This window comes from Prosthecobacter sp. (assembly GCF_044232965.1).
GTDB lineage: Bacteria > Verrucomicrobiota > Verrucomicrobiia > Verrucomicrobiales > Verrucomicrobiaceae > Prosthecobacter.
In genome coordinates, this window is sequence record NZ_JBIIKX010000001.1 from 115,344 (window position 1) to 171,623 (window position 56,280).

Consider the following 56,280-nt stretch of genomic DNA (forward strand, 5'->3'; position numbering starts at 1 on the left):
TGGCGAAGGGCGACCTGCGGTAGTTCTGCGCGTCGGATTTCTTCCCCTGGCAAGGGCCGGTGGCGAGGCACATCCGGGAGTTCGGGCCGACGAATCTCCTCACGAGGCTGTGTTTTGGCGACAAGAACGGGAGCCGCATAATTTTTCACCGCCGCCATGATCACGTCCTTTTTGGATGGCAGCAGGTCCATCGCTGTTTTGGAAATCTTGCGCACGAGTGAAGGGTCGGCCTTTACCGCGTCGATGGCCGTCGTCACGATTTCCCCCGTGCAGGATTCATCAATCACCAGCGCGTCCTCCAGCCGCATGGTCAGTTGTGCTGGATTCGCGCGCACGGCGGCAAACAGCTCCGCGCAGAGCACCTCGCACGCCGGTTTCGTGCGCGAGGACTTCTCCGGCTCCGCGTGTGTGGTCAGCGGCAGCAGAAGGCAGAGACAGCAAAGAAATCGCATGCGATGCGGCAGATGGTTTTAAACGTCAGTCTTTTTGCGGCGCGGGGTTCAATACTGCGGCGTAGGCTCCGTGTCTGGCACGAATAAATGTTTCTGGTGAGACGCGGTTCAAAACCGTGTCAGCATATCCCTGGCCAGGATTCACATAGGGGCCGGCGCGCACTTCAAAGTGCAGATGCGCCAGATACGCCCCGTCTCCCGTGCCCAAGGTGCCGATAGGATCGCCACGCTGCACGACCTGCCCCGTGCGGACCTTCATGGACTCCAGATGCGCGTACATCGTCTGCACCACCGGTCCGAGTTCGTCGCCTTCCGGCAGGCGGTGAGCGATGAGGATCATCTTGCCCCAGCCTGGCCCCGGATTGCCCGCATAAACCACCCGGCCTGCCCCGGCCGCGTAAACGGGATCGCCCAGGTCGGAGTTCTCGCCGCCGATGCCGTTCAAATCATCGCCCAGATGCCGCTCGATGCGAAACGCCCGTGCATTGTAGGTGAACGTGCCGCGCTCCGAGCCCAGCGGCATGTCAAAGCGCGTCGCCAGCGGCAACGTGGCCGTTTCACGCGGTGTCAGCCGTACAAACGCCGGGTCGAGCGGCTTCGGCTTCACCGCCGAGTCCGGCAAATCCTCCAGCCGTGGCCCCAGCCGCTGCCAGATCACGCCGACGATCGCCGCTGCGAGAGCGAGGGTCAGAATCAGGCGCATGATCCGCAGGGTTTTCCTCATGCGCCGATGTTCCGACAGAAGCAGCTGCGTTGCAAAGAGAACGTGCCGCTCTTAAATAGCCCGGCATCCTCGTGAACACTCTTTCTCCTTCCTCGTTCGGCTCTCCCAAAGTCTCCGTCTTCAGCGGCAACGCCAGCTACGACGATGCTCCAGCGCTTCAGCGGCAAATCGAGGCCGCCCTCGCCGCGCTGGAGCTTTCCGGTGATTTCATTAAGCCGGGCGATCGCGTCGTTCTCAAGCCGAACTGGGTCAAAGAACACAACGCCAGCAAACCCGAGGATGAAAACGGCTGGCTCACCATCATCACACATCCCGCCGTCGTGCGCGCCGTCGCCCGCTGGGCCGCAGGCAAGCTCCAAGGTCGTGGCTCCGTCACGCTGTGCGACGCGCCGCAGAGTGATTCATCTTTTGCCACGATCCGCCGTCTTCATCGCCTCGACGATCTCATCACCAATCTCACGCAAGAGTTCCCCGGCATCGCGTTCCTGCTCTTCGACATGCGTTGCGAGGAGTGGACCATCGACGACGGCGTCACCATCGCCAAACGCGAGCTTCCCAGTGACCCCTCCGGCGCGGTGGACATCCATCTCGATGAAGACAGCGAATTCCTCGGCCATCCCGGCCTCGGCAAGCTTTACGGAGCCAGCTACGACTTCGCTACGACGAACCGCCAGCACACCGATCCGCATCACGAATACCGCATCTGCCGCACGCCGATGAATGCCGATGTGCTCATCAACATTCCCAAGCTCAAGACGCACAAAAAAGTCGGCATCACCGTCGCACTGAAAAATCTCGTCGGTACCACGCCGCGCACCAACTGGCTGCCACGTCACACCGAAGGCACACCTGCCGAGGGCGGCGACCAGTTTGCCGAATCCTCCGCCAAACGCGCCCTCGAAGGCACGCTCATGCGCACCGCCAAGAAAATCCTCTTTGGCCGTTTCTTTCTCTCCAAACTCTTCGTCCCGCTCAAAAAACTCGGCCGCGTCATTTTTGGCGACACCAAGGAAGTCGTCCGCTCCGGCAACTGGCACGGCAACAACACCGCCTGGCGCATGATCCTCGATCTGCACAAATGCTTCTTCTACTTCGACGGCACTGGCAGACGCCGTGAGAAGCCGCTGCGCTACCTCACCATCGTCGATGGCATCATCGGCGGCGATGGCGACGGCCCCATGTCCTGCGATCCCGTCGAAAGCGGCGTCATCCTCGCCGGCACGCATCCCGTTGCCGTCGATTGCGTCAGCGCCCAACTCATGGGCCTCAATTGGAAAAAAACCCGCCTCCTCAACGACGCCTTCGCCATCCAGCGCCTCCCCATCACCGGCTTCGCTCCCGCCGACATCACCGTCGCCTCCAACAAGCCCGAATGGACGGGCCCCTTCGAACAAATGCGCAACTGCTACGAATTCCGCTGCCACTTCGGCTGGGCCGGGCATCTGGAAAGTGACGAGCGGCTGGCGAAGATGTCTGCTGCAAGCCGCTGAGGTAGCTCACAGCCCCTTCACCTGACTGCCCTCGACGACGATCTGCTTCGTCTCGGGGCCTTGTTTGACGAGATCGCGCCGCTTGCCACCACGGGTCTCGGTGAAGGTGTTGTCGCGGATGGTGATGGATTCGGTGCCGCCCTGGATGTCGATGACGGCACCGCCTTCGGGGGCGTTGTCGATGAAGGTGTTGTGCTCGATGCGGTTGCGGTGGCCGGCGAAGTCGGGGCCGCGTTCGGGGCGGAAGAGGACGCCGTTGAGCTTGCTGTCGCGGATGGTGTTGCCGGTGATGAGGTTGTCGGTGTCGCGATGGCCGATGGAGATGCCGACGCGGTTCCCTTCGATCGTGTTTTGCTCGGCGAGGCCGTATTTGACGCCCCAGCAGAAGAAGATGCCGATGTCGTTGCCACGCAGGGTGTTATTGCGGATGACGGGCCGCTGTGAGCCGCTGCCGGGATGCAGGCCGAGGTTCTTGTTGTTCTCGCTGACGCAGTTTTCGACGATGACGTCGTGGCAGATCTGCCAGGAGATGCCGTCGCCGTGGTTGTTGCGGGCGGTGACGCCGCGCATGTGGATGCGGTTGCAGTCCTGGAGGAAGATGCAGCCGGCGTAGTTGCCATCGAGCTCAGCGTTGTGCTCGCGGTTGCCGTCGAGCACGAGGTTTTCGATGCGCAGGTCGTTCACGAACTCGCCGCTGAGCAGCGGGAAGAGCGTGGCGCAGGTGGCGTCGTTCATCTGCCACAAATTCTCGCGCAGGGGCTTGTCGAGCTTGAAGCGGCTGCCGCTGCGGGCGGTGAGCGTGCGCTTGAGCACGGTCTGGCGGCCGGTTTTGGCATCCTTCGCCCGCAGGCACACGCCATCGCCCACGCGGAAGCCGGTGGCGTTGAGCAGAGTGATCTCCTGGTCATACCAGTCGCTGTCGAGCTTCAGTGGCGTGGTGGTGGAGGGCTCTTTGATGAGCAGCGTCTTGTCGCCCTCGCCGATGAGGTGGACGCCGCTTTGCAGATACACGGCGTTTCGCAGCCGGTAGGTGCCCGCCTTGATGCGCACCGTGCCGCCGCCCAGCCTCGCCACATGATCCACCGCCGCCTGGATGGCCCGCTGGTCGCTCCCGACGATGTCCGCGTCCTTCGTGCCGACGGTGATGGTCAACGTCTCCTCCCACGTCGGCTGCACCGCCGTGTCTCCGCTGGTTTGTCGCGGCACCGTGACCGCAGGCCGCTCCGCGGCGAAAAGCGAGGACGTGAGCGCGAGGAGGAGCAGCGTGGGTTTCATGCAGGGACTACGGCGCTCGCTACTTCGTTCTGCCAATTCCACATGGAACGTGATCAATGCTAGAATGCTAGGGACCGACAATTTGGCCTTTGAGAAGGGATCCGGACTCGAAATCGAGAACAAATGATGAGTCCAAGGGGGCATTCGACCCAAGCCATACGCGCCCCTTGAGTTTGCCATCCTTCAATTCATCGAACACGACTTCATCGAATGAAATCCTCGGGCTGCGCCAGATGATCGTTGCATGGTTAAAACGGGCTACTCGAAGACTGTCTGTAAGCGCGAAATCACCGCTCACGTCAACGATCCAGGCGACGTTTGCCCCCATGCTTTGAGGCAATTCTGATTCCACCACTCGATGAAGCTCGGATTGATTGATTCGTAAGTCGGGTCGCTGGGAGAGGATGATCTCCAGCAATCGGCGGGCATTATCCCCATCGATAACAGTTTGCGATACTGCCAAATCATATCCTTCAGCCCATCGCCCTTCGTTCAACTCTTGATCGACAAGCCGTTGAATCTTCTGTGGAAACTTGATCCCAAAGATTTGTTCCAATTGGATGTCGATGATCTCTTTGTCTGTCACGACGTTCGTGCAAGCAGGTTAAACTCACCTCCCCAGCCGCTCCAACACATTCTTCGTGATGCGCACCACATGCGCGTCGTTCCCTTGCAGCCCATGCGACCAATCGGTGGTGGCGGCGGTGAAGACGGTGCCGTTGATGGTGTAGAGGCCGAGGCAGGCAGCGCCGGTGCGGCCGATCTCCCATTTCTCATACCACTCGACGTCATCCGGGTGCCAGCGCACGGGGCAGGTGCCGAGGACTTCGAAGGTCTTCGGCGTGCCGTCTTTGTGCGTGGCGAAGGGCAGGCCGTCGCGCCACTCGAGCTCGCAGCCGTCGCACTCGTAGCCGACGATGGTGTCCTTGCCGCCAAAGCGGTCGCCGCGCTTCAGGCCGGTGCCTTCGTAGATCCAGTGGTCGGGGCGGTGCACGATGTAGCTGGCCTCCGCGTCCATGAACTGGCCGTGGCTGCGCATGTAGCCGCCCCAGAGGAAGCCGACGCCGGTGAGCTGGTTTTCCGGCCGCTGCAGCAGGTGATGACTCCACGCGGTGCTGAGCGTCTTGAACTGACGCGTCTGGAAAACGGGATCGAGGTGGTAGTTCTGCTTGAAGCAGGTGAAGGCGCGGCCTTCCGCCTCGCTGCGCACCTGCCAGCAGCAGGTGTTGCCGCTGAAGAAGGCCACGTTGCCGCCTTTGGCGATCCAGGTCTCCAGGTTGTCGCGCATCGGCGTGCTCCAATACTCGTCGTGACCGACACTGAGCACGAGTTTGTAGCTGGCGAGCATCTCGGGGCGGAATTCGAGGTCGTCATTCGCGGCGAACTCAAGCGGGTAGCCGTTTTGCTCCGCCCACACGACGAACGGCAGCTCCCAGCGGCCGAATTGCGACGGGCCGGGCCGCTCAAAGCTCACGCGGCTGCCCTGGTTCTTCGAGAGGCTGTTGTAGGCATACACGGAGAAGCCGCCCCAGTTGTTGTAGGCGTTGTAGGTGTTCGAGCAGAGCTGCAAAAGGATCTTCGAGGTGCTGCCGGGCTTGGCTTGTCGCACAATGAACCACGCGCTGCTGCTGGCCGTGCGTGCGCCGCGATGCGTCCACTTCCCGCCAGCATCCGCCGCGCGAAACGTGACCTCGTAGTAGCCGCTCTTCCAATCTGCACCGACGGGCACGCGCACGCTCTCCGGCCAGCGACAACCATTCGCACTGGCATCCTCCGGCACCGGATGCGCCGCGCCGGGCACGTCGGCCTTCTTCCACATGACTTCGCGTTTCGCGCCGAGTCGCGTGACCTCGATCTCAAACTTCGCCGCCGTGGTGCTGACGTGGATCGGGATCTCCTCGCCCTGCGCCACGCTACGCTGCCCGGCGTAGCCTTCGATGAAAAGCGGGACGGGATCGGCGGCGTGAAGCGATGAGACAGCGAGGAGGAGGGCGAGAGTGCGGCGCATTGGAGGGCTACGCGATGGAGATGCGGACGCTTTCAGCGGTCAAGAGGTCAAGTCGTCGTCAAGGCGGTCAAGAAAGCACCTGCTTGACCCCACTTGACTCTTTGACGGCGAAGCCTTGACTCGCCTGCTCGATCACTGCTCCGTCTCCGCCAGCTTCGCCGCCTCACGCTTCAAGATACGGCCCACGCGATGCTTGGCGAGATAGACCTGCGCGGCGTTGACGCCGAGTTCCTTTTTCACGCGTTCAGGGCTCCAGCCTTTGATGACATAGCAGGAGAAAATCTGGAACTGGCGCGGCGAGACGAGCGCGCGCACGCGGCGCAACGCTATGTCCATCACCTTGTCCTGCCATTCCTTCTCCCAGAGTTTTTCGAGAGCAACACCGTTCGGATCAGCGCAGCGGTCGATGGGCGCGGTGCGACGTTCGTCGGTCTCGTCGGCGTAGAGGTTGGCTTCGCGGCTCTGCTGCTTCTTGCGGCGGCGGAACTGGTCGAGGATGCGCCAACGGGCCTGGTTGAGGAGGAAGGATTTGAAGGAGCCGAGGCTGGTGTCGAATTTCTTCTTTTGCAGGTTCTTGGCGACCCCAATGAAGGTTTCCTGCACCACATCACTGGCCTCATCGTCACTCAGGCCGGTCTTGCGGGCGACGTGGAAGACGAAACCGGAGTAGGTGCGGTAGAACTCATCCCAACTCGCCCAGTCATCCCAATTGTCGAGTTTCTCGATGAGAGTCTTCCGGGTCGGCGGGGATCCAGAGGTCTCCTTGAGGAGTTCTTCAGTTTCAGCGACTTTGGGCAGGTCGGACATGGGGTGGGGATAGTAATGGTGAGTCTGCGGCAGGCAACGATGTTTTGTCGATTCCAAAGATAGACAAGTGTGTGGGGTCTCGTATTGCACAGCCCCCCAAAACCAACCTCCGGCCAACCACCCCAATGCCGGTGTCCACACGCATGCCAAAATTTTGCCGTTCCCTTAAATTAGCCCCCGTCGCCCTGGCGTTGGTGGCTTTGGGAATGAGCGCCTGTTCGAGCGCCACCTATAAAAAATGGGCGGACAACGAGGTCTTCGGTCTCCTGCGGAAGAAGGCCAGCAAGGTGCCGAACTCCGGTCAGTCGCTTCTGGACATTACCCCGCCGCAGCCGGTGAAAATGGAGGAGTTGCGCAAAAGCACGGGCAAGGCCGACTTTCTGGGGGACCGGGCATTTGTTGAAGAAAATGCCCGTGTCGTGGACCTGGCGGAGGCTTTGAATTTCGCGGTGCATCGGAACCGCAATTACCTCCTGCAAAAGGAGCTTGTTTACCAGGCCGCGCTGGATCTGACGCTCACCCGGCAGCAGTACACGCCGATTTTCACAGGCGGCGGCTCCTCCACGCTGAACAGCAGCAAGGTTCAGAGTGGCGTGAACAACCTGGTGCGCTCCTCCACACTCGCCACGAGCGCGGACGTGGGCTTTTCCACGCTCACGCGCACGGGGGCGCGGTTGGCGACGAATCTGACCACGGACTTTCTGCGTTTCATCACTGGCGGGCGTGATGCGGGGACCAGCCAGCTAGGCTTCGCGCTCACCCAGCCCTTGCTCAGCGGTGCAGGCTATCTGGCGGCTTCCGAAACGCTCACCCAGGGCGAGCGCACAGTCCTCTACGCCATTCGCAACTTCACCCAGTACCGCAAGACCTTTGCCGTCGAGGTGGCCACGCAGTATTTCCGGGCGATCCAGGCCCGCGAGACCGCGCGCAACGCCCATCTGGCCTACATCGCCTTCAACAAGACGGTGGAGCGTGAGACGGCGATGGCGGAGGCCAATTTGCGCAGCAAGTCCTCGCTGGGTCGTTTGCTCCAGTCACAGATCACTTTCCAACGCAGTTGGCTCAATGCGTTGCGCAGCTATGAGCAGGCGCTCGATGATTTGAAAATCCAGCTCGGGCTGCCGGTGAAGGAAAGGATCGTGCTCGACTACAAGGACATGGACGAATTGGAGATCCTCAATCCCAAGGGAACGCTGGAGGAGGCCGTCGATACGGGGCTCACGGGCCGCATGGACCTGTGGAACACACGAGATCGTGTCGAGGATGCCAGCCGCCGTGTGCTCATCTCCAAACAGGCCACGCTGCCTTCGGTCAACTCGCTCATAAACTACAACATCCTCGACAATCCAGACCGGACGGACTTTTCCCTCATCTCGCGCAACCGCAGCACGAGCCTCGGTCTTGATCTGGATCTCAATCTCAACCAGAAGCCTGAGCGCAATTCGCTGCGCGTCGCGCAGATTGCCGAGCAGCGCGCCCGGCGTGAGCTCGAACTGGCGGAGGAGAATGTGCGTCGTGATGTGCGTGCCGGCTGGCGTGATCTCGAAGTGGCCCGCAAGCAGTATGAGCTGGCCCTTCGCGGCCTGGAGATCAGCACCTCGCGTCTGGAGATCGAGGAGGCCTTTAATGCTGAGGGGCAGGGGACCGCGATCGATCTCGTCGATGCTCAGCGTGACATGAACACCACGCGCGACCTTGTCATTTCAACCCGTATCAACCACACGCTCGTTAGACTGCAGCTCTGGCGTGACATGGGCGTCCTGTTTATCGAGAAAGACGGACGCTGGGTGGACGTATTAAAGGAGGAAAAGCCGAAGGGACAATGAAGAAGGGAAAGACCATCAAGGGGCTTGTCGCCGCAGCAACCATCGCCGCACTGAGTGCCGCAGGCTGGTGGCTCATGTCACGCGGCGGAAGCGAGGTTGAGCAGGTGCCCACTTTTGTCGTGCAGCGCGGCCCGCTGGAAATCAACGTGCTTCAGGGCGGGGAAATCCGCGCCCTGCAAAACACCGAGGTGAAGAGTGAGATCGAAGTGCCGACCAAAATCCTCAGCCTCATTCCAGAAGGTTATCTGATCACGGAAGAAGACGTGAAAGAGGGCAAGGTGCTCATCGAGTTGGACAGCACCGACCTCAAGACCCGCATTCAGAATCACGAGATCGAGTTTCAGACCACCGTCTCCGCCTACATTGATGCGGACGAGAACCGCGAGATTCAGAAGAGTGAAAACCAGAGCTTTGTGCGCGACACGAAACAGGCTGGCATCTTTGCCCTGATGGACTTTGAAAAGTATCTTGGCCGTGATGTCACGGCCGCGATTCTGAGCACCGCCGGTTTGCCGAAGGATGTGGCGGCGTTTGAAAAATACGCCGACGTGCTCGAAACGCAGGCCAACACCCCTGTGGCCGCAGACACGGCCAAAACAAAGCCTGCCGACGCTTCCAAGCCCAAGGCAACGTCAAAGGGCGTCGCCACCACGCCTTCGGAACGGATCGACTTCACTCCTTTTCTTGAGCAGAAGGCCGACAGCGATGGTGAGGCGCAGCAGAAGCTGCGTCAGCTTGAGGATGAACTGCTCCTGCGCCGTTCCGAGCTCGCCGTGGCCACGCAGAAGGCGGAGGCGTCCAAGCGTCTTGCGGATCGCAAATTCATCGCTGCTGCTCAGCTCGAAAATGACCAGGTGACTTTGGAAAAGGTGGAGCTTGCCGTGAAGACGGCCGAGACGCAGTTGGCCCTCTTCAAGAAATATGAGTTCAGCAAGCAGTGTTCGACGCTTGTGGCCGGCTACCGGGAGGCGTTGAACAAGCTGCAGCGGACCATTCGCTCCAATCGTTCTCGCATGGCACAGGCCGAGACACGTTTCGTCACAGCCAAACGTCGTCATGAGATGGAGCTGACCCAGCGTGAAGATTTGGAGCGCCAGCTCAAGGCCTGTGTCATCAAGGCCACCGTGCTTGGACTCGTGGCCTACGGGGATCTGAACGCAGGCTCCAATTACAATTACAACTACCCCATTGAGGAGGGAGCCACGGTGCGTCTGCGCCAGACGATGCTTACCATCCCGGACATGAGCCAGATGGGCGTGAAGGTGAATGTCCATGAGTCCCAGATCAAAAAGGTACGCATCGGCCAGCCGGTGAAAGTGCGTGTCGATGCCGAGCCTGGTAAGGAGCTCGATGGTCGCGTCGCCGAACTTGCCATCCTGCCGGACTCCAACAGTAGTCGCTACACGCCGAACTTGAAGGTCTATCCCTGCACCATTCACATCAATGGCTACCACCCGTGGATGAAGCCTGGCATGAACGCCAAGGTCGAGATCATCGTCGATCAGCTCGCCGATGTGCTCTATGTACCGGTGCAATCAGTCGAGGTGGACCAGGATCATCACTTCTGCTACATCAACAACGGCGGGGCGCTGGAGCGCCGTGAGATCAACACCGGTCTTTTCAACGATGAGTTCATTGAGGTGCGTGATGGATTGAAGGGCGGCGAGGCCGTGGCGCTGGCGCTGCCGAAGAAATCCGAGATTGAAATGAACGGCCCGGACCGTCCGAAGCAGGAAGCCGCGCCCGTTGCTAAGCCGAAACCGACAAAGCCCAAAGACAAGGACATCGCCGCTGCTCAGCCATGATCTCGGCGGACGATCCCATCATCAAGCTGGTGGACATTCGCAAGAGCTACCAGATGGGCGACATGACCCAGCATGTGCTCCAGGGGGTGTCGCTCTCTATCTATCCCGGTGAGTACGTTTGCATCATGGGGCCCTCCGGCTGCGGCAAATCCACCCTGCTGAACGTCCTCGGCTGCCTCGACCAGCCCACCACGGGTGATTATTTCATCGGCGGACAGAATGTGGCGCATCTGGAGGACGATGATTTGTCTGCGGCACGCAACCGCAACCTCGGCTTCATCTTCCAGAGCTACAACCTCATCCAGCAGCTCAGCGTCATCGAAAACATCGCCGTGCCGATGTACTATGGGGGTGCCAAAGACTCCGACATGATTGAAAACGGCATCCGGCTCGCTACCCAGGTTGGACTGGAGCATCGCCTGTACCACAAGCCCAACGAGCTTTCCGGCGGCCAGCAGCAGCGTGTGGCCATTGCCCGGGCCTTGTCCAACAATCCGCTCGTCATCCTCGCGGATGAGGCCACCGGCAACCTCGACTCCAAGTCGGGCAAGGAAATCCTCGATCTCTTTGATGATCTCAATCAGCAGGGCAAGACCTTGATCTTCGTCACCCACGACGAGCGCATGGTCGAGCGCTGCACCCGCATCATCCGCCTGCGGGACGGCGTCATCGAGGAAGACCAGGCAGGCGCGAAGGCAGACCGCCTGCGTGGCAAGGTCATCGGCGAGCATTACGGCCTAGCGGCCTAGCTTTACGCGCCGCGCAGTTTGGACACGTCGTAGAGGCTGAGCATGGACGCGAGCACCTCGTCGCGTTTGCCTTCCTTGAGCATGTCAAAGGTGACGTGCTTGCCTGGCAGCAGCTTGAAGTGGCCGGAGCGTGTGCGGCGGAGGGCGCTCAAATGTGCGCCGCAGCCGAGCTTCTGGCCGATGTCATGCGCGTAGGTGCGCACATAGAAGCCTTTGCTGCACACGATGCGGAAGTCGATCTGTGGCGGCTCAAAACGCGTGATCTCGTAGTCATACACGCGCACGAAGCGCGGCTCACGCACCACCTCCTGGCCTTTGCGGGCCAGTTTGTAGAGCGGCACGCCGCCGATCTTGATGGCGGAGACCATCGGCGGGATTTGATAGAAATCCCCCTTGAAGGCATCGAAGGCGGCGGTGACCTGCTCCATCGTCAGCTCAGGAACGGGCTTTTGCTCCAGGATTTCTCCCTCGGCATCCTGAGTGCTCGTGGTGGCACCGAGAGTCATCGTGCCGACGTATTCCTTGTCCTCGGACATGAGCAGATCTGAGAGGCGCGTGCCGTTGCCGAGCACGAGAATGAGCATGCCGGTGGCCATGGGGTCCAGCGTGCCGCAGTGGCCGATCTTTTTCATGTTCAGGCAGCGACGTGCCACCGCCACCACATCGTGGGAGGTCATGTCCGGTCCTTTGTCCACCAGCAGGACGCCGCTAATCAATTCTTCTGACTTCATGTTCGAGTACTTGCAAAAATTTCTCCGCTGCTTCGCCGATCGGACCGCGCATCCGCGCGCCTGAGGCCATGCGATGACCACCACCACCAAACTGCGCACAGACCGCCGAAACATCGAGCCGCGCGTCCTTGGACCGTGCGCTGATGCGCACCTTGCCGTCGGCCACGTCTTCAAAAATGACACAACTGACCACGGAGTCGATCATGCGCAGGGTGTCGATAAGTCCTTCCGTGTCGCCCGGCTGCATGCCGATGTCGTCCATGAGCTTCTGCGTAAGCTGCCAGCTTGCGATGCGGCCATCTGCACGGAATTGCATCTCGTTCAGCATGGCTCGCATGAGATCCAGACGGCGCAGCGGGCAGGACTGATAAACGAGCGTCGCGAGACGCGCGGTGTCGAGCCCTGCCTCGATCATTTCAGCGGCAATCCGATGCGTGCGGGCATTCGTGCTGGAGAACTGGAAGGAGCCGGTGTCCGTCGAGATAGCGATGAACAGATTCTGCCTCACGGCGTCGTTGATGGGCAGCCCATGCTCGCTGAGCAGATTGTAAATGATCTGGCCTGTGGCGGGTGACGCGGCGTCGATGAGATTGAGCGCACCGTAGCCTGGATTCGTGGGGTGATGGTCGATGTTCACCAGCATCGGCGCAGGATCGAGCAACGCCTTGCAGCGCTCGCCAATGCGCTCGTGCGTGGCGGTGTCGAGCGCGATGGCGAGATCGACATTCAGGGGCTCAGACCCAGGTTGAACGACGGTGTTTGTGCCGGGAAGAAAGGCCAGATTCTCCGGCACGCCGTCCTCTAGCAAAGCGATGACTTCCTTGCCCATGGCCCGCAGGCTCAGCGCCAGCCCCAGGACCGAGCCGACCGCGTCTCCATCCGGGCGCACATGAGCCACCACGGCGATCCGCCGGGCGGATCGCATGGCGGCGACGATTTCAGAGGTGGAGCTGCTGGCTGGCATGGCGGGGGTGTTCACAAAGCACGACGATCCTCACACGCAAGAAGAAGATGCATGCCAATGTGCTTGCACCACCAAGATTCACACCCACTTTGGCGGCCCTTTAAACTCGAACACCCACGATCATGGCCGACATCCAAACCAGCGCAGCAGACAAGAAGGAAAAGGAATTCTTCACCCACATCCCCCAGGAAGCCCCAGGCTTCTTCCTCAAGGGCTGCCACCAATACGACTGGGGCCTCAAAAACCGCCTCAGCAAGGTCTTCAACCCCAAGGACGGCCGAACCGTCATGCTCGCCTTTGACCATGGCTACTTCCAAGGCCCGACCACCGGCTTGGAGCGCGTGGATCAGACGATCCTGCCTCTCGCCCCGTATGCCGACTGCCTCATGCTCACCCGTGGCATTCAGCGCTCCGTCATTCCTGCTTCCACGACCAAAGCCATCGCGCTGCGCGCCTCCGGCGGCACCTCGATGATCAGCCCCATGGAAGAATGGGAAGGCGAGATCGACGGCAAGAAGGCCAAGTTCGGCCGCCCCGGTTTTGAACCGCTCTCCAACGAAAGCACCGCGCTCAACATTGAGGAAGCCATCCGCCTCAATGCCTCCGTGCTGGCCGTGCAGGTCTTCATCGGCAGCGCTTACGAGCGCCAGTCTTTGAAAAACCTCACTGACCTCGTCGATGCGGCCAGCCGCTACGGCATCGCCGTCATGGGCGTGACCGCCGTGGGCCGTGCGATGGCCCGCACGCCGCAGTATTTCCGTTTGGCGACCCGCATCATGGCGGAACTCGGCGCGAACGTGGTGAAGTGCTACTACACCGACACGGAGTTCGACACCGTGACCTCATGCTGCCCGGTGCCGATCGTCATCGCCGGCGGCAAGAAGCTGCCAGAACTCGACGCGCTCCAGATGTGCGCCAACGCCATCGCGCAAGGTGCGAGCGGCGTCGATATGGGCCGCAACATCTTCCAGAGCGACGCACCGGTCGCGATGATGCAAGCTGTGCAAGGCGTCGTCCACGGCGGCCTCACCGCCGAGCAAGGCTTCGCGAAATACAACGACCTGAAGGCTTCCGGCGTGAAGTAATTCGGGTTCGTCCTCAACTCATTCGAAACTCCGACTGTCGCAAGGCGGTCGGAGTTTTTTGTTCAACGCGAATGGAACCGGAATGCCCGCAAATTCAGGCATTCGTGTTCATTCGCAGCCATTCATAAACATTCGCGTTTGTCATTCAACAGGTGCCGTCTAAAAGCACCGCACTCGATGAAAAATCCCGTCACCTTCCTGCGCTCCGTCGCTCTGCTTGAAGCCATCTCCTATTTGGTGCTTCTATTCATCGCCATGCCACTCAAATATGCGCTGGGCATGCCGCTGGCGGTCAAAATCGTCGGTTCGGTGCATGGCGGCCTGTTTGTCGTGTTCTGCTTCGCGCTATGGCGCGTGCTAATGCAGACGAACTGGCCCTTCAGCCGTGCGATGCTCGTGTTCATCGCCTCCATCGTGCCCTTCGTGCCGTTCTTCATCGACCGCCGCATGCGTGCGTGGGCGGCGGAATCCCATCAGACTCCGGCGTGAAGAAAGTCGTCATCCATTCCGACGGTGGCTGCCACGGCAACCCCGGTCCCGGTGGCTGGGCCGTCGTGCTGGCCTACGGCAAGCATGTGCGCGAACTCAAGGGTGGCGTTCCTGCCACCACCAACAACCGCATGGAGTTGCAGGCCGCCATCGAGGCTCTACGCATCCTCAAAGAGCCCTGCGAGATCGACTTCCACACCGACTCGCAATACGTCCGCCAGGGCATCAGCCAATGGATCGCCGGTTGGAAACGCAACGGCTGGCGCACCAGCGCGAAACAGCCCGTCAAAAACGCCGACCTCTGGCGCGAACTCGACGCCGTCACCGCCCACCACAAAATCCACTGGCACTGGGTCAAAGGCCACGCCGGTCACACCGACAACGAACGCTGCGACGAACTCGCCAACGAAGCCATCGCCGCCGTCAAAGCCAGCCACACGCCGCAGCAACTCGCCGCGCTGCTGGAGGAGTTCAAAGCCGAAGCCGCAACACAATCGTAGTTGCCTTTGTCCGTGGAATGTCGCTGCTTTGGAGAAATATGAATTGGCTGAACATCCTCTCGCCATCGAAGCTTCCCTGCGACCATGCTGCTCTTGAGCGTTTGGAGAAGCGAATCTCACGCAGGCTTCCATCAGAGTATCGCGAGTTTCTGATTTCTTTGAATGGAGGAACGGTCTTTGTGGATCATGAGCTGAAAACTCAGCTCTATGGAGAGACGTACGAGCTTGCCGTCGCGTGCATTTTTCCGCTGACAGATTGGGGCGTGGTTGACACCCAGGAACGATGGCTGCTGAACGGCTGTGGATCAGTTTGCGCGCTTCCTATTGCCGATGACGGAGGGACAGGTTTTTACTTTTTGCTAGTGGACGATGAGCACCGGGGTCAAATCTACTTCGCATACAAGGACGAGTTTTTCTCAACCCCACCTTCAGATTGGCCCCCTGTTGCAGACAAATTGCCCTCGTGCCTGGGATTTGTAGCCAAGGATTTCGCCAAATTTGGCGAGCTAATGGGACAGAAATGACCTGTTTATGCAGCTCATGCTCACAGCATTGTCCGAAACTCCGCTTCGGTAACGATCTTCACGCCAAGCTTCGTGGCTTTGTCGAGTTTGCTGCCGGCGTCTTCGCCTGCGAGCAGGTACGTCGTTTTGCCGCTGACGCTGCCGCTGACTTTGCCGCCGTTGGCGCGGATGGTGTCGGCGATGGTTTCGCGGTCTTCGCTCAGGGTGCCGGTGATGACCCAGGTGGTGCCGTTGAGCTTGTCAGAGGCGGCGGTGACGGTTCGTTGCGCGAAGTTGAGTCCTGCTGAGCGCAGGCGATCTAGCAGGGTGATGTTGTTCTCGTCGCGGAACCAGGCGTGAATGCTCGGGGCGACGATGGCGCCGATGTCGGGGCATTGCGTGAGGTCTTCGATGCTGGCGGCGGCAATGGCGTCAATGCTGCCGAAGTGTTCCAGCAGCTTGCGCGCACCGCCCGCGCCGACGTGGAGGATGCCAAGGCCGAAGACGAGCCGCCATGGGTCCTGCTGCTTGCTGGATTCGATGGCCTTGAGATAGTTGTCGATGCTCTTGGTGCCGACGCGTTCCAATCGAGCCAGCAATAGTTCGTTGAGCGCGTAAAGATCGGCCACATCGCGAACGAGCTTCAACTCGACGAGTTGGGCGATGACGGATTCGCCGAGACCGCTGATGTCCATCGCGGCGCGGCTGACGAAGTGCTCGATGCGGCGCTTCACAACTTCCGGGCAGTGCGGATTCGGGCAGCGGATGACGACCTGCTCCTCATCGCGATGCACGCCGGTGCCGCAGACGGGGCAGTGCGTGGGCGCATGCACATGCTTCTCATGGCCATTGCGATGCTCTTTCTTCACCGTGACGACGGCGGGAATGATCTCGCCGGCTTTTTCGATTACCACGATGTCGCCGACGCGGATGTCTTTGCGCTCGATCTCCTCATAGTTGTGCAGCGTGGCGTTGCTGACGGTGCTGCCGCTGATCAAAACGGGTTCCAAACGAGCGACAGGCGTCAACGCACCCGTGCGACCGACTTGGTTGTCGATGGCGAGGAGTTTCGTCTCCGCCTGCTCCGGCTGGTATTTGTAGGCGATGGCCCAGCGCGGCGCTTTGCTCGTCACGCCGAGTTCACGTTGATCAGCAAAGCTGTTTACTTTGATCACCGCTCCATCCGTTTCGTAAGGCAGTGATTTGCGTTTCTCATCGAGTTCGCGAATGGCTTTGAGCAAACCCTCGGCGCTGTCGGCATGCCAGATGAGATCGGCTTTGCGCAATCCGGCGGCATCGAGCAACGCGTACACCTCGGTCTGCGATTGCACGTTGCTGGCTTCAGCGAGTCCGTAGAAGACGATGTCGAGCGGACGTTTGGCGACGGTCTTGGGATCGAGCAGCTTCAAGGTGCCTGCGGTGGAGTTGCGCGGATTGGCGAAACGCGGCTCACCGGCTTCATCGCGTTCTTCATTCAGCTTCGCAAAGCCTGCCTTCGACATGAACACCTCGCCACGCACTTCAAAGGTCTGCGGACCGTCCTTGGGCAGCCGCAACGGCAGCCGCTTGATGGTTTTGAGGTTGTTGGTGACGTCGTCGCCAGTTTGACCGTCGCCACGCGTCGCGCCGTGCTTCAAGACACCGTTTTCGTAACGGATCGTGATGGCGACGCCATCGACCTTGGGTTCGATGACGCAGTCGATCTTCTCGCGGCCCAAGCCTTTCTGCACCCGGGCGAAGAAGGCGGTGAGTTCTTCCTCGGAGTAAGTGTTGTCGAGGCTCATCATGCGCACGCTGTGCGTGATCTGCGTAAAGCCTTCGAGTGGAGCGCCGCCAACACGCTGCGTGGGTGAATCAGGCGTGAGGAGATCTGGAAACTTCGCCTCGATGTCCTGCAACTCGCGCAGCAGCACGTCGAACTGCTGATCGCTGATTTCAGGACGCGCTTCGACGTAGTAGAGGCGGTTGTGGCGGTGCAGTTCGTCGCTGAGAAAGGCGGCGCGGGCGGCGGCTTCGGCGTGGGTCATGGTTTGGAGGTGAATAGCCGCAAAGAGGCGCAAGGAAACGCAAAAAAGAGGCTTTGGCGGAGACCTGTATTGTAGTTCCGCCTTCAGGCGGCTCTGGGGAACCGGCTAAAGCCGGGACTACAGTGCGGGATCATTCCTTCATCGCCACCCAGGGTGTGTCGCGCATGAGGTATTTCATGAGGAAAGAGGCGGCGAGCATGAGGACGGCCTCGATGGCGAGGTAGAGGCCGAAATGGCCGAGGTGCCACATCCAACTGGCGAGTCCGCCAACAATGCCGGCGGCGACCATGGCCCCGGCCATCATGAGGCAGCCTGCGGCGGTGTTTTTGACATCTTCGGACGGTTTGGAGAGCGGCAGCCACTGACCGAGCAGGCCGGTGACGAGTGAGAAGGTGGGCAAAAACAGCAGCGCGGGCAGGCTGAGCGCCAGCGGGGTGAATGAACGCTGAATGCCGCACAGGAGGGCGGTTTGCACGATCAAGACGGGGAAGCTGAGGCAGGCGAGCACGGCCTTGCGCGAGCCGTGAAACAGCGGCGTCCAATGCGGCAGTGGCGCGACGTGGAAGAACGCGGAGGCGCGCCAGTGCTCGGAGCAGCCAAGAAAGAGCAGGGCCTGCATGGAAACCATGCCGAGGAAGCAGGTGGCGAAGCCTTGCATCATGATGGCGGCCTCGGTGCCGCCTTTGCCCGTGCCACCTGAAAATAGCATGACCAGCGGCATGATGAGCAGCGGAGCGACGCCTGGGTAAAGTCGCATTTTGATTTCACGATCACGCACGAGGTAGGCGGTGGTGAGCTTGAAGGACTCGCGCTCCACCGGATCTCGCAGCCACCAGCTCAGCGGCGGTAGTTTGACCAGCGCGGCAAGCCAGCGGCCGCGCGGCTTGCTGCTGCCCTTGGCGGTGCCTTCGGACTCGTTGAGATTCATGAGGCCCTGGCCGTAGGCGTGGCCGAGTTTTTCGAGGGCGAGCCAGCTTGTGACGGCGGTGACGATCACAGCGAGCGCGGCTGGCAGCCAGAGCGAGGTGGGATTCAAGGTGGTGCCGGCGATCAGGGCGTCGAGCGCGCCGAACCACATCGGCGGTAGTGCCAGCAGCCAGCCGCTGACGTTTTCGAGATGCTGAAAAGTGTCGAGCTTCAGCATGCGCGGCATGATCTGGCCGCTGAGGATCATGACGATGGTGAGGAGCGACTGGACGGAGGCGAGGAGGTTGTCGAAGCGTTCGCGACCGAACCATTTGAGGCAGGCATTGTAAACGAGCACGATGCTGGCGGCGGAGAACAGCATGAGCAGCGCCGTGGAAAACAGATGAGCGGGGATGAAGCGCCACGTTGCACCCTTGCAGCCCAGTCCGGCGGCGAATCCGGCGAGATTGAGCGCCAAGGCGAGCATTAGCGCGAATCCAGCGAGCACGGCGCACTTCGCGCGAAGCATCTGCTGCGGGGTGACGGGGCGGTGCAGCAGGATTTCCGCCTCCTCCTTCATGAAGAGCATCGTGCCCGCGCTGGAGGCGAGGGTGAGCGAGGCAAACATGAAGGTGAAGCCGTGCAGGGCGCTGGCGAAGACAAAGGTGTCCGCGTTTCGCGCAAACATGGCTGGAAGGATGCCCACTCCCGCATAAATGAGCATGGTGAAGCCCAGGCCGATCTGGCGCTTGGTTTTGTTCGATCCGGCCTGCTGGGCGGCGCGACCGCGAAACAGCAGCTTCCAGAACAGGCTGCGCAGAACCTTCGCTGGTGATGGAGCAGCAGTGCTCATGACAGCATGTTTTTGGCGAAGGACTCGGCACGGGCTTCGAGACCGCTGAGGCCGGTCAGGCGGGTGAAAAGCTGCTCCAGCGTGTCGGCCCCGTGCTGGCGCTGAAGTTCCTGCGGCGTGCCTTCCGCGATCAGTTGGCCCTGCGCCATGATGGCGACGCGGTTGCACACGCGTTCGACGACATCGAGCACATGGGAACTGTACACGATCGTCTTGCCCTCGCGGGCGAGGGTTTCGAGCAGCGCCTTGAAGCCGACGGCGGCGTTGGCGTCGAGACCGTCGAGCGGTTCATCCAGCAGCACGACCTTGGGATTGTGCAGCAAAGCGGCGGTGATGACGACCTTGCGCCGCATGCCTTTGGAATAAGCGCCAAGGAGCTTCGAGGTGAGCGTTTGCTCATCCAGCTCGAAGAAATCGAGGAACTGGCGGATGCGGGGCCGCGCCTCGTCCTCGTGGATGCCGTAGAGAGCACCGATCATAAGGAGAAATTCGAGTCCGGTGAGGGATTCATAGACCGCGCCTGAATCCGGCACGAAACCGAGCAGTCGTTTCGCCTCCGTGGGGTGGGTGACGACGTTCACACCGCAGATCAGGGCCGCACCTTCATCCGGCTGGAGCATGCCGGTGACCATTTTGAGCGTGGTGGTCTTCCCAGCGCCGTTGGGCCCCAAAAGACCGACGATCATCCCCGGCGGGACTTCCAGCGTGAGGTGATCGACGGCGGTTTGAGCGCCGAAGCGCTTCGTAAGGCCCTGGATGGAGATCATGGGGCCGGATCATCCGCCGGAGCCGGAGCGGCGCAAGAAGTGGCTGTGGAGCATGAATTTTAATAGATATTAACTAAAACCTTGCTGGTGATGGTAAATTAGTTATACTGAATATAATTTCAGTAACAATATGTCCCGTTTTCCCTCTCAACCGCTCGGCCGTCTGCGCCTTGCCGTGCTGCTGGTGCTTCTGCTTCTGGGGGCCAAACATGCTTCGAAGGCGCAGCAGCCAAGTGTGGCACCCACACTTCCGCCTCCGCCTCCGTCTCCGTCCGGGCAGGCCAATGCAGGCGTCTATGTGCCTGTCGGGGAAGGGGCCACGATCAAGGTCAATTTCCCCAGTTCTCCGATCCAGGCGATCATCCCGTTTTACACCCAGCTCACCGGCAAAAAGCTCATTTTGGATTCCGCGTTGCAGGGGGAGCAGCTCCGCATCATCTCCCCGCAGAATCTCACGAAGAGAGACGCCATCGCCTTCATCGAGGCCACGCTGTTGCTCAACGGCTATGCCATCATTCATGTGGATGCCACCACGGCGAAGCTGATCAACCACGCAGGCGGCAAAAGCCCCACCGCCGACGGTTTGAAGGTGTACAATTCCCTGCACGACCTGCCGGAGAGCGAGGAAATCTGCCACTATGTACTGCCCTTGCAGCACATCTCCGCCGATGATGCCTCAAAGGCATTCCAGCAGGTGATCAAACTGCACCCGTATGGCGCGATGACGCCGATCTCGAATGACTCGGCCCTCATCATCACCGAAAACAGCGCCACCATCCGCAGCATCTGCGAGATCGCCCAGATCGTCGATGTGCCGCCCGCCGAGATCGCCAATGAGATGATCAAACTGGAGCGCTCCGACGTGGAACTCGTGGCCGAGATCGTGAGCGAGATCTTCGAGCAGGAGGAAAAGGCGCAGACCGGCTCCACGCCGGCTCCCGTGGTCGCCGTGGCGAATCCTGCGTCTCGCCCGGGCTCGGTGCCCGTGCCGGTCGTGAATCCGGCGGGCAGCACAAACACCTCCGCCACCAATCCCGCCGCCTCGAAGGTCAAAATCTTCCCCTACCGCCGCACCAACGAGCTTCTCGTCATTGGTCGTCCGGTGGACATCACTTACATCAAGGGGCTGGTCGAGAAGCTCGACAAGCAGGATGACGGCACCAACTTTCTCAAACGCCGTCTCAAGTGGATGGATGTGCAGGACTTCCTGCCCGTGGCCTACAACGCGCTGGCGAAGGACACCGACATTCAGAGCAACGACGGCGGCGCTTCTTCAGGCGGTGGAAGCAGCGGCGGCAGCGCTCGCCGCAGCGGCGGTGCCAACTCGAACTCGCCCTCCACCGAGGCGCGTAATGCTGGCAACAGCAATTCGTCCTTCGGAGCGAACAACAACAACAACTTCGGTGGCAGCAGTGGCATGAGTACCGGCTCCAACGCCAGCCGCAGCGTGCTCGACGCGCCCGAGGAAGTCGGAGCGCCTGAGTCCATGATCGTCGGCAAGACGCTGCTCATCGCCGATCCGCAGTCGAACAGCCTCGTCGTGTCGGGTTCGCCCGAGCACATCACCCGCATCGACCAGCTCCTGAAGGAGATGGATGTGAAGCCGCAGCAGGTGTACATCTCCGCCATCATCGGCCAGCTCACCCTGGGCAAGGACTACAATGTGGGCTTCGACTTCCTGAAGATGCTGGATGATTTCAGCGTCAACCAGACCACGCCCGGAGCCACGACTTCGACGGCGGCTGGCACGCTGCAATTTCCGGTGAACATGAACAACTTCTCGGTCAACCAGCTCAACTTCTACGGCACCATCGGCTCCCTGAGCAACTACATCAAGCTGGCCGACGGCAAGCGCGACTTCAAGGTGCTGGCCACGCCCAGCGTGTACGCCAAGAACGCCGCCAAGTCCGTCATCTCCTCAGGCCAGCGCATCGCCGTGCCCGCGCAGATTCTTTCCAATGGCGGCTTCACCGCCGGGGTCGCCAGCACCAGTGTCAGTGTCGAATACCGCGATGTGTTGCTCAAGCTCGAGGTCGTGCCGCTCATCAACTCCGATGACGAGGTCACGCTCAGGATCGCGCAGATCAACGACAACATCGTCGGCACCCAGGTCATTTCCGGCAACACCGTGCCCACCATCGGCACACAGGAGCTGGTGACCGAGGTGGCCGTGAGAAACGGCGCCACCGTCGTCCTCGGCGGCCTCATCACCGAGCGTGTGACGAACGGCGAGCGCGGAGCCATTTTCCTGCGACGCATTCCGATCATCAAGCACCTCTTTGGCACCACCAGCAAGGAGGCCATCCGCGAGGAACTGCTCATCTTTATCCAGCCGCACATCATCAGCTCCACCGACCCGGACGACAGTCCCAACCGCATTGAGGCCGGACGTTCCAACATCTACCGGGAGTCGGTGGATTTTGGCAATCCGCCGCTGGAGGACATCCCCCGGGCGTTGCCTGCCAAGTAAAATCACAGCAGCGCCTCATGGGCGCGGCCGTCCTTGGCCTCGCAGTAGAGAATGAAGGACTGGTTCGCCACGGAGTAGCCGCCGGGAGTGGGGTAGTCACCACTGAAGTACCAGTCGCCGTATTCGGCACCGAGGGCCTGGTGGAGGCCTGGGATGGTCTGGTAGATGACTTCAACAGAGCCATGCCAGGGAGTGTCCTCGGGGCTGATCATCTGGGCGATCTTGGCGGAGATCTCGTCGTCGGTGAAGGGGGCGTAGATGGCCTTCACCGCATTGCGCATCTCCTCCTTGGGCTTCCGCATCTCGGCTTTGCAGGCGTTGTAGGTATCCCTTACGATGTGAGACAGGCCGCGCTCACGCAGCAGCCCCACGGCGGCCTGGAAGGCGATGAACTTGCCCAGCTCGGCCATGTCGATGCCGTAGCAGTCCGGGTAGCGGATCTGCGGCGCGGTGGAGCAGACGATGATGCGGCGCGGATTGGTGCGGGCGAGGATGCGCAGCAGGCTTTTCTTCAACGTGGTGCCGCGCACGATGGAATCATCAATGACAACAAGGTTGTCCTTCGACGTGACGACGCCGTAGGTAATGTCGTAGCTGCCGGAGACGAGCGCGTCACGCCCGGTTTCCTGGGCGATGAAGGTGCGCATCTTGATGTCCTTGAGGGCGATTTTCTCGGCCCGCGGCCAGTTGCGCAGGACGAGGTCGTCGAGCTTGGCCTCATCGAATTCGCCACGCTTGAGCATGTCCATGAGCGCCTCTTTGACGACGCCACGGCGGCTTTTGCGCAGGCCGTCGAGGAAGCCGAAGTAGGCGGTCTCGGCGGTGTTCGGGATGAAGCTGAGCACGGTGTGCTCGAAGTCGTTCTCGATGGCCTTCACGACCTGGGGCACGAGCTGCTCGCCGAGCGCCTTGCGCTGGCGGTAGATGTCGGAGTCGTTGCCTCGGGAGAAATAGATGCACTCAAAGGAGCAGGGCTTGAACTCGCGCGGCTCGGTGAACTTTTGAATGCTCATGCCGCCGTCGGCCTTGATCACGGCGACGTGTGCGGGCGGCAGTTCCTGGATTTCCTCCTCGCTCACGCCGAAGACGGACATGAGCGCGACACGTTCGGAGGCGATGGTGAAAATCTCATCGTTCTCGTAGTAGTAGCACGGGCGGATGCCGCTGGGGTCGCGCATGGCGAAGAGATCGCCGTTGCCGATGACGCCAACGATGGCGTAGCCGCCGTCCCAGCGTTTGGCGGAATCTTGGATCACGGCGTTCACATCCAGTTTCTCACTGATGTGCTGGGGGATGTCCGTGCCTGGCATCCCAGAGTCGCGCAGTTGGTGGTAAAGTTTCGTGTGCGCCTCGTCGAGCTGGAAGCCGATCTCCTCCAGCACGCTCTGCGTGTCCGTGCCGAAGACAGGGTGCTGCCCCCGCTGCATCATGATCTGGTTGAGCTCGCGGGTGTTGGTGAGGTTGAAATTGCCCATCACCATCAGCGTGCGCGTGGGCCAGGTGGTGCGCCGCATGTAGGGGTGCAGGGCTCCCTTGCCGAAGTCGCCGCTGGTGCCGTAGCGCAGGTGGCCGATGTAAATCTCCCCGGCCATCTCAAACTCGCGTTTGATGGCCTCCGGGTCCTCCTCGAAGGGCACGAACTCCTTGCCCTCCTGGTCGCGCTCGTCCTTGCGCTGCTTGTCGATGCGGCGTGCGATGCGCTTCATGTCCTTGCGCATTTCCTCAAAAGCCTGGCCGATGCGCTCCACGCTCTCCGTGCTGCGCTCGCGGAACATATAAGGCAGGCCGGGCGGCATGCCGAGCTTGCTACAGCCGATGCCGAAGCCGTCCTGGCCGCGGTTGCGCTGCTTGGTCATGAGCGCCTGCAGGGCGTCGAGGCCGTACAAGGCGTTGCCGTATTTTTGATAGAAGTATCCAAGCGGCTTTTTCAGCCGCACCACTGCTATGCCGCACTCGTGTCCGATTGGGTCGCTCATCAGGAAGGAGCGCCCATCTTTGGCAGGCGCAGGAAGGAGTGCAACCGGTGGAATGAGTTTCTCAATGCTGGCTTCGCTGCCACCACCCGAGCGCAAATCCTATTCCGGCTCCAAAACCGAGTCCGTGGAACAATCCCCAGCCCAGTTTGGCCACGATGGCGACCTGCGGCTTCGTCCAGCCCTCGATGCCCGATCCCAGAACGCCGTACATCCACTTGCCACCGATGAAATAGCCCGCCGTGTGCAGCGCAAACAGCACCAGCGCCGCGATCCAGAAGCCGGACGGCCTTTTCAGCGAGTTCCAGCACATGAACGAGAAAAACAACGTACCCGCCGCCGCGCCGACCCACTCCCCAGGCCGGCCTTTGATGACAAACCACGCCAGGCTCCACAACAGCGCGTAGCCAAAGAACGCGGGCAAAAACATGCGGTAAAAGCGCCCGAGCCGGTGTTCTCCCTGCAACAGTCCGCACAACGCCAGACCGGCCCCGCCGAGATAAACCAGCGCGATCAGCGCATACATGCCGATCTCGCTGCCTGCGAGGCGCGGCATGAAGGCCCAGATCGAATAAGCGGCGACGCTCACGACGCCAAAGCCAAGGCCGCCGTGAAGGGTGGAACGGAGAAGGGAAGTCATCGTGATCCTTTCAACGTCGCATCTCCGACTGATCTGCCAGTCACTGCAAGACTTCAAACGCCTCCGCGTTCAAGGCGGGCCATGACTCGTTTTTTTGCTCTATTCCTGCTGCTGAGTGGCTTTGCCGTCGCTCAATCGAAGCCTGACGTGCTTTTCATCGCGGTCGATGATCTGAACGACTGGACGAGCTACCTCGGCGGCCATCCGCAGACGAAAACGCCTAACATCGACCGTCTCGTGGCACGCGGCACCGCGTTCACGAACTCGCACTGCGCCGCGCCCGCCTGCAATCCATCACGCGCCGCTTTGATGAGTGGTTTACGCCCTTGGCAGACCGGCATTTACACGAATGGCGACCCGGCGCAGGGCGTGCTCAAGGATGTGAGCACGATCAACCGCCACTTCCTCGCCAACGGCTACCACACCCTCGGCGGCGGCAAGATTTACCACAACTTCAACGCCGAGGGCCGTCAGGACTCGTGGACGGAATGGGCTGGGCTGTTTCCTTCGATCAAAGAGCACGAGGAAAACCTGAACGGCCTCAACCGTGGTCACTTCGACTGGGGTCCGGTCGATGCCAAGACCGCTGACATGGGCGACCACAAGCTGACCGACTGGGCCATCAATCATCTCAAGACCGCGCCTGCTGACAAGCCGCTGTTCCTGGCCGTTGGTTATGTGAAGCCGCATCTGCCCTGGTATGTGCCGCAGGAGTATTACGACCGCTTCCCACTGGCCGACATCAAGCTGCCCGTGACCAAGGAAAATGATCTCGCTGACGTGCCGACGCAGGGCGTGAAAATGGCCGGGCCTGAGGGCGATCACGCCGCCGTGCTCAAAGGCGACCAGTGGAAGAAAGCGGTGCAGGCCTACCTCGCCACCATCTCTTTCCTGGATGATCAAGTCGGTCGCCTGCTCGACGGGCTCGACCAAAGTCCGCGCAAGGACAAGACCATCATCGTCTGGTGGACGGACCACGGCTGGCATCTCGGTGAGAAGGAGCACTGGCGCAAATTTGCCCTGTGGGAGGAAGCCACACGCACCAGCATGGCGATTGTGGCCCCCGGCGTGTCAAAGCCCGGCAGTAAGACGGACGCGCCAATCGATTACACCAACATCTACCCGACCCTCTGCGAACTCACCGGCCTGCCGGTGCCGGAGCATGTCAAAGGCGCAAGTTTGATGCCGCTGCTCAAAGATCCCGCCGCCAAATGGGATGGCGTGGCCGTCTGCACGCATGGCAAAGGCAACCACGCCGTGCGCGACGCCCAGTGGCGCTACATTCGCTATGCCGATGGCACGGAAGAACTCTACGATCACAGCAAAGACCCGTGTGAGTGGACCAACCTCGCCGCTGAAGTCGGCATGAGCGACATCAAGACGAAACTCGCCGCCGCATTGCCCCAGGATGAGGTCAAACCCACTTCCGGCGCCGAGAAGAAGAAAGAGAAAGGCGAGGGCAAAGGGAAGAAGAAAAAGAAGGCGGAGTGATCCGCTTCAGAACATCTGCTTCGACTCGCTGATGCGATGCCGCCAGTAATAAGGGATGCGCTTCGCATGCGCGATGGCCAGGATGACGACATTCTCATGCCACAGCATGTAGGCGATGTAGTACTCGCCAAAACGCGGCGTCAGGTTCACCCGGCGCACGATGCCAGCACGGATGTTGAAGAGCAGCGGGTTCTCGCAGATCTGCTGCCGGTAAGTCAGATAATGATGATTGAATGACTCGGCGAGTGCTTGATCAATCATCAAGTAGTGCCCGGCAGCTTCCTCCAGCTCGGTCTGAGCCGCCGGGTGAATGCGCCAGGGTTTCATGCGACTCTTTTTCGTTGGAGGCCATGCTTGGCGTAGAGGGCGTCCATCATGCGGTCTGATTCCTCCCCCGAAATCAGCTCCACGGTTCCATCCATCACCTCCTGCGCACGGCGGTTGATCTCCTCGTCCCAGGCGGCTTCCACGGAGCGTTCGTCTTCATTCAATGCGGGAAGAACATACTCCGATTGGATGTCGCGCAGCAGATCGTCCAGTTCGTCTTTTGGCAGACGGCGGATTTCACTTTTGATGCGTTCAACGGCGGCGGTCATGGGCGGATAGTAATGAATCGCGCCGGGTTTGTCGAGCCTTCACCTGAACCAGCCCTTGATGCGGTCAAACAAGCCGCGGCCTTGTCCCGGCTGCTGCATACGCTGCGGCGGCGGGGCGGCGTAGCCTTGGTGCTCCATGCAGAAGTTCTGCGGCACGAGGTCGTAGGGCAGGGCGTCCTCGTAGGCGGTGCCGGCGCGGCCGCAGCCGTCGGTGGCGAGCTGGCTGCTCACGCGGCAGAGCGTCACCTTGGTCAGCGGCAGCAGCACCTTCGGCACCTCCGTCTTGTAGCCGAGCGCGACGGCTTTCTTCATCACGTCCGCCCAGATCGGCAGGGAGAGCGTGCCACCATAGCCGCCTTCGATGATCGTCTGCGGCTTGTCGAGGCCCACCCACACGCCGCAGGTCAGGCGGTCCGTGTAACCGGCGAACCACGCGTCCTTGTAATCATTCGTCGTGCCGGTCTTGCCGCCGCCGGGTTCCTTGAAGCCGTATTCGCTGCGCAGGGAGGCCGCCGTGCCGCGATCAATCACCTGCGCGAGCATGAGGCGCATCATGTGGGCCACGCTGGGCGTGATGACCTCGGATTCGAGCACGGGCGTCTGGTAAATGACGTTCCCGGCCTTGTCGACGATACGGTCGATGAGGAACGGGCGACGGCGCAGGCCTTGATTTGGGAAAATGCTCATCGCACTGGTGAGTTGGCGCGGATTCCCGGCCAGATTGCCGATGAAAATCTGCGGCGTGCGCTGCGGCTTGCCAAAACCCGCGTTGGTGAGCAGGTCGATCACGCGATTGAGGCTGGCGTAGTTGCCGAGGCGCACCGTCATCGTGTTGCGGCTTTTCACCAGACCATCGGTGACGGTTGCGAGGCCGAGGAACTTGCCGTCTGAGTTCTGCGGACTCCAGCCGGGATCGGACTCGTCGATCTCGCCGGGCTGGATCGGTGCGTCATTGATCAGTGTGCCCGGCAGGAAGCCGGCGGCGACACCCGCAGCATACACGAACGGCTTCACCGTCGAGCCGATCTGCCTCTCGCCCTGCGTGGCGCGGTTGTACTTGCTGTGGCGGTAGTCACGCCCTCCCACGACGGCCAGGATGCCGCCGGTCTCGTTGTCCAGCATCATGAGCGAGGCCTGCAAATACGGCGTGCTGGTGATCTCCTGCGTGCCGTCCCAGGTCTTGTCAAAATCGGCCTTCTTCGGGTGCTGGTAGCTTTTCAGCTTCTCCACAGCAGCGAGGCGTTTTTCCACCGACTGCTCTGCCGCGTCCTGCAATTCCTTGTTCAGCGTGGTGAAGACCTGCAAGCCGCCGTCCTCGATCTCCTGCTGCTCCAAAATGAGATCGAGATCGCGGCGCACCGCGTCGAGCGCGTAACCGCCCTGGCTCTGAAACGCGGGCTGCGCATGCAGGGCGATGTCCGCATAACGCGCGGCCAGTTCCTCCTCCGGCGTGATGACTTTCGTCTCCAGCATGCGCTGCAGCACGGTGTCGCGCTCCTTGAGAGCACCCTCGTAATTGCGGAAGGGCGAGAAGCGCACCGGGCTGCGGATGATGCCCGCGATCATCGCCGCCTCGCTCAGATTGAGCTGGCTGGCATGCTTGCCGAAGTACACCTGGCTGGCCCGCTGCACGCCGTAGATGCCGGGGCCGTAAAAGATGCGGTTCACATAGTGCTCGATGATCTGCTCCTTCGACGCCGCCTTCTCGATGCGCCGCGCCAGCATCATCTCCACCAGCTTGCGGTGGATGCTGCGGTCGTCGAGATCGGGAAAGCTGTTGCGGGCGAGCTGCATCGTCAGCGTGCTCGCGCCCTGCACGATGCGCATGTCCTTGATGTTCCGCACCGCCGCGCGTGCCACGCCTTTCAAGTCCACACCGCTGTGGTTGTAAAAGCGCGAGTCCTCGCGGGCCAGCAGCGCTTTCACAAACCACGGCGACACCTCGCTCAGCGGCACGATGATGCGGTTCTCCCCATGCATGCGGCCGAGGATCTCGCCCTTGTAATCCATCACAATGGTGCGCTCCGGCATCTGACCGAGCTGGGTGAGGTCGTAATCCTTCGCCAGATGGCTGTACACGCCGATCACCACCGCCACCGTCAGCGTGCAGAGCAGGGAGCCGCCCATCAGCAGCATCATCGACAGCCGCTTGAAGGATTGCCAGCGCGTGAGCGTGCGCTTCACCGGTTTGCGGTCTTCAGGGGTCTTTTTTTTCATGCGGCAGGCATCGGGTCGCTGTTTTAAGCGAAAGATCAAGCCTCAGACGATGAACTCGGTGTGAACTTCAATTTCACAGTTCACTTTGCCGCTGAACCCGCTTGGATGAAGTGCGGCGGCACGCGGTAGGTTCGCGTGAGGATCTCATCTGACTGTGTGGCAGGTGCCAAAATCACCGCGTGGGCGTCCACACGAACCTTCATGCCCACCGATAGCGCGATATGATCTAAAGCGCTGCGCAGAGGAATCTCACGCACATCAAGGCTGATCTTCTTTCGTTTTTGCTCCTCGCTGGCACCCAGTATGATCACATTGATGTTCGCGTCGTCCCACCCGTCGAGCTTTTTCACGACTTGCTTCAAATAAGCCACCGCTTCCTCCAAGGTGACATCTTTGATTTTTACTTCGGGAAGGATGATCGTTCTTCGACTCTCCGCATGGGCTGAAGCCAGTCCCGCCAGGATTATCATGAAGCAACACCACATGAAGGCGACGCGAGATTGGGGGGACGGTAACGCTTTCATGAGGGGAATGAGTCAGATCTTATAAAAAGCCACCGCTGAATGCAATCCTACTTTGTCCGTGACATTCCACCGCCGAATCCCGTACCATCCGCGCGAACTCCATCCCACCCGACCATGAAAGCCATCTGTCTCACCCTGTTCCTCGCCACCACTCTTGGCGCGTCCGCCGCGCCGGTCGCCGCCTCCGCGCTCATCGAATCGCCGCAGACCGGCGGTTTGCAGCTCAAATCCCTCAGCTCGATCAGCTTCGGCCCGGAAGGGTTGCTGCTGGTCGCTGAACCCGGCACGGCCAGCGTCCTCGCCATTCAAACCGGCGATGTCGGCCCGGCGCAGGCGCGGCTGGGAAAACCGGTGGCGGACATCAGCGCGGTGATCGCCGACGGCCTCGGTGCGAAGAAGGAGGACATCACCGTCAAGGATCTCGCCGTGAATCAGGCCAGCGGCCGGGTGTATCTCGCCGTGCAGCGCCGACCGGACAACGCGGTCATGATCGTGGCCGTCGATGCCGCCGGCAAGGTGGCTCCGTTGAATCTCGATCCGCTGCCCTGGGTGCGTGTCACCCTGCCCGGCGGCACCGCCAGCAAGGTCACCAACATCACCGACGTCGCTTTCGACAAGGACCGCGTCTTCGCCACCGGCACCTGCAATGAGGAGTTCGCCTCCCGCATCTTCACCATCCCCGTGCCGATCAAGCATGGCGCGACCGCCAGCGTGTTCAGCGCGGAGACTTACCACGTCGCGCATCGCAAGTGGGAGACCAAGGCTCCGATCCAGAGTTTCGTGCCGTATTCGTCCAAAGAAGGCACCTACGTCGTCGGTGCCTTCGCCTGCACCCCGGTGGCCAAGTTTAAGGTCGATGACCTCGAAAGCGGCGCGCAGGTCAAAGGCGTGAGCATGGTGGAGCTCGGCAGCGGCAACCGCCCGCTCGATCTCTTCAGCTACGAGGACAAGAGCGGCAAGGAGTGGCTCGTCGTCCACACCCAGCGCTTCAAGCAGAACGCCTTCGGTCCCAGCAAGATGTGGGGCGCGCGCATCAGCATGGACTACCTCAACGCCGCCGAGACGAACGAAAAGGCCGCCCGTCGCGATGAAAAGGAGGCCAAAGGCCCCGACGGCATCGAGATCGTCGATGCGCTCTTCGGCGCCGTGCAGGTGGACAAGCTCAGCAACACCGAGATCGTCGTCCTGCGCGACACCGCAGGCACCCTGAGCCTCGAAGTGGCCGCGCTGCCGTGAAACGGTGGTTGGTTTTCTGCCTCCTCGGCGGCGTGATGCTTCACGCCGCCGAGCTTCGCATCAACGATCGAGGCCAGATCGAGGCCCCAGGCAGGGACGTGCGCGTGTTTCGCGGCGAGGCCGCCACGCCGCTGTTTGGCAGTGTCTCAAAGGATCACGACACCGTGCGTTTCGCGCCCACGCTGCCTTTGGTCGCCGGGGAGAGCTACCGCGTCGAGTTTCAAGCCACCGACGGCACCTGGAGCACGCAGCGCCTGCGTTTTGAGCTGCCGAAGGCGGAGAAACCCACGGTGAGCCTGTCCTCGCCCTCCGTGCTGCCCGCGAACGCGTTGAAGATCTACCTGCTCTTCAGCCAGCCGATGGAGCAGGGCGTGTTTCTCGACCGCATCACCCTGCATCGTCTGGATGGCAGTGTGGTGCAGGGAGCGTTTCGCGAGACCGAACTGTGGTCGCCCGATGGCAAACGCCTCACCCTCTGGCTGCATCCCGGACGGCAGAAGACCGGCGTGAATTTAAACACCGATGAAGGCCCCGTGCTGAGGGCGGGGGAGACGCACACGCTGAAAATCGCCGCGTCATGGCGCTCTTTCCAAGGTGTGGCCATGAAAGAGGAGGCTGTTTTTCACATCTTGGCCGGGCCGGTGGATCACACATGCCCCGATCCGAAGCACTGGCAGATACGCGTTCCCAAGGCCGGAACTCGTGGTCTGCTCTCGCTTGTTTTCGATGAAAGGCTTGATCCCGCCATGATCGCCTCCGCCTTCAGCGTTCAACGCGGGAAGACGCCGATCCCTGGCAGTGTGATGGTGTCCTCTGGTGCCCGCTCGTGGTCCTTCGCACCAGACAGCGCCTGGACCTCCGGCCCGCATACGATTCACATTGCCCCCCTGCTCGAAGACCTCGCCGGGAACAACCTCCAGCATCCCTTCGAGGTGGATCGCGACCAGCCAGCGCCGCCTGCCCGGACGACCGTGAAGTCGTTTGAGGTGCGGTAGGCGGTTCTTCTTCGCACTGGAGTTCCGCCTTGAGGCGCAATCCCGATCTGAAGGGTCGAGCCGGAGGCTTGCAAGAAAAAGAGCCGGTGGTGAAGCGAGGCCCGGCGAGCGAGAACCACCGGAGCCACCCGCAGACAACCACGTCTCTTTCACCGCGCCCTGGAAGGGCGCGAGAAGGGTGGGTGCCTTCTCCAAGCATGATCCCACCAAGCCCGCGTTCGTTTCTCGCGCTCCTGCCGGAGCGCGGAGGGTGGCAGAGTTGAGCGCGGTCCTTGGTCCGGTGGTTCCCGATGGCTGCGCCCTCTGCACCACCGGCTGAGCTCTTGCGGGCCTCCGGCTCGTTCATCCAAACCGGTGAGGCACAAGATTGCTTCACGGCATTGCCTTGAGGCGGCTCTGTTGAAGCGTCCACAGACCGGCTGCTGCGTAGCCGCGAAGGGAGCGCGGGCACTCCTGCCCGCTGTGTGGAAAGAAGAAGCGGACAAGAGTGTCCGCGCCCCTCCTCCTACCTCCGCAGCGCGGTGATCAGCTCGTCGAGCTTGTCGGCGATCTGCTGCACCTCGCTTTGCGTCGGCGGATCGCTCACCACCAGTCCCAGCAAGGCCACGCTGTTGCTGATGGCGCTGGTTCCGGCGATGGCAACGCTCAAGGCGGCGAGGGTCACCTCCCCCGGCGGACCTTGCGGCCCCGGCGTCCCTTCGATGCCTTGCTGTCCTGGCGGACCCTGCGGCCCTTGCGGGCCAGGAGGCCCTCCCGGCGGTCCATCGACACCCGGCGGGCCTTGAGGTCCAGGCGCACCATCGGCCCCCGGCGGCCCTTGCGGGCCTGGGGCACCGGCCGGCCCGTCATTTCCCGGCGGGCCATGGGGACCGGGAGCGCCATCATTTCCGGGCGGACCAGGCGCACCATCGTTGCCGTTGGAACCCGACGGGCCTTGCGGTCCCGGGGGGGCGCCGGGATCACCCTGCGGCCCTGGGGGACCCTCCGCTCCAGGCGGCCCCTGCGGCCCGGCGGGAATGGCGTCGATGAGATCCTTGAGGCCGTTGAGCTGACCGCGCATCTGGACGGCGTCGATCTCGGTGCCGGCCTGGGGAAGGGTGGGGTCGAACATAGACTTGGAGAAGTGGAGTGGAGGAGACGGGGAGAAGAGGGGGCGAATCAACAGGTCTCAATCCCGCCTATAAGTAACGAATGAGACGTTATTCATGTCCTCCAGGGAAGCGATGGGCTCTGCGTGTTGGAGGCACGGGCAAGCGAGGGCTTGCCCGGACTCTCCGGTGGCTTCACCCGAGGGCAGGACCGGTTGGCAGTCTGGGAAAGACTCGGGGGCGTCAGGTTGAGTGTAACGGTATTATAGTAATGAATGGAGCGCTGAGGAAGCGAGATGAGTCCGTGAAAGCTGTTACCGAAAGCGAGGTGGAAGTAGTGTGAATAGTGAATGTCACCACGTTGAACCACAATGATCGAATGGTGGTTAAACAGAAAGTGGCGTCATTGGCATTTCGGCCAATTCTGCCCCTCGGACGCCTGATGTTCCAGCGAGGAGCTTTTGCGGGTCGCCCTGGGAGCTGCGGAGTTTTAGCCGCCAGGCCGGATGGAGGTCTGGGAAGGGCAGGGGAGCGCGGCGGGGGCGTCACAGGAAGCTTGTATGTAACGCTGAAGAAACGAGGTGTCCGCGCTTGAGAGCGGGCAGCTGTCCGTGGCTGCCGAAATCGGCGGGTGGGGCATTCGGCTCTCCGACCCGGAGCCCTGGCGCGTGTTTGGACGGGGGCCAATGTAACGCTTTGTGTAACGCCTGGAAAACGGCGGAGTTGGCGGAGTTGGCGGTGGATGACGGTTGTTGACGCTGGTTGACAGTGGTTGGCAGAACTCTGGCACAACCACCGTCAACGGCGCGCAGCGCCCTCAACCATGCCATCCATGGTCAACGCGAGCGCAGCGAGCCTCCGGCTACGGGCTCACGGTCGCGCTGGCCACGTCGGTCCAGTCGCCGTTTTCCTGGCCGGCGTCCCAGAAGCGCAGCTTGTACTCCCGGATCTCCGGCTGGCCGGGCACGAGCAGCGGGCGCTCGTCCTCGAAGGGGGTGTCCTTGGAGATGCCCAGCAGCTCCCAGCCGCCGGTACCGCGTTTGGAGTACACCGCCACGGCATAGTGGCCGAATTTCTTGTACCGCACCTTGACGCAGTGGCAGCCGTCTCCCGTCTCGGTCTTCAGGGTGAACTCCGGCCGGTTGTGCTCCACCGTGTCCTCCTCGCCCACGATGCCGAGGTCCACGCCGATGTCTTCGGTGTAGCCTGACAGGCTCTTGATCGTCTTGACCAGCTTGAAGGTGCGGTCCAGCGCGCCGGGCAGCACCTCGGTGATGCCCACCGGCAGGGTCGGCAGGGCCGGCGCGTTGTAAGGGGTGAAGGCGAAGGCCTCGCCGCCCGTGCCGGTGGAGAGTTTGACCAGGGCGGCGGTGCAGGCCGGGGCAAACTCCCGCACATTGCCGATCCAGTCGCCCAGGCCGTAGGCCAGGTAGCGGTTATCGGCCACGGCCGCGTTGATCTGGGCCGTCGTCAGGCCCAGGGCCGCGCCGTAGGTTTGGAGCTTGGCGGCCAAGTTGCTGTGCCACTCGGGGCGCTCGGGCACCAGTTTGGGGTAGTAATCGTTGCGTTTCATTCGGGTGTGTCGGTTGTGGGTTCGGTGGTTGCGTGGCGTGGCAGCGGGCGGCGTTGCCGCAGGCGACCACAGAGCCCCGGAATTCCAACTGACGCCGCTGTTCCACAGCGGCATCAGCAGGCCCCCCGGGGTTTGAAAAGGTTGGAAAGGGAGGGGGCACGGTCTGGCCCCGCCGTCCGGTCAGGCGAATCCGGGGCTCCCCGGACTGAGCCCGGGAAACCACGGGATGAATCCGGGGAGTCACAGAACGAGCCCGGGAAGCCACGGACTGAGTCCGGGAAGCCACAGAACGAGCCCGGGAAACCCCGGACTGATTCCGGGAAACCCCAGAACGTGTCTGAGGAACCCCGGGCTGAGTCCGGGAAGCCACGGAACGAGCCCGGGAAACCCCGGGCTGAATCCGGGGAAGCCCGGAACGAGTCCGGGAAACCCCGGGCTGAATCCGGGGAGCCCCGGAATGAGTCTGAGGCACCCCGGAACCCATCCGGGAAGCCGCCGAACGAAGCCGGGAAACCACGGACTGAGCCCGGGAAACCCCGGGACGAGCCTGCGGAAGCGCTGGAGGCAGGGCAGGCCTCCCAGGCTGGCTTAGAGGCGTGGCGCGTCGTCTTCATGGGCCCAGCGTTCCATGACCGGCGGGAAAGGGAATCCCGGTTATCCGGGATCGGACTGGCGTGTTTTTTGCTGTCGCTCAGACGGGCGGAGAGGTTGGAAGCCGGGAGGTTTTTCCACCGGCGGGTCTTGCTCCCAGGGAAACCGCAGCCGCCAGTCCTTCTCGCCCGCGTGCCGGCGTTGTTCCCGGTGGCGGTACTTGCGCATCCAGCGGCGGGTCAGGCGCTCCAGTTCATCGGGGAAATAGCCCAGGACCAGGGCCACCCGGCTTTCGGTGTGCCAGCCCTCGGGGTGCTTGAAGTCCAGGTAATCCCGCAAGGATTGATCCCCCACCGGAGCCTCCCGCGCCAGCCAAGCCACGTTGAGGCCGTGGCGCTGGCAGACCAGCCAGCGCAGCACCCAGGCGATGCCCGCATGCAGCCGCTCCGTGTTGAGCCTGCGCCGTGGTGGCAAAGGCCGCCCCGCCCGGTGCGTCGTCCGGGATGGGGTGGATGAAGACGACTTCGCCTGCATGGCACGCGCGTGGTGCTGGGGGAGGCGGAGCCTCGCGGCCCCGCGTGGTTCTGTCCATTGGTCGGAAGACCAATGCCGGGCGCTTTTTTTCGCCGATGGCCCCGGTTTCGTAAATTGGCAGAACTGCCAATCAACCGCCTTTTTTTCATGGCTCCCCGAGTTGGAACAGGAGATCACAGAGGCAACGGAGACTCGAATCGAGCATCCAGCCTCAAGAATCGAGCTGCCAGCCTCCAGCATTCCTTGCCTTCGGATTCATCCCCCGCTTGGATGCTGACACTTCATGTTTGAACAAGCCTTCAAAAACATCGACGACGTCCTCTGGAAAGACGCCGGATGTACCAGTGAACTGGATTACACCGAGCAGACCTCCTGGCTGCTCTTCCTGAAATACCTCGACGCCCTGGAGCACGACAAGGCCACCGAAGCCGCCCTCGACGGCAAGCAATACACCCCCATTCTCGATGCGCCGTATCGCTGGGAAACCTGGGCCGCGCCCAAGGGCCCCGACGGCAAGATCGACCACAACACCGCGCTCACCGGCGACGACCTGATCCAGTTCGTCAACGCCAAGCTCTTCCCCTACCTGCACGGCTTCAAGGCCAAGGCCACCGGCCCGAACACCATCGAATACAAGATTGGTGAGATCTTTGGGGAGATTAAGAACCGGATTCAGAGCGGGTATAACTTGCGGGACATTATTGACGCGATTGACGAGCTCCGCTTCGCGTCACAGACGGAGAAGCATGAGCTGTCTCATTTGTATGAGGCCAAGATCAAGAACATGGGGAATGCGGGGCGCAATGGCGGTGAATACTACACCCCGCGCCCGCTGATCCGGGCCATCATCGCTGTCACGGCACCGAAGCTGGGGGAGACGCTGTGCGACCCCGCCGTCGGCTCGGCGGGCTTCTTGTGTGAGGCCTTTGATTACCTGAAGGCGCAGAACCCCAAGCGCAGCACCGCCCAGGACCGCACCCTGCAAGAGCGCACCCTCTACGGGAAGGAAAAGAAGTCCCTCGCCTACGTCATCGCGATCATGAACATGATCCTGCACGGCATCGAGGCACCCAACATCATCCACACCAACACGCTCGCCGAGAACCTCGCCGACGTGCAGGAAAAGGACCGCTTCAACATCATCCTGGCCAATCCGCCCTTCGGCGGCAAAGAGCGCAAGGAAGTGCAGCAAAACTTCCCCATCCGCACCGGCGAGACCGCGTTCCTCTTCCTCCAGCACTTCATCAAAATCCTCAAGGCCGGTGGCCGCGCCGGGATCGTCATCGAGAACACCTTCCTCTCCAACACCGACAACGCCTCCGTCAGCCTGCGGCAAAAGCTGCTCGAAGAATGCAACCTCCACACCGTGCTCGACTGCCCCGGCGGCACGTTCATCGGCGCGGGCGTGAAGACCGTGGTGCTGTTCTTTGAGAAAGGCACGAAGACGCGCAAAGTCTGGTTCTACCAGCTCGACCCCGGCCGGAACATGGGGAAGACGAACCCGCTGAATGATGCGGACCTCAGTGACTTCATTGACCGGCAGCGGACCTTTGCCGATTCGGCGAAGAGCTGGAGCGTGGACGTGGCGGACATTGATCGGAAGACGTTTGATTTGTCCGTGAAGAACCCCAACGGCGGCGAGGAAATCGCGCACCGCAGCCCGCAGGAAATCATGGACGAAATTGCCGCGCTGGACGCCGAGAGCGCGGAAGTGCTGGGCAACATCAAGGCGCTGCTATGAAGAAGGGGTGGCAGACAAAGAAGTTGAGCGATGTATGCCGCTTCATTGATTACCGTGGCAAAACGCCGGAGAAGACTGCCAGCGGAATGCGACTCATTACGGCTAAGAACGTGAAGATGGGCTTTCTCCAGCGGGAACCCTTGGAGTACGTCGCTCCAGAAAGTTACGACGCATGGATGACGCGCGGAATCCCGAAAGAGGGTGATGTCCTCTTCACGACCGAGGCACCTTTGGCAAACGTGGCACAACTCGATACCGACGAGCGCGTGGTGTTCGCGCAACGCATCATCATTCTTCAGCCAGTCGGGAGCGGCCTTGATAGGACGTTCCTCAAGTATCTCCTGCTCTCGGATACGATGCAGGGGATCATTCGCGAAAAAGGGACCGGCGCGACCGTCCAAGGAATCAAAGCGAGCCTACTCAAGGAGATCGAGATCAGCTTCCCACCGCTGGCCGAACAGCAGCGGATCGTCGGCCTGCTGGACGAAGCGTTTGAGGGCCTCGCCACCGCCAAAGCCAACGCCGAAAAGAACCTCCAAAACGCCCGCGCCCTCTTCGAAAGCCACCTCCAATCCGTCTTCACCCAGCGCGGCCCGGGGTGGGTGGATCGCACGCTGGATCAAGTTTGCATCGTTGAGCGAGGCAGCTCACCACGCCCGATCAAAGAGTATTTCACCACTGAGCCCGACGGTGTGAACTGGATCAAAATCGGCGACACCGAAGAAGGCGGAAAGTATGTCTATTCAACGGGACAAAAGATAACGCCCGAAGGCGCAAAGCAGTCTCGCTTCGTCAAGGAAGGCGATTTCATCCTCACAAACTCCATGTCTTATGGGCGGCCATACATCATGAAGACAAGCGGCTACATCCATGACGGTTGGTTCGTCTTGCGGTTGAACATGGCAATAGACACAGACTACTTTTACTACCTGCTTTCTTCGCCCGTCGTGCAGTTGCAATTCGCTTCGTTGGCTAGCGGTTCAGTTGTCAAAAACATCAGCGGCGACCTCGTGAAGAAAGCAGTCCTGCCGATTCCGCCGTTGGAGCATCAACACGTCATTGTCGAAAAGCTGATGGCGCTTGAAGAAGAAACCCAACGCCTCGCCCGCCTCTGCGAGCGGAAGCTGGCCGCGCTGGAGGCGTTGAAGAAGTCGCTACTGCATGAGGCGTTTAGCGGTGCATTGTGATTCCATGACCGAAGAACCCGCCGACATCCTTGAGATCGAACCCGCGTGGAGGCGGGAGATCGAGGACATGGGAAGCAAGCCGAAGTTCTGGTTCCGTTACCAGGACGAGATGTGGCTGTTCAAACAAGCGAGGCCAAACACCGGGGAGCATTGGGCGGAGAAGGTCGCTTCGGAAATTGCCGTGCTGTTGAAGCTGCCGACGCATGAGGTCCGCCTCGCCCGACATGAAGGGCGCATGGGCTGCGCGGTGAGATCCTTCCTGAAGAAGGACCACACGCTGGTCCACGGGAACGAAGTGCTGGCAGGTGCCATCGAGGGCTATGACAAAGGCAAGCACCGCGGGCAGGCGGATCACAATTTTCAGAACATCGTGAATGCGCTGGAGAAGCGATTCCGAACGCCGGAAGTCCGCCTGAGCGTCTCCAATAGATTTGTTGGCTACCTCGTTCTGGATGCCCTGGTCGGCAACACGGACCGGCATCACGAAAACTGGGGAATCGTTGTCAAGCCGGTCGTCCAAAATGATGCAGGTGGAGTTCCTGTCTCCAAGCGCAGAATAGGGCTTGCTCCCACCTTTGATCACGGATCATCACTGGGGCGTGAATTGCTGGAGGGTCGTGCACGGCAGCTTGTGGCTGACCCGCAAGCCATCAACCGCTACATTCGGAAAGCCACAGGTGGAATTTTTCAAAACGCGCAAGCCCGCAAAGGCATGTCACCCATTGCCCTGGTGGAGTTGATCGCAGCGACCTATCCCGAACTGGTGAGGCCGTGGAGGGACCGCGTGGCGGCATTGCCAGAAGATTTTGCCGTCCCCCTGATTTCGTCTGTTCCAGCCTGGTGCATGACGGAGGCAAGCCGGGAGTTCGTTCTGGCGTTTCTTAGCGCGAGCCGTAATATGATCACAAAGATTCTATGAAAAGCCTTTTTCTTGCATGGCAAGCCCCGAAAGACAGCCGCCGGAGCAGCGCGTGGTTTCCTATCGGACGCCTGGATGCTGAATCCGCCGATTCAGAGGTGACCTCGTGCCGATTCCGTTACACGGGTGGTGCGAAGCGTGCGCAGCAGGAGGTGGGGTTTGAGCCTTTGGTCGCGTTCCCCGAGTTTACAGAGGACTACCGCTCGGAGAAGCTCTTCCCACTGTTTCACAACCGGGTGCTGTCGCACAAGAGGGCGGATTTCCCCGAATACATCGACTGGCTGGGCCTGAGCCGGAATGAAGCGGATCCGATCTCAATTTTGTCCGTGTCCGGCGGCACGCGGGTGACCGACAACCTGCAGACCTTCCCGAAAGTAGAGATGGGGGCGGACGGAAGTTTTCAATTGAGATTCTTTGCCCACGGGCTGCGCCATCTGACGGAAGCCTCGCGTGAGAGGGCGAGGAAGCTGATGCCCGGCGAAAAGCTACGCATCATGATTGAGGTCAATAATCCGGCGACGCGCGTCGCTGTGACATTGCACTCAGAGGATTACGTGATGGTAGGCTGGGCACCACGATATTTGGTGGACGACCTCGTGACCTGCATCCCCCTGGCTCCAGAGATCGAAGCCACTGTGGTGAAGGTGAATCATCTGCACGCTCCGTTGAATCAGTCCATCCTCGTAGAGTATTCTGGCAAGGCTCCCAAGAGCCATCTATTGATGTCGTCACCAGATTTCACGCCGCTGATTGGCTAGTGGTTTGAAACGACATGAGCAATGCCGAAACCCAACGTCTGGCGAGCCTCTACGAGCGGAAGCGGGCGGCGTTGAAGAAGCCGCTGCTGCACCAAGCCTTTGCCGGGGAGCTGGGATTCATTTTTTCCACGACCATGATCCGCTACACCCAAGGTGACCTCCTCCACGCGCCTGAGCACGCGATCACGAACGCTGTGAACACGGTGGGCGTGATGGGCAAGGGACTGGCACTGCAATTCAAACAGCGATTCCCGGACAACTTCCGGGCCTACGCCGCTGCCTGCAAGGCGGGTGAAGTGACGGTGGGGCGAATGTTCGTCACTCAGAGCGAGGAGCTCGAAGGCCTGCGCTGGATCATCAACTTCCCGACGAAACAGGACTGGCGGCATCCCTCGAAGCTCGAATGGGTGGCCGCTGGTCTGCAAGACCTGCGGCGCGTGCTGTTGGCCGAAGGCATCGCGTCCGTGGCGCTGCCGAAACTCGGCTGTGGTCTCGGCGGCCTGGACTGGAACACCGTGCGTCCGCTGATCGAGCACGCGCTGGGTGATCTGGAGGGCGTGGAGGTCGTGGTGTATGAGGGGCGGTGAAGTTCTTGAGCCAAGTTTTCCTTTTCTCCCAGCGCGACCCCTGGTTATAGTCCGCTCCCATGAGCAGCCCCGACATCCGCTGGATTCAGCGCTTCGATAACTTCAAGCGTGCCTATGCGCAGCTCCGCAAGGCGGCGGTGCTGGCGGGGCAGCGGAAGCTCTCGGAACTGGAGCAGCAGGGGCTGATCCAGGCGTTTGAGTTCACCCATGAGCTGGCGTGGAATACGCTGAAGGATTTCCTGGAGCTGAACGGCGTGACGGAACTCTACGGGTCGGTGAAAGCGACGCGGGCGGCCTTTGCCCGTGGCTTGATCGAGAATGGCGAGGTGTGGATGGAGATGATCAAGAGCCGCAACCGGTCGGTGCATGCCTACGATCAGGCGACGGCGGACCAGATCGCCGTGGACATTCTCAGCGGTTATGTGGCGGAATTTGGCAAGCTGGAGCAACGGCTGGAGGCCCTGAAGGAGGAGACGGCATGAACCATGGCCTGAGTGATGCGACGGTGAAGAAGATCCAGGCGGTGCTGGCAGGCTTTCCCGAAGTGGAGAAAGCGGTGCTCTATGGCTCCCGCGCCAAAGGTACTTTCAAACCGGGGTCGGACATCGACCTGACGCTGTACGGCCCGGAGCTGTCCTTCCGTCTGCTGGCGCGGATTGAGACGGCCTTGGATGATCTCCTGCTGCCCTATGAGATGGATCTCTCGCTGATGTCCTCCATCACGCATCCGGCGTTGATTGACCACATCCGCCGCGTGGGCCTGGTGCTTTACGAAAAGAATGCCGTGCCGCTGGAAGCCCTGCCTGCATGAACGAAGCCGAAACCCGCGCCGAGCACATCGACCCCGCCCTGAAAGCGGCGGGCTGGGGCGTGGTGGAGGGCAGCCGCATCCGGCGGGAGTATCCGATCACGACGGGACGGCTGGAGGGGAATGGCAAGAAGGGCAAGGCGCTGACGGCGGACTACGTCTTCGAGTACAAGAACACGAAGCTGGCGGTGAATGAGGCGAAGGCCTGGGACCTGCCGCTGACGGAAGGCGCGGCGCAGGCGAAGAACTATGCGGGCAAGCTGGCGCTAAGGCACGCCTACTGCACCAACGGCCAGGGCATCTATGCCATCGACATGCAGACGGGCGTAGAGAAGGAAATCTCCGCCTACCCGACACCCGATGAGCTGTGGGCGATGACGTTCGCGGAGGTGAACGCCTGGCGGGATCGCTTCGCGGCGGTGCCGCTCGATACGCCGGGCGGGAAGTGTGCTTATTACTACCAAGAGACAGCCATCGAGCGTGTGCTGGAGGCCATCGCGGCGGGGAAGGACCGCATCTTGCTGACGCTGGCGACTGGCACGGGGAAAACCTTCATCGCGTTTCAGATCGCGTGGAAGCTCTTCCAAGCACGCTGGAACCTGAGCGGAGAGCCGACACGCAGGCCTCGCATTCTCTTCCTCGCGGACCGGAACATTTTGGCGAACCAAGCCTACAACGCCTTCTCGGCCTTTCCCGAAGACGCGCTGGTGCGGATCGAGCCCGGCGAGATCAAGAAGAAGGGCAAGGTGCCGAAGAACGGCAGCGTCTTCTTCACGATCTTCCAGACCTTTTTGTCGGGACCAATGGAAAAGGCGCACTTCGGTGAGTATCCGGAGGACTTCTTCGACTTCATCATCATCGACGAGTGTCATCGCGGTGGCGCGAACGATGAGAGCACCTGGCGGGACATTTTGAATTACTTCAAGCCAGCGGTGCAACTCGGTCTGACGGCGACACCGAAGCGGAAGGACAATGTGGACACCTACCAGTATTTCGGTGAGCCGGTGTCTGTCTATTCGCTCAAGGAAGGCATCAACGACGGCTTCCTGACGCCCTTCCGCGTGAAGCAAATCCAGACGACGCTGGATGAGTATGTGTGGACGCCCGACGACACGGTGATGGAAGGCGAGGTGGAGGCCGGGAAGCTCTATGGGGAGGGCGATTTCAACAAGAAGCTCGAAATCAAAGAGCGTGAGCGCAAGCGGGTGGAGATCTTCATGTCCCAGATCAATCAGAAACAGAAGACGCTGGTCTTCTGCGCCAGTCAGGAGCACGCGTTGCTGGTGCGGGATCTGATTAACCAAACGAAGACCAGCACGGACCCGAACTACTGCCACCGCGTGACGGCGAATGACGGTGCGCTCGGCGAGCAGCATCTACGCGACTTCCAAAACAACGATAACGTCATCCCGACGATCCTCACGACCTCGCAGAAGCTCAGCACCGGCGTGGATGCGCGGAACATCCGCAACATCGTGCTGATGCGGCCGGTGAACTCGATGATCGAATTCAAGCAGATCATCGGACGCGGCACGCGGCTCTTTGACGGGAAGGACTACTTCACGATCTATGACTTCGTGAAGGCGCACCAGCACTTCCTCGATCCCGAATGGGACGGAGAACCCATGGAGCCGGAGACCTGCCCGACCTGCGGGCAGTATCCTTGCGTGTGTGTGGTCCCGCCGCCGGAACCGTGCGAGGTGTGTGGGCAATCTCCCTGCGTGTGTCCCTGTCCGGTGTGCGGCCAGCGCCCCTGCCAGTGTGGCGGCAAGAAGAAGGCCAAGGTCAAGCTGGCTGACGGCAAGGCGCGCACCATCCAACACATGATGATGACGACCTTCTGGCATCCTGATGGCACGCCAATGAGCGCGCAGCAGTTCATGGAGATGCTGTTCGGCAAGCTGCCAGAGTTCTTCCAGAGCGAAGACGAGCTGCGCGCTCTGTGGAGCGATCCGCTGACACGCAAGAAGCTCCTCGAAGGCCTGGAGGAGAAGGGCTTCGGCAAAAGCCAGCTCCACGAGATGCAGACCATCATCGACGCCGAGAAGAGCGACCTCTTCGATGTGCTGGCTCACGTCGCCTACGCGCTGCCGCCCCTGAGTCGTGAAGAACGTGCCGCGAAAGCGAAGGTGGAGATCAGCACGCACTTCAACAGCAAGCAGCAGGTCTTTCTCGACTTCGTGCTGTCACATTATGTCAGCGTCGGCGTCGAAGAACTCGACCAGGACAAGCTGACGCCGTTACTCAAGCTGAAGTATCACGACTCCATTCAGGATGCGGTGGCTGATCTCGGCAGCGACGTGGGCAAGGCCTTCGCGGGCTTCCAGAAGTATCTGTATCAGGACGTGGCGTGAGTGAGCGGGCGAGTGGGTAGCAAGAAAGGCTCGGGAGTCGATGCCTGCGAGCCGTGGGGCAAGGCTTTGGATGGGCCACGGTTTGGACGAGAGGACTTGGAGACTTGGAGACTATGAGGCTGGGAGAAGAGGAGATGATGAGCGGGCTGACGAAGCAGAATGACGAATCTCTGTTGCCTCTGTGATCTCCTGTGAAAAAAGGATTGGAACGGGCGGTGCTGGAGCAGCGACTGGCTGCTGGCAACAGCCGTTGGATCTCAGCGTTTGAACGATTTGAGCAGGGCTTGGGCGGCTTCGGCGGAAGAGGCGGGGTTTTGGCCGGTGATGAGCCACCCGTCGGTGACCCCATGAACGCTCCAATCCGGGCCTTGGCTGTCATGCCCGCCGGCTTTCTTCAGTTCAGCCTCCAGCAAAAACGGCACCACGTTCGTGAGCTTCACACCGGCTTCCTCGGTGTCGGAAAATCCGGTCACGTTCTTTCCTTGGATCAGAGGGTCGCCATTGGGCAGTTTGACGTGGAGCAAGGCACAGGGCGCATGGCACACGAAGGCCATGGGCTTTCCTTGTTGCTGAAAGGCTTCGATCAAGGCGATCGAGCTGGCATCCTGGGTCAGATCCCACAACGGGCCATGGCCGCCTGGATAGAAAACGGCGTCGTAATCGGAGGCCTTGACGCTGCTCAATGTCAACGTGTGCGCGAGTTTCTGCTGGAGCGGTGCATCCTGGTCGAACCGCAGGGTGAATTTCGTTTGAGCCTCAGCCTCCTGGCTTCGGGGATCGATCGGCGGCTGCCCGCCTTGGGGCGAGGCCAGAGTGATCTCCGCCCCGGCATCCGCCAGTTGATAATAGGGAGCTGCAAACTCCTCCACCCAGAAGCCGGTTTTCTGGCCGGTGTCACCCAACTGGCCGTGGGAGGTGAGGACGATCAAGACTTTCATGATGATGGGAGGGCTCATGGCTGGTGGTTCAAGGTTTCCGTGGGTTGTGTCGTGCGCATCCCACCCATGAGCCGGAGCGCCGTGGCATGCACTGGGGCGTAACCCTACCCGCCGGACTTGCAGAGTGGGTGTGAGGGGGGGGAGGGAGATGCGGACGAGGGCGTCCGCGCTCCTGTAGGGGGGAGGCGGCGGGGCCGCCGCTCGGCTGCTCTGCGTTGACTCTGGATGCTCGGTCCTTGACCGCTTGACCAAGCCTTGGCGCTTTGACCATGAACGGGGCAGGGGCTTTGGGTTGGAGACCCCATGGCGCAGGGAACCGCGGCTGTGTAGTCTTGCGTCGAGATCAATCTGAACCTGCCACCACCCCAACCCTCCACCCTGATGAAAACTCTTTCCTGGCTCGCCTGCAGCCTGACGCTGGCCAGTGCGCTCGCGTGCTGCAGCTACGACAACCGCCCTTACGGTCACACACACGCGAGTTACCGCTCGTCGGCCCACCGCACGACTTACCCAGGCACCTACACCTCGGACCGCTACGTGGTGCCCACGAGAACGCAGACGGTTGTTTCCGGCTATCCGCCGGACCGGTACATGTCGGTGGGCGGGTACGGCTACGTGCCGCCGGCCCCACGGACGGCCCCTTGGCCGCTGCGCTAGCCAGGGACTTGGAGAGGTGATGCGGCGGCGTGTGTGGCTCTGAATCACGAACCTCAATGCCGTTAAGCTATCCCGTTCTGAAGGGGGGAGTTGGAGGTGAAGCGAGGCTTGGCGAGCGAGAGCCACCGGACCCACAAGCAGACAACCACGTCGATGTCACCGCGCCCTGGAAGGGCGCGAGGAGGGTGGGAGTCTTCCCAAAGCATGATCCACCAAGCCCGCGTTCGTTTCTCGCGCTCCTGCCGGAGCGCGGCGGGTGGCAGAGTTGAGCGCGGTCCTTGGTCCGGTGGTTCCCGATGGCTACGCCATCTGCACCACCGGCTGAGTTCTAGCGAGCCTCCGGCTCGTTCATCCAAACCGGTGAGGCACAAGATTGCTTCACGGCATTGCCTCGAACCTCTAACGCGCCTTCGCCCTCACCTCGCCTCCTGCTTGTTGCCGATGACGTTTTGCCCGATGACGTTGGCCTTGCCGCCGATGAAGACCATGGACGGCTCTTTGCTGCGTTGGTCCGCCGCGCGGTCGTCGCGGATGATGTTGCCGTTGATCATGCTGTTGGTGACTTTTTCGAGGCGGATGCCCACGCCGTCGCTGTCGAGCACGCTGTTGTGGTTGATCTGGAAGCGGTTGCCGGACTCGATGTCCACGGCGGCGCGCTTCTTCCACACGCCGGAGATGACGTTGCTGCTGAGGATGCAGTCCGCGCAGCGGAGGAAGACGAGGCCGTTTTTCTCGGCGTTGTCATTGCCGTTGACGAGGTAGCGCGGGTTGCGGTCGAAGTTGTTGCCGGTGACGACGATGTTCTCGCTGTCCTCGACGAGCAGGTCGTGCTGGAAGCCTTCCCAGAAGGTGTTGCCGGTGATCACCACGCCGCGTGCATGGCGGATTTCGATGTTCACCTGCACGTCGCTGAACACATTGGCGCTGATGGTCACGTTGCCTTCACGTGTGTGCTCGCGGCCGACGCGGCGTAGCAGGGATTCATCCTTGCCGGAGCCGATGATGCGGATGTTGGCCGAATCGGGTGATTTGTTGGTGTGCTGGATCGTGCAGCCGGTCACGGCCACCTCGCCGATGGAGCCGCCGCGTGAGTCGAGCTCGATGTTCGCGCTCGGCGGCCCTTCGGCGGCGTGATTGCCCTCGATATCGCAGGTGCCGATGTGCAGGTTGCGCACGTTGCCGGCGCGTGAGACCACGCCGCCGCCGCCGTTGTAGCTGATGTGGCTGCCCACGATGTTGGACTGGTGCAGGTTCACATCGTCATAAAACACGCCCACGCCGGTGTTGTGGTAGAAATGGCAGGCGGAGATCAGCACGTTGCGGTTGCGTTTCGTGAGATGCACCGCGTGGCGGCAGTCGCGCACGACCACGCGGCTCAGCGTGATCTGCATGGTGCCCGTGGCCTCGATGCCGTCCGCCTCCGCATGCGCACCGACGATTTCGATGCCGTCCACCATGGGCGTGCGTTCCTTTTCCCACACTTCCGGCTTGAAGGTGCTCGGCGCGGCCGATCCCTCATGCGTGCCGATGAAATGAACGGCCGGTCCGGCGGCGGTCATGAGCAGTCTTGCCGTGCCATCACCGCTCAGTGCCGCGAAGCCGGTCTTGGTCAAATCGACCGTCAGTGTCTTCGTCAGGCGGTAGGTGCCCTTGGCCAGTTTCACGCTGCCCTGCGTGTCGAGCAGTTGCTGGACCGCCGCCGTGTCATCGGTCTTGCCATCGCCGACGGGCTGCTGGGCCGGGCAGATCGTGATGAAGGAGAGCAGGAGCAGGAGCGTTTTTCGGATCATAAGCGGAGCGTACTCAGGAGCGCTGGATTTCGTCAATCGCAGACTCGTTGGTTTGAGAAGTTGTCTCATGGCGCAATCACTTGAAACCAAGCTCATCTGGGCAACGTAACGACCACGTCATTTAACTCTCCCATGTCCATGCATACCACCACCCGCATCCTCGCCGTCGTCGCCGGATTGAGCACTGCCTCCGCTTTCGCGCAGGCGGATCTCTCCGAGGCTTTCCTCCCGATGTTTCAGCCGCTGCCCGCCCAGGCCGCCTCGCCGGACAATGAGATCACCGAGGCGAAGGTGAACCTTGGCCGCCAGCTCTACTATGAGAACCGCATCTCCAAAGGCGAGAAACTCTCCTGCAACTCCTGCCACATGCTCGACAAGTACGGCCAGGACAATCTGCCCTTCTCCCCCGGCCACGAAGGCAAGCTCGGCGGACGCAGTTCCCCCTCCACCTACAACGCCGCCATCCACATCGCCCAGTTCTGGGATGGTCGTGAGCCAACGGTCGAAGCACAGGCCAAAGGCCCTGTGCTGAACCCCGTCGAAATGGGCATGCCCAGCGCCGACTTCGTGGTGAAAGTGCTCAAGAGCATGCCCGGCTACGTCGAAGGCTTCAAGGCCGCCTTCCCCGGCGAGGCCGATCCCATCACTTATGACAACTTTGGCAAGGCTGTGGGTGCCTTCGAGCGCGGACTCCTCACCCCTGGCAAATGGGACGCCTTCCTCAAGGGCAACAAAGACGCGCTCTCCGCCGAGGAGAAGAAAGGCTTCGCCACCTTTGCCAAGACCGGCTGCGTCACCTGCCACAATGGCGCGGGTGTCGGCGGCATGATGTATCAGAAGCTCGGCCTCGTGAAGCCCTGGCCCGAGCTCAAGGACAACGGCCGTAGCGACGTGACCAAGAACGACGGTGAGAAGTTCTTCTTCAAAGTCCCCAGCCTGCGCAACATCACCGAGACGGCCCCTTACCTCCACGACGGCTCCGTCAAAACGCTCGACGAGATGGTCAAGAAGATGGCTGAATACCAGCTCGGCAAGCAGCTCTCCGACGAGGAAACCGCCTCCATCATCACCTTCCTCAAGGCCTTGAAAGGCGAGATCCCCACCGACTACGTCAAGGCTCCGAAGCTGCCAGAAAGCGGCCCGAACACGCCGAAAGCGTAAAGCAGCACGGGCTTTTCAGCTCGTGTCTCATCTACTCATCTCATCAGCCGGGCCGCGAGGTCCGGCTGATTTGTTTTCGGAGCGTCTGTCCGCAGCGGAACCCCCAGGCAAGTCCGCCAGTTTTCAGAAAACGAATGCGGACGTTCGTTTCACGTCCTTCCCGACCACGATCATCCCCAATCAATTCAGTCCGCTGATCTTGCAGCCCTGGGCCTCGTGCTGAGGTGTGGGGACGGGTTTGCCGGAGAGGATGGCGTCGAGCGCGTCGCGCAGATCTTGGGTGGTGGCGGCACGCTGGCGCTTGGTGGGTCCGAGGTAGAGGTCGTTGATGCGGCCTTGGTAAAGCGTTTCAGCTTTGGGCGAGAGGACGATGGCCTCGGGCGTGATTCTGGCCTTCAACTGCTTGGCGAGAGCCTGCCCTTTGTCGAGTAGCACGGTGGTTTTGACCTCGGAGAGGATGGCGTGCTCCAGGGCGACCTCGAGAGTGATCTCGGGATCGGAATGGATGAGGTGGAAGACCACGCGGTCGCTGTAATCGGCGGTGATCTGATTGATCTCCTTCATGAAGGACTTCGTGGTGGAGCAGAACGGCGAGACGAAGAAGAGCACCACGGCTTTCTTGTCGCCAGCGGCGGCAGGATCGTAGGTCTTGCCGTCGGTGGCGGGCAGTTCGAGCGCGGTGGCGATGCTGGTGAGGAGCAGGGAGGCGAGAATGGCGATGGAGCGCATGGAGTGATGGAGAGCTGGATTAGCGATGACGGGCTTTTGATAGCAAACCACGCAACGCATCAACGAATTCGCACGAAATGAAGCCAACGAAATGGAGAACCAAGGGGTAAATCCAGCCGAGAATCATCATGGCCATGGTGGCAGGAGTCTCGGGAGCTACCTCTCGCAGGCCTTCCCGGCCATAGAAATGGTGAGCCAACTCGGGAATGAGAAGGTCAATAGAGAAGTAGGCGAAGATGACCAACACCCATCCAATCGCAATGGATGTGCTGAGCTTTTCTCGGCGATAACCAGTGATGATGGGTGCCATCAAAGCGATCAGCAAAAGGATCGGTCCTATCGCTTGGATCGCAATCATGACGGCGGCTGGTTGACGGTTCAGCCTGCGTTCAATGCTGCGACAGCCGCATCAAGCGAGGCGACGTCCTTGATGCTGATGACCTTCACGGATTTGTCGATCTTGCCCATCAAACCGGCAAGCGTGGCATCGGGACCGAGTTCGATGAAGAGCGTGTGACCGGCGGCGATGAGGTGCTGCATGCTTTCCACCCAGCGGACGCTGCCGGTGACCTGGCTGGTGAGGGTGGCACGGATTTCCTCGGGCGTGGAGACGGGGCGGGCCTCGAAGTTGCAGATGACGGGGACGCGCGGGCTTTGGATCGGCGCGGCGGCGAGAGCGAGGGCGAGTTTGTCCTGCGCGGACTTCATCAAGCGGCTGTGATAAGCGCCGGCGACGGGCAGGGGGATGGCGCGTTTGATGCCCTTGTCTTTTGATTTGGCGGCGGCCGCCGCGATGCCTTCAGCGCTGCCGCTGAGGACGATCTGGCCGGGGGCGTTCAAGTTCGCGACATCCACGTCGCATTCGGCAGCGAGTTCGCGGATGGCGGATTCCTCACCGCCGAGCAGAGCAAGCATCGCACCTTGGGTGTTCTGGCAGGCTTCCTCCATGAAGCTGCCGCGTTGGAAGACGAGGTAGAGGCCGGTGGCGAAGTCGAAGGTGCCAGCGGCGGCGTGGGCGGTGAATTCGCCGAGTGAGAGACCGGCGGTGGCGGTGATGTTGAGCGACGGGACTTTTTCCTTCAGCACCTCCAGGATGGCGAGGCCGTGGGCATAGAGCGCGGGCTGGCAGTGGCTGGTGCGGGTCAGTTCCTCCATCGGACCCTCAAACATGACGTTGGTGAGCGTGTGGCCGAGGGCGGCGTCGGCCTGGTCAAAGAGGGCGCGGACGGTCGGGTAAGCTTCGGCAAGATCTTTGCCCATGCCGACTTTTTGGGCGCCTTGACCGGCGAAGAGGAGGACTGCGTTCATTCTGGATGCTTGATGGTGGTTGCTAGATGACTGGAGGGTGATTGAGCACGGCGGTTGAGCGTGGTCAAGGAGTCAGGAGGTCAAGGAGGGCGCGGGACTGTGATAGGACGGCGGTTTCGAGCAACTCGGGGCCGCGTTGCATGGCTTCAGCGAGGGGCATGGTCTTTGGTTTGATGGCGCAGAGGAGGTCGAAGCGGGTGCGGAGCTGGTCTTCGGCCTCGATGGCTCCGGCGAAGGCGGCGACGGGTTTGCCGACCTCACGGGCGAGGTCGGCGACACCCATGGGGCCTTTGCCATGAAGCGTTTGCGCATCAAGGCGGCCTTCACCCGTGATGACGAGGTCAGCAGCGGCGACACGGCGGCGGAGGTGGACGAGATCGGCGATCAAATCGAAACCGCTGGTGAGTTTGGCCCCGCAGAAGCTCATGAGGCCGAATCCGAGGCCGCCAGCGGCTCCCGCGCCGGGAATTTCGCGGTGATCGACGCCGAGATCACGCTGCACGATGTCGGCAATGCGCTGGAGGCGGCTTTCAAAGAACGCAAAGTCCCGCACACCTTTCTGGGTGCCATAGACGCGGGTGCAGCCGTGCGGGCCGAGCAGGGAATTGTTCACGTCGCAGGCGACGAGGATTTCGGGCATGCGCTGTTCACCGCGCTCGATCTTTGCCAGCTTGTCCATGTGCTGGATGATGGGTGTGAGCGGCTCACCATCGGCATCCAGGAAGCGGCAGCCAAGCGCGGCGGCCATGCCAATGCCTGCATCGTTGGTGGCGCTGCCACCGATGCCGATGACGATGCGGCTGACGCCGCGTTCGATGGTGTCCTGGAGCATCAATCCGGTGCCGAGGGTGCTGGCGATGGCGGGATTGAGCGGGAGATCGCTGACCATGGCAAGGCCGGAGGCGGCGCTCATTTCCATGATGGCTTCAAACTGACTGCCATCCCGGACGAGACCGTAGCGGGCGGTCACGGGGCGATTTTGAGCGTCAAAGGTGGCGGTTTCGCACCATTCGCCCTTCAAGGCGGCGATGACGGCCTCGGCGGTGCCCTCCCCGCCGTCGGCGATAGGGCAGAGGTCGCATTCTACCCCTGGAATCGCCTGCTTGAGGGCCGATTCGATGGCCTGGGCGGCCACGGTAGCGGGGATGGAGCCTTTGAACTTGTCGATGGCGATGAGGATGCGCATGGGCGGCGCATGATGGCAAGAGGGGCGGCTTTGCCAAGCTGGGGGTGTATCTGGGAGCGAAATCGGTGAGCTAGGAGGTGTCAGAAAAATGTAAAATTTCCCCCGGATACCCCTTGCTTTGTAGGGTTGATTATTATAGTTGTTATGACTGTTATGACTGTTATGTCATTCACTACTCTGGCAGAGGTCAGTCACCCACTGGCCCCACCCAGTTCGGAACGCGCCACTGGCGACGGTCCTGGAGGCATTGTGACTCGTTCTGGACGCTTCGAGCAGGAGCAGGAGGCGCTGAACCTGCGCAATGCGCGGATGGGCGCGTGGTTTGTGATGATCCTGGTTCCGCTGTGCAGTTTTTTGGACTGGATGGCCTACCCAGAGCGCTACTGGGAGTTTCTGGTGCTGCGGCTGGCCTGTGCGGCGGGCTGTGTGCCGTTGCTGCTGGCGCTGAATGGTTCGCTGGGGCGGAAGTACTGCCGAGCCTACCCGGTGATCCTGCCGCTGCTGCCAGCGCTCATGATTTGCTTCATGATTTACCTGAGCGGTGATCCCGGCTCCGGCTACTACGCCGGTCTGACACTGTGCATCGTCGCGACGGCGTTTGTGTTTCATTGGACCTTCCGGGAGATAGGCATCACGCTCGGTCTCGTTGTCCTGGGCTATCTGGCCGCCACGCTGCCAAATCTGCGTGAGGCGACTGATCCGCGCGCGCTGGGTATTTTCGTGAACAACACGGGCTTCATCCTGCTGAACTGCGTGGTGCTTTATTTTGGCAGCCGTCAGCATCATGCGATCCGTGCGCGGGAGTTTGAAAGCCGCTGCAAGGTGGAGGAGCAGCGGGAGGAACTGGCTGCGCGAAACGATGAGCTGGTGGAAACGCTCAACCGCCTGCGTGAGACCGAGGCACAGCTCGCACAGAGTGAGAAGCTGGCCTCCATCGGCAGGCTGGGGGCCGGAATTGTGCATGAGATCAACAACCCGCTGAACTATGTGAAGTCGGCGATCTACCTCTTGAAGAAAAAGGGCAAGGCGATGCCGCCGGAGATCGCGGAATCGGTGAACCGCATCGCGGCGGACATCGGGGAGGGGATTGACCGCGTGGCGGCCATCGTCTCCGACCTGCGCACCTTCGCGCATCCCGAAAATCGCGGGGTGCGGCCGATTGACCTGCATGAGACGAGCCGCAAGGCGCTGCGTCTGCTGGCCAAGGAGATCAGCGACCGCCAGGTGACGCTGGTGGATGAGATCCCGCCGGGAATCATCGCGCAAGGGGATGAGAACTACCTGATTCAAATCCTGCTGAACCTCGTGCAGAACAGCCTGGACGCCTTGGCTGGGCGTCCCGGGCCGACGATCCTCATCAAGGCGGTCGAAACCGTGAACGGTGTCGATTTGATCGTGCGGGACAACGGCTCCGGCATTCTAAAGGAGAATCTCTCCAAGATTTTTGATCCGTTTTTCACCACCAAGCAGGTGGGGCAGGGCATGGGCCTCGGTCTGAGCATCTGCTTCCGCTTGATCCAGCAGATGGATGGCGAGGTGAAGATCGAATCCGAGGCGGGGAGCCACACGCAGTTTACCCTCAGCCTGAAGAAACCTGACAACGCCTGAAGTTCATGTCCGACCCGAAGCTATCGCCTTATCACATCCTCTACGTCGATGACGAGGAGAAGGCATTGCATTACTTCAAGGAGATCTTTGGTGACGAATACATCATTCACATCGCGAACAACGCGATGGACGGCTATCGCATTCTCCAGCAGTACGGCCCGCAGATCGGCCTGCTGCTCACCGACCAGCGCATGCCGGGGCCAAGCGGCGTGGAGCTGATGGAGCACGCGAAGAAGCTGAATCCCAACCTCGTGCGCATTCTCGTCACGGCGTACACGGATTATCAGGCGGCTGTCGATGCGGTGAACTCCGGCCGCTGCTTCCGCTACCTGCACAAGCCTTGGGACCCGGATGAGTTGAGCGTGGTCATCAAACACGCGCTGGACTACTACCATGCCATGGTCGAGCGCGAGCAATTGCTGGCTGAGAAAGCGGAAACGGTGCGGCACATGCTGTCCTCGGACAAAGTTTCCGGCCTCGGCATCCTGGCGGAGGGATTGAACCACCATCTGCGCAACGCGCTGACCGTGGTGCGCGCGTTCATCGACCTCGCGCCGATGAAGCTCATGGAGGAGATCGGCGGCGCGCCGCCGCGTGATCCCTCGTTCTGGATCGACGTGCAGCATCAGGCGCAGTCGCAGATCGAGCGCATCCAGCTCTTATTGTCGCGTCTGGCCGAAGGATCGCATGCCCGGCAGCTTGAGCGGAAGGATGAATGCACGCTGAATGAGGTGCTGGAGGAGATGATCAACATGTTCGCCACCTCGTTGCAGGCGAAGAACCTCAACGTCGATGTGGAGATCGATTCCAACCTTCCCGCGCTGAAGGTGGACAGCGGACGCTTCCGCCAGATGTGGCGACTGATCTTCATGGAGGAAATCACCCACCTCAGTCCGGGGGACACCATTCAAATCAGCGCGAGGGCCCGACCTGATGCCACCGGCCAGATGCAGGTGGTGATGTATGTGCGCGACAGCGGTGCATGGGAGGGCAAGGACAAGCCCGCCAACCTCTTCGATCCTTTCTATACCCGCAGCCGCAAGCCTGACGATTTCGGGGTGAACATGATGGCCTGCTATGTCACGATGCATCTGCACGGCGGCACCGCCGAGGCGCGGCACCTGGAGCCGCGTGGCTTGGAACTCAAACTCTCCATGCCACTTGATCCCGCCGACACTCCCAAAAAAGAAGACGACTTCTTCCGTCAGCTCCTCACCCATGAGCAGCGCTGGCGTCAGCGTGAGGAAATGGCGGCCTAAATGCCGCAGGTTTCAGACCCGGTTTGATCTTGAGGCAGCTTTTGGATTTCAAGCCGGCCAAAGTGCCAGGATCGCCACGCCCCCCAGGATGGAGGCTCCCATGCCGAGCAACACGGGCTTGATGAAGGCGCGTGCGCCAAGCGCGAGCACGAGCCCGGCTTTGAACACAATGTTGGCCAGGCCGCCGACCATGATCATGCGCCAAGCGGTGGCGGGCTCGAGGTAAGAGGTGCTGACGAGGCGTGAGGTGGAAAGAGTGATGGCATCCATGTCCGTGAGTCCTGAGATGGCCGCGGCGATGTAGAGGCCGGAATCACCGAAATGCTCGCGAGCGGCGGCCACGGCGAGCAGCACGACGGCGTAGAGCAGGCCAAAGATCACGGCGCTTTTGAGCTCGGATGGAGGTGATTCGTCCGGTGTGTGCTTGCCTGACTTTTCGGAGATGCGATGGGCGATTGCCGCCACGAGTCCGAACCAGAACATCATCGCCACAAGCGGTGGCAGCAGGGACTGGAGATGTCCTGGCGCGGCGATCATGACCTCGACCATCACGCGCAGGAAAACGATGGCGGAGGCAATCAGGCAGATCGAGGCCAGGCTGATGCCGCACGCGCCATGGTCGTGGCTGCGGCGGGCAAGGCTGGCCGTGGTGGCGGTGCTGGAGATGAGACCGCCGAGGACGCCGGAGAGCGCCGCGCCCTTGGTGTTGCCAAGAAATTTCCCCGCCAGATAGGCCGCAAGGCTGATGCCGACGATGAGCACGACCATCAGCCAGATGGAGAAAGGATTGAGCACGCCCAGGTAGCCCATCTCACGATTCGGCAGGGCGGGCAGGATCACCAGCCCCACCAGCACCAGGCGGGCGATCTCGCGCAGATCATCCTCGCCGATGCGGCGCACCATGTTGTGCAGCGGCTTTTTGCTTTGCAGCAGCACCATGACGCTTCCAGCGATGATGACGGCGATGAGCCGCTGACCATGCACCGTGATGACGCCGGTCACGAACATGACCAGCATCGCCATCTCGGTGGTGAGCCCTGAATCGGCTTCCTTGTGCTTCAATTCGGCCAGATTCCCCAGGATGACGACACTGACGAAGGCGATCAGGGCCGCTGCGATGACCCAGCCGCCATAAACAATGCCCAGCAAACCGCTCAGCGCTCCAAACAGCGACAGCAGCGCAAACGTGCGGATGCCCGCGACACGGTTTTGGACCCATTCCCGCTGCAAACCGACCAGCAGGCCCAGGCCAAACGCCGTGCCGAAGGACAGGAGCAACTCGGAGGTGTCTGTTTGCGGGGAGGAGGGGATCATGATCAAAGTTATGCGGCAAAACTATCTCCTTCTGCCTTCACGCGCCAGCTTTCCGACCACTCTCTGGCAAAATCGCGCTGGCAACGC

At 61.2% G+C, this 56,280-nt stretch carries 50 protein-coding genes and 1 pseudogene (2 of these 51 running past the window's edge); 23 read left to right on the forward strand and 28 right to left on the reverse strand.

Going from position 1 to position 56,280, the window contains the following annotated elements:
* Positions 1-452: the 5' portion of a hypothetical protein gene (locus ACILSI_RS00495; RefSeq protein WP_395719866.1), read on the reverse strand. Its footprint begins 76 nt before the window's first position; the window shows 452 of its 528 coding nt (coding positions 1-452); its start codon is at positions 450-452; its stop codon lies beyond the left edge, outside the window.
* A 25-nt stretch (positions 453-477) separates the two neighbouring features.
* Positions 478-1,176, reverse strand: a complete 699-nt coding sequence (locus tag ACILSI_RS00500; protein ID WP_395719867.1) for a M23 family metallopeptidase — start codon at positions 1,174-1,176, stop codon at positions 478-480.
* 71 nt (positions 1,177-1,247) lie between these two features.
* On the opposite strand from ACILSI_RS00500, the gene ACILSI_RS00505 reads away from it, so the two are divergent.
* Positions 1,248-2,666 carry a DUF362 domain-containing protein gene (locus ACILSI_RS00505; RefSeq protein ID WP_395719868.1) on the forward strand — a complete coding sequence of 473 codons (1,419 nt, stop codon included), beginning with the start codon at positions 1,248-1,250 and terminating at the stop codon, positions 2,664-2,666.
* Positions 2,667-2,672: 6 nt separating this feature from the next.
* On the opposite strand, the gene ACILSI_RS00510 is transcribed toward ACILSI_RS00505, so the two are convergent.
* The 4 genes from ACILSI_RS00510 to ACILSI_RS00525 all read right to left on the reverse strand — a co-directional run bounded on the left by ACILSI_RS00510 (position 2,673) and on the right by ACILSI_RS00525 (position 6,756).
* Positions 2,673-3,941 (reverse strand): right-handed parallel beta-helix repeat-containing protein, encoded by a 1,269-nt coding sequence (locus ACILSI_RS00510; protein ID WP_395719869.1) that lies wholly within the window; start codon positions 3,939-3,941, stop codon positions 2,673-2,675.
* A 67-nt stretch (positions 3,942-4,008) separates the two neighbouring features.
* Entirely contained in the window at positions 4,009-4,527 is a 519-nt protein-coding gene (locus ACILSI_RS00515) for a hypothetical protein (RefSeq protein WP_395719870.1), read from the reverse strand.
* 24 nt (positions 4,528-4,551) lie between these two features.
* Positions 4,552-5,949 (reverse strand): N,N-dimethylformamidase beta subunit family domain-containing protein, encoded by a 1,398-nt coding sequence (locus tag ACILSI_RS00520; protein WP_395719871.1) that lies wholly within the window; start codon positions 5,947-5,949, stop codon positions 4,552-4,554.
* 132 nt (positions 5,950-6,081) lie between these two features.
* Positions 6,082-6,756: a sigma-70 family RNA polymerase sigma factor gene (locus ACILSI_RS00525; protein ID WP_395719872.1), complete on the reverse strand. Its 675-nt coding sequence runs from the start codon at positions 6,754-6,756 to the stop codon at positions 6,082-6,084.
* 206 nt (positions 6,757-6,962) lie between these two features.
* Between ACILSI_RS00525 and ACILSI_RS00530 the strand changes: the two genes are divergently transcribed.
* From ACILSI_RS00530 to ACILSI_RS00540, 3 genes are read left to right on the forward strand one after another with little or no spacing between them, the layout of a single operon-like run.
* Positions 6,963-8,582, forward strand: coding sequence for a TolC family protein (locus tag ACILSI_RS00530; RefSeq protein WP_395719873.1), 1,620 nt, complete (start codon positions 6,963-6,965; stop codon positions 8,580-8,582).
* Positions 8,579-10,387, forward strand: a complete 1,809-nt coding sequence (locus ACILSI_RS00535) for an efflux RND transporter periplasmic adaptor subunit (RefSeq protein WP_395719874.1) — start codon at positions 8,579-8,581, stop codon at positions 10,385-10,387. Before ACILSI_RS00530 ends, ACILSI_RS00535 begins: the two co-directional genes overlap by 4 nt.
* Positions 10,384-11,136: an ABC transporter ATP-binding protein gene (locus tag ACILSI_RS00540; RefSeq protein ID WP_395719875.1), complete on the forward strand. Its 753-nt coding sequence runs from the start codon at positions 10,384-10,386 to the stop codon at positions 11,134-11,136. Before ACILSI_RS00535 ends, ACILSI_RS00540 begins: the two co-directional genes overlap by 4 nt.
* Before the next feature lie 2 nt (positions 11,137-11,138).
* Here ACILSI_RS00540 and truB read toward each other — a convergent pair whose 3' ends face one another.
* Positions 11,139-11,867: a tRNA pseudouridine(55) synthase TruB gene (truB, locus tag ACILSI_RS00545; protein ID WP_395719876.1), complete on the reverse strand. Its 729-nt coding sequence runs from the start codon at positions 11,865-11,867 to the stop codon at positions 11,139-11,141.
* Entirely contained in the window at positions 11,845-12,846 is a 1,002-nt protein-coding gene (locus ACILSI_RS00550; protein ID WP_395719877.1) for a bifunctional oligoribonuclease/PAP phosphatase NrnA, read from the reverse strand. The genes truB and ACILSI_RS00550 overlap by 23 nt, the downstream gene beginning before the upstream one ends.
* A gap of 107 nt (positions 12,847-12,953) precedes the next feature.
* On the opposite strand from ACILSI_RS00550, the gene ACILSI_RS00555 reads away from it, so the two are divergent.
* From ACILSI_RS00555 to ACILSI_RS00570, 4 genes are all read left to right on the forward strand, one after another.
* Positions 12,954-13,916, forward strand: a complete 963-nt coding sequence (locus ACILSI_RS00555; RefSeq protein ID WP_395719878.1) for a 3-hydroxy-5-phosphonooxypentane-2,4-dione thiolase — start codon at positions 12,954-12,956, stop codon at positions 13,914-13,916.
* Positions 13,917-14,093: 177 nt separating this feature from the next.
* Positions 14,094-14,405, forward strand: a complete 312-nt coding sequence (locus tag ACILSI_RS00560; protein WP_395719879.1) for a DUF3817 domain-containing protein — start codon at positions 14,094-14,096, stop codon at positions 14,403-14,405.
* Positions 14,402-14,905 carry a ribonuclease HI gene (gene rnhA / locus ACILSI_RS00565; RefSeq protein WP_395719880.1) on the forward strand — a complete coding sequence of 168 codons (504 nt, stop codon included), beginning with the start codon at positions 14,402-14,404 and terminating at the stop codon, positions 14,903-14,905. Before ACILSI_RS00560 ends, rnhA begins: the two co-directional genes overlap by 4 nt.
* A 38-nt stretch (positions 14,906-14,943) precedes the next feature.
* Positions 14,944-15,429, forward strand: a complete 486-nt coding sequence (locus ACILSI_RS00570; RefSeq protein WP_395719881.1) for an SMI1/KNR4 family protein — start codon at positions 14,944-14,946, stop codon at positions 15,427-15,429.
* A 20-nt stretch (positions 15,430-15,449) separates the two neighbouring features.
* On the opposite strand, the gene ligA is transcribed toward ACILSI_RS00570, so the two are convergent.
* From ligA to ACILSI_RS00585, 3 genes are all read right to left on the reverse strand, one after another.
* Entirely contained in the window at positions 15,450-17,435 is a 1,986-nt protein-coding gene (gene ligA, locus ACILSI_RS00575) for an NAD-dependent DNA ligase LigA (RefSeq protein WP_395719882.1), read from the reverse strand.
* A gap of 130 nt (positions 17,436-17,565) precedes the next feature.
* Entirely contained in the window at positions 17,566-19,194 is a 1,629-nt protein-coding gene (locus tag ACILSI_RS00580) for a hypothetical protein (RefSeq protein WP_395719883.1), read from the reverse strand.
* Entirely contained in the window at positions 19,191-19,961 is a 771-nt protein-coding gene (locus ACILSI_RS00585) for an ABC transporter ATP-binding protein (protein ID WP_395719884.1), read from the reverse strand. Before ACILSI_RS00585 ends, ACILSI_RS00580 begins: the two co-directional genes overlap by 4 nt.
* 130 nt (positions 19,962-20,091) lie before the next feature.
* On the opposite strand from ACILSI_RS00585, the gene ACILSI_RS00590 reads away from it, so the two are divergent.
* A complete protein-coding gene (locus tag ACILSI_RS00590) occupies positions 20,092-22,431 on the forward strand; it encodes a secretin N-terminal domain-containing protein (RefSeq protein WP_395719885.1) in 2,340 nt (779 codons plus the stop codon).
* Positions 22,432-22,433: 2 nt separating this feature from the next.
* Here ACILSI_RS00590 and ACILSI_RS00595 read toward each other — a convergent pair whose 3' ends face one another.
* Positions 22,434-24,407, reverse strand: coding sequence for an amidophosphoribosyltransferase (locus tag ACILSI_RS00595; RefSeq protein ID WP_395719886.1), 1,974 nt, complete (start codon positions 24,405-24,407; stop codon positions 22,434-22,436).
* A gap of 61 nt (positions 24,408-24,468) precedes the next feature.
* The gene (locus ACILSI_RS00600; protein ID WP_395719887.1) at positions 24,469-25,044 is read right to left on the reverse strand and encodes a hypothetical protein; all 576 of its coding nucleotides are present in this window, start codon (positions 25,042-25,044) and stop codon (positions 24,469-24,471) included.
* Between the two features lie 81 nt (positions 25,045-25,125).
* Here ACILSI_RS00600 and ACILSI_RS00605 point away from each other — a divergent pair, with 81 nt between their 5' ends.
* On the forward strand, positions 25,126-26,535 hold the full coding sequence (locus ACILSI_RS00605) for a sulfatase (protein ID WP_395719888.1): 1,410 nt from the start codon (positions 25,126-25,128) through the stop codon (positions 26,533-26,535).
* A 6-nt stretch (positions 26,536-26,541) separates the two neighbouring features.
* Here the strand turns inward: ACILSI_RS00605 and ACILSI_RS00610 are convergent, their stop codons facing one another.
* From ACILSI_RS00610 to ACILSI_RS00625, 4 genes are all read right to left on the reverse strand, one after another.
* A complete protein-coding gene (locus ACILSI_RS00610; RefSeq protein ID WP_395719889.1) occupies positions 26,542-26,862 on the reverse strand; it encodes a type II toxin-antitoxin system RelE/ParE family toxin in 321 nt (106 codons plus the stop codon).
* Positions 26,859-27,131: an addiction module protein gene (locus tag ACILSI_RS00615; RefSeq protein ID WP_395719890.1), complete on the reverse strand. Its 273-nt coding sequence runs from the start codon at positions 27,129-27,131 to the stop codon at positions 26,859-26,861. The genes ACILSI_RS00610 and ACILSI_RS00615 overlap by 4 nt, the downstream gene beginning before the upstream one ends.
* A 39-nt stretch (positions 27,132-27,170) precedes the next feature.
* The gene (locus tag ACILSI_RS00620; protein WP_395719891.1) at positions 27,171-29,348 is read right to left on the reverse strand and encodes a transglycosylase domain-containing protein; all 2,178 of its coding nucleotides are present in this window, start codon (positions 29,346-29,348) and stop codon (positions 27,171-27,173) included.
* 80 nt (positions 29,349-29,428) lie between these two features.
* The gene (locus ACILSI_RS00625; RefSeq protein WP_395719892.1) at positions 29,429-29,818 is read right to left on the reverse strand and encodes a hypothetical protein; all 390 of its coding nucleotides are present in this window, start codon (positions 29,816-29,818) and stop codon (positions 29,429-29,431) included.
* 168 nt (positions 29,819-29,986) lie between these two features.
* On the opposite strand from ACILSI_RS00625, the gene ACILSI_RS00630 reads away from it, so the two are divergent.
* A complete protein-coding gene (locus ACILSI_RS00630) occupies positions 29,987-31,108 on the forward strand; it encodes a hypothetical protein (RefSeq protein ID WP_395719893.1) in 1,122 nt (373 codons plus the stop codon).
* A complete protein-coding gene (locus ACILSI_RS00635; RefSeq protein ID WP_395719894.1) occupies positions 31,105-32,103 on the forward strand; it encodes an Ig-like domain-containing protein in 999 nt (332 codons plus the stop codon). The genes ACILSI_RS00630 and ACILSI_RS00635 overlap by 4 nt, the downstream gene beginning before the upstream one ends.
* 505 nt (positions 32,104-32,608) lie before the next feature.
* Here ACILSI_RS00635 and ACILSI_RS00640 read toward each other — a convergent pair.
* The 3 genes from ACILSI_RS00640 to ACILSI_RS00650 form a co-directional block, all read right to left on the reverse strand.
* Positions 32,609-33,214 carry a hypothetical protein gene (locus ACILSI_RS00640; RefSeq protein WP_395719895.1) on the reverse strand — a complete coding sequence of 202 codons (606 nt, stop codon included), beginning with the start codon at positions 33,212-33,214 and terminating at the stop codon, positions 32,609-32,611.
* A gap of 839 nt (positions 33,215-34,053) precedes the next feature.
* Entirely contained in the window at positions 34,054-34,764 is a 711-nt protein-coding gene (locus tag ACILSI_RS00645) for a hypothetical protein (RefSeq protein ID WP_395719896.1), read from the reverse strand.
* Between the two features lie 654 nt (positions 34,765-35,418).
* Positions 35,419-35,829: a hypothetical protein gene (locus ACILSI_RS00650; RefSeq protein WP_395719897.1), complete on the reverse strand. Its 411-nt coding sequence runs from the start codon at positions 35,827-35,829 to the stop codon at positions 35,419-35,421.
* Between the two features lie 343 nt (positions 35,830-36,172).
* On the opposite strand from ACILSI_RS00650, the gene ACILSI_RS00655 reads away from it, so the two are divergent.
* The 8 genes and pseudogenes from ACILSI_RS00655 (at position 36,173) to hsdR (ending at position 44,243) form a co-directional block, all read left to right on the forward strand.
* Positions 36,173-37,630 (forward strand): N-6 DNA methylase, encoded by a 1,458-nt coding sequence (locus tag ACILSI_RS00655; protein WP_395719898.1) that lies wholly within the window; start codon positions 36,173-36,175, stop codon positions 37,628-37,630.
* Positions 37,627-38,817, forward strand: a complete 1,191-nt coding sequence (locus ACILSI_RS00660) for a restriction endonuclease subunit S (RefSeq protein ID WP_395719899.1) — start codon at positions 37,627-37,629, stop codon at positions 38,815-38,817. Before ACILSI_RS00655 ends, ACILSI_RS00660 begins: the two co-directional genes overlap by 4 nt.
* Positions 38,818-38,884: 67 nt before the next feature.
* Positions 38,885-39,736 carry a HipA domain-containing protein gene (locus ACILSI_RS00665; protein ID WP_395719900.1) on the forward strand — a complete coding sequence of 284 codons (852 nt, stop codon included), beginning with the start codon at positions 38,885-38,887 and terminating at the stop codon, positions 39,734-39,736.
* On the forward strand, positions 39,733-40,494 hold the full coding sequence (locus ACILSI_RS00670) for a DNA-binding protein (RefSeq protein ID WP_395719901.1): 762 nt from the start codon (positions 39,733-39,735) through the stop codon (positions 40,492-40,494). The genes ACILSI_RS00665 and ACILSI_RS00670 overlap by 4 nt, the downstream gene beginning before the upstream one ends.
* 134 nt (positions 40,495-40,628) lie before the next feature.
* Positions 40,629-41,072, forward strand: a pseudogene (locus ACILSI_RS00675) (macro domain-containing protein); the annotation flags it as partial.
* A gap of 68 nt (positions 41,073-41,140) precedes the next feature.
* Positions 41,141-41,563, forward strand: a complete 423-nt coding sequence (locus tag ACILSI_RS00680; protein WP_395719902.1) for a nucleotidyltransferase substrate binding protein — start codon at positions 41,141-41,143, stop codon at positions 41,561-41,563.
* On the forward strand, positions 41,560-41,892 hold the full coding sequence (locus ACILSI_RS00685) for a nucleotidyltransferase domain-containing protein (RefSeq protein WP_395719903.1): 333 nt from the start codon (positions 41,560-41,562) through the stop codon (positions 41,890-41,892). Before ACILSI_RS00680 ends, ACILSI_RS00685 begins: the two co-directional genes overlap by 4 nt.
* Positions 41,889-44,243, forward strand: a complete 2,355-nt coding sequence (gene hsdR, locus ACILSI_RS00690) for an EcoAI/FtnUII family type I restriction enzme subunit R (RefSeq protein ID WP_395719904.1) — start codon at positions 41,889-41,891, stop codon at positions 44,241-44,243. The genes ACILSI_RS00685 and hsdR overlap by 4 nt, the downstream gene beginning before the upstream one ends.
* 257 nt (positions 44,244-44,500) lie before the next feature.
* On the opposite strand, the gene ACILSI_RS00695 is transcribed toward hsdR, so the two are convergent.
* Both ACILSI_RS00695 and ACILSI_RS00700 read right to left on the reverse strand, forming a co-directional pair.
* Positions 44,501-45,181 carry a type 1 glutamine amidotransferase domain-containing protein gene (locus ACILSI_RS00695; protein ID WP_395719945.1) on the reverse strand — a complete coding sequence of 227 codons (681 nt, stop codon included), beginning with the start codon at positions 45,179-45,181 and terminating at the stop codon, positions 44,501-44,503.
* Positions 45,182-46,254: 1,073 nt separating this feature from the next.
* Positions 46,255-47,628 (reverse strand): right-handed parallel beta-helix repeat-containing protein, encoded by a 1,374-nt coding sequence (locus ACILSI_RS00700; protein WP_395719905.1) that lies wholly within the window; start codon positions 47,626-47,628, stop codon positions 46,255-46,257.
* A gap of 138 nt (positions 47,629-47,766) precedes the next feature.
* On the opposite strand from ACILSI_RS00700, the gene ACILSI_RS00705 reads away from it, so the two are divergent.
* Positions 47,767-48,789, forward strand: coding sequence for a cytochrome-c peroxidase (locus tag ACILSI_RS00705; protein ID WP_395719906.1), 1,023 nt, complete (start codon positions 47,767-47,769; stop codon positions 48,787-48,789).
* Positions 48,790-48,969: 180 nt separating this feature from the next.
* Here ACILSI_RS00705 and ACILSI_RS00710 read toward each other — a convergent pair whose 3' ends face one another.
* The 4 genes from ACILSI_RS00710 to ACILSI_RS00725 all read right to left on the reverse strand — a co-directional run bounded on the left by ACILSI_RS00710 (position 48,970) and on the right by ACILSI_RS00725 (position 52,012).
* The gene (locus ACILSI_RS00710; RefSeq protein ID WP_395719907.1) at positions 48,970-49,518 is read right to left on the reverse strand and encodes a redoxin family protein; all 549 of its coding nucleotides are present in this window, start codon (positions 49,516-49,518) and stop codon (positions 48,970-48,972) included.
* Positions 49,519-49,537: 19 nt separating this feature from the next.
* Entirely contained in the window at positions 49,538-49,876 is a 339-nt protein-coding gene (locus ACILSI_RS00715; RefSeq protein WP_395719908.1) for a hypothetical protein, read from the reverse strand.
* A 20-nt stretch (positions 49,877-49,896) separates the two neighbouring features.
* Positions 49,897-50,826, reverse strand: coding sequence for an ACP S-malonyltransferase (gene fabD / locus ACILSI_RS00720; RefSeq protein ID WP_395719909.1), 930 nt, complete (start codon positions 50,824-50,826; stop codon positions 49,897-49,899).
* Positions 50,827-50,890: 64 nt separating this feature from the next.
* A complete protein-coding gene (locus tag ACILSI_RS00725; protein WP_395719910.1) occupies positions 50,891-52,012 on the reverse strand; it encodes a glycerate kinase in 1,122 nt (373 codons plus the stop codon).
* 162 nt (positions 52,013-52,174) lie between these two features.
* On the opposite strand from ACILSI_RS00725, the gene ACILSI_RS00730 reads away from it, so the two are divergent.
* Together ACILSI_RS00730 and ACILSI_RS00735 are read left to right on the forward strand one after the other, a co-directional pair.
* Entirely contained in the window at positions 52,175-53,620 is a 1,446-nt protein-coding gene (locus ACILSI_RS00730) for a sensor histidine kinase (RefSeq protein WP_395719911.1), read from the forward strand.
* Positions 53,621-53,625: 5 nt separating this feature from the next.
* Positions 53,626-54,879 carry a response regulator gene (locus ACILSI_RS00735; protein WP_395719912.1) on the forward strand — a complete coding sequence of 418 codons (1,254 nt, stop codon included), beginning with the start codon at positions 53,626-53,628 and terminating at the stop codon, positions 54,877-54,879.
* 48 nt (positions 54,880-54,927) lie between these two features.
* Here ACILSI_RS00735 and ACILSI_RS00740 read toward each other — a convergent pair whose 3' ends face one another.
* Positions 54,928-56,193 carry an MgtC/SapB family protein gene (locus tag ACILSI_RS00740; protein WP_395719913.1) on the reverse strand — a complete coding sequence of 422 codons (1,266 nt, stop codon included), beginning with the start codon at positions 56,191-56,193 and terminating at the stop codon, positions 54,928-54,930.
* Positions 56,194-56,201: 8 nt separating this feature from the next.
* Positions 56,202-56,280 carry the 3' end of a DUF2238 domain-containing protein gene (locus tag ACILSI_RS00745; RefSeq protein WP_395719914.1) on the reverse strand. The gene runs 608 nt beyond the window's last position, so only the last 79 of its 687 coding nucleotides appear in the window; its start codon lies off the right edge, out of view; it ends in the stop codon at positions 56,202-56,204.

What these genes read in the sequence shown, in the direction of transcription:
- ACILSI_RS00645 (WP_395719896.1), bottom strand. Translation starts at nt 34,764, where the DNA reads ATGAAACGCAACGATTACTACCCCAAACTGGTGCCCGAGCGCCCCGAG.
- ACILSI_RS00520 (WP_395719871.1), bottom strand. Translation starts at nt 5,949, where the DNA reads ATGCGCCGCACTCTCGCCCTCCTCCTCGCTGTCTCATCGCTTCACGCC.
- ACILSI_RS00590 (WP_395719885.1), top strand. Translation starts at nt 20,092, where the DNA reads ATGTCCCGTTTTCCCTCTCAACCGCTCGGCCGTCTGCGCCTTGCCGTG.
- ACILSI_RS00500 (WP_395719867.1), bottom strand. Translation starts at nt 1,176, where the DNA reads ATGAGGAAAACCCTGCGGATCATGCGCCTGATTCTGACCCTCGCTCTC.
- ACILSI_RS00640 (WP_395719895.1), bottom strand. Translation starts at nt 33,214, where the DNA reads ATGTTCGACCCCACCCTTCCCCAGGCCGGCACCGAGATCGACGCCGTC.
- ACILSI_RS00725 (WP_395719910.1), bottom strand. Translation starts at nt 52,012, where the DNA reads ATGCGCATCCTCATCGCCATCGACAAGTTCAAAGGCTCCATCCCCGCT.
- ACILSI_RS00665 (WP_395719900.1), top strand. Translation starts at nt 38,885, where the DNA reads ATGGGAAGCAAGCCGAAGTTCTGGTTCCGTTACCAGGACGAGATGTGG.
- ACILSI_RS00660 (WP_395719899.1), top strand. Translation starts at nt 37,627, where the DNA reads ATGAAGAAGGGGTGGCAGACAAAGAAGTTGAGCGATGTATGCCGCTTC.
- ACILSI_RS00615 (WP_395719890.1), bottom strand. Translation starts at nt 27,131, where the DNA reads ATGACCGCCGCCGTTGAACGCATCAAAAGTGAAATCCGCCGTCTGCCA.
- ACILSI_RS00555 (WP_395719878.1), top strand. Translation starts at nt 12,954, where the DNA reads ATGGCCGACATCCAAACCAGCGCAGCAGACAAGAAGGAAAAGGAATTC.
- ACILSI_RS00715 (WP_395719908.1), bottom strand. Translation starts at nt 49,876, where the DNA reads ATGATTGCGATCCAAGCGATAGGACCGATCCTTTTGCTGATCGCTTTG.
- ACILSI_RS00525 (WP_395719872.1), bottom strand. Translation starts at nt 6,756, where the DNA reads ATGTCCGACCTGCCCAAAGTCGCTGAAACTGAAGAACTCCTCAAGGAG.
- ACILSI_RS00605 (WP_395719888.1), top strand. Translation starts at nt 25,126, where the DNA reads ATGACTCGTTTTTTTGCTCTATTCCTGCTGCTGAGTGGCTTTGCCGTC.
- ACILSI_RS00700 (WP_395719905.1), bottom strand. Translation starts at nt 47,628, where the DNA reads ATGATCCGAAAAACGCTCCTGCTCCTGCTCTCCTTCATCACGATCTGC.
- ACILSI_RS00740 (WP_395719913.1), bottom strand. Translation starts at nt 56,193, where the DNA reads ATGATCCCCTCCTCCCCGCAAACAGACACCTCCGAGTTGCTCCTGTCC.
- ACILSI_RS00530 (WP_395719873.1), top strand. Translation starts at nt 6,963, where the DNA reads ATGAGCGCCTGTTCGAGCGCCACCTATAAAAAATGGGCGGACAACGAG.
- fabD (WP_395719909.1), bottom strand. Translation starts at nt 50,826, where the DNA reads ATGAACGCAGTCCTCCTCTTCGCCGGTCAAGGCGCCCAAAAAGTCGGC.
- ACILSI_RS00610 (WP_395719889.1), bottom strand. Translation starts at nt 26,862, where the DNA reads ATGAAACCCTGGCGCATTCACCCGGCGGCTCAGACCGAGCTGGAGGAA.
- ACILSI_RS00570 (WP_395719881.1), top strand. Translation starts at nt 14,944, where the DNA reads ATGAATTGGCTGAACATCCTCTCGCCATCGAAGCTTCCCTGCGACCAT.
- ACILSI_RS00655 (WP_395719898.1), top strand. Translation starts at nt 36,173, where the DNA reads ATGTTTGAACAAGCCTTCAAAAACATCGACGACGTCCTCTGGAAAGAC.
- hsdR (WP_395719904.1), top strand. Translation starts at nt 41,889, where the DNA reads ATGAACGAAGCCGAAACCCGCGCCGAGCACATCGACCCCGCCCTGAAA.
- ACILSI_RS00670 (WP_395719901.1), top strand. Translation starts at nt 39,733, where the DNA reads ATGAAAAGCCTTTTTCTTGCATGGCAAGCCCCGAAAGACAGCCGCCGG.
- ACILSI_RS00595 (WP_395719886.1), bottom strand. Translation starts at nt 24,407, where the DNA reads ATGAGCGACCCAATCGGACACGAGTGCGGCATAGCAGTGGTGCGGCTG.
- ACILSI_RS00600 (WP_395719887.1), bottom strand. Translation starts at nt 25,044, where the DNA reads ATGACTTCCCTTCTCCGTTCCACCCTTCACGGCGGCCTTGGCTTTGGC.
- truB (WP_395719876.1), bottom strand. Translation starts at nt 11,867, where the DNA reads ATGAAGTCAGAAGAATTGATTAGCGGCGTCCTGCTGGTGGACAAAGGA.
- ACILSI_RS00580 (WP_395719883.1), bottom strand. Translation starts at nt 19,194, where the DNA reads ATGAGCACTGCTGCTCCATCACCAGCGAAGGTTCTGCGCAGCCTGTTC.
- ACILSI_RS00510 (WP_395719869.1), bottom strand. Translation starts at nt 3,941, where the DNA reads ATGAAACCCACGCTGCTCCTCCTCGCGCTCACGTCCTCGCTTTTCGCC.
- ACILSI_RS00710 (WP_395719907.1), bottom strand. Translation starts at nt 49,518, where the DNA reads ATGCGCTCCATCGCCATTCTCGCCTCCCTGCTCCTCACCAGCATCGCC.
- ACILSI_RS00625 (WP_395719892.1), bottom strand. Translation starts at nt 29,818, where the DNA reads ATGATAATCCTGGCGGGACTGGCTTCAGCCCATGCGGAGAGTCGAAGA.
- ACILSI_RS00560 (WP_395719879.1), top strand. Translation starts at nt 14,094, where the DNA reads ATGAAAAATCCCGTCACCTTCCTGCGCTCCGTCGCTCTGCTTGAAGCC.
- ACILSI_RS00535 (WP_395719874.1), top strand. Translation starts at nt 8,579, where the DNA reads ATGAAGAAGGGAAAGACCATCAAGGGGCTTGTCGCCGCAGCAACCATC.
- ACILSI_RS00705 (WP_395719906.1), top strand. Translation starts at nt 47,767, where the DNA reads ATGCATACCACCACCCGCATCCTCGCCGTCGTCGCCGGATTGAGCACT.
- ACILSI_RS00630 (WP_395719893.1), top strand. Translation starts at nt 29,987, where the DNA reads ATGAAAGCCATCTGTCTCACCCTGTTCCTCGCCACCACTCTTGGCGCG.
- ACILSI_RS00585 (WP_395719884.1), bottom strand. Translation starts at nt 19,961, where the DNA reads ATGATCTCCATCCAGGGCCTTACGAAGCGCTTCGGCGCTCAAACCGCC.
- ACILSI_RS00735 (WP_395719912.1), top strand. Translation starts at nt 53,626, where the DNA reads ATGTCCGACCCGAAGCTATCGCCTTATCACATCCTCTACGTCGATGAC.
- ACILSI_RS00695 (WP_395719945.1), bottom strand. Translation starts at nt 45,181, where the DNA reads ATGAAAGTCTTGATCGTCCTCACCTCCCACGGCCAGTTGGGTGACACC.
- ACILSI_RS00685 (WP_395719903.1), top strand. Translation starts at nt 41,560, where the DNA reads ATGAACCATGGCCTGAGTGATGCGACGGTGAAGAAGATCCAGGCGGTG.
- ligA (WP_395719882.1), bottom strand. Translation starts at nt 17,435, where the DNA reads ATGACCCACGCCGAAGCCGCCGCCCGCGCCGCCTTTCTCAGCGACGAA.
- ACILSI_RS00620 (WP_395719891.1), bottom strand. Translation starts at nt 29,348, where the DNA reads ATGAAAAAAAAGACCCCTGAAGACCGCAAACCGGTGAAGCGCACGCTC.
- ACILSI_RS00540 (WP_395719875.1), top strand. Translation starts at nt 10,384, where the DNA reads ATGATCTCGGCGGACGATCCCATCATCAAGCTGGTGGACATTCGCAAG.
- ACILSI_RS00680 (WP_395719902.1), top strand. Translation starts at nt 41,141, where the DNA reads ATGAGCAGCCCCGACATCCGCTGGATTCAGCGCTTCGATAACTTCAAG.
- ACILSI_RS00730 (WP_395719911.1), top strand. Translation starts at nt 52,175, where the DNA reads ATGTCATTCACTACTCTGGCAGAGGTCAGTCACCCACTGGCCCCACCC.